General features: G+C 52.7%; 20 protein-coding genes (1 of these 20 cut by a window edge). 3 read left to right on the forward strand and 17 right to left on the reverse strand.

The window, feature by feature from the left end; genetic code table 11:
- Nucleotides 1-932: 932 nt before the first annotated feature.
- From MKY98_RS22565 to MKY98_RS22590, 6 genes are all read right to left on the reverse strand, one after another.
- A complete protein-coding gene (locus MKY98_RS22565) occupies nucleotides 933-1,439 on the reverse strand; it encodes a hypothetical protein (RefSeq protein WP_176715724.1) in 507 nt (168 codons plus the stop codon).
- 213 nt (nucleotides 1,440-1,652) lie between these two features.
- The gene (locus MKY98_RS22570; protein WP_208332596.1) at nucleotides 1,653-20,420 is read right to left on the reverse strand and encodes a non-ribosomal peptide synthetase; all 18,768 of its coding nucleotides are present in this window, start codon (nucleotides 20,418-20,420) and stop codon (nucleotides 1,653-1,655) included.
- A gap of 230 nt (nucleotides 20,421-20,650) precedes the next feature.
- On the reverse strand, nucleotides 20,651-22,384 hold the full coding sequence (locus tag MKY98_RS22575) for an ABC transporter ATP-binding protein (protein WP_069012670.1): 1,734 nt from the start codon (nucleotides 22,382-22,384) through the stop codon (nucleotides 20,651-20,653).
- On the reverse strand, nucleotides 22,381-24,207 hold the full coding sequence (locus MKY98_RS22580; RefSeq protein ID WP_069012669.1) for an ABC transporter ATP-binding protein: 1,827 nt from the start codon (nucleotides 24,205-24,207) through the stop codon (nucleotides 22,381-22,383). Before MKY98_RS22580 ends, MKY98_RS22575 begins: the two co-directional genes overlap by 4 nt.
- Nucleotides 24,197-27,505, reverse strand: coding sequence for a non-ribosomal peptide synthetase (locus MKY98_RS22585; RefSeq protein ID WP_208332594.1), 3,309 nt, complete (start codon nucleotides 27,503-27,505; stop codon nucleotides 24,197-24,199). The genes MKY98_RS22580 and MKY98_RS22585 overlap by 11 nt, the downstream gene beginning before the upstream one ends.
- A 154-nt stretch (nucleotides 27,506-27,659) precedes the next feature.
- Complete coding sequence (locus MKY98_RS22590) at nucleotides 27,660-42,611, reverse strand: amino acid adenylation domain-containing protein (protein ID WP_341011246.1); 14,952 nt, start codon at nucleotides 42,609-42,611, stop codon at nucleotides 27,660-27,662.
- 509 nt (nucleotides 42,612-43,120) lie between these two features.
- On the opposite strand from MKY98_RS22590, the gene MKY98_RS22595 reads away from it, so the two are divergent.
- Nucleotides 43,121-43,351 (forward strand): hypothetical protein, encoded by a 231-nt coding sequence (locus MKY98_RS22595; RefSeq protein ID WP_161626990.1) that lies wholly within the window; start codon nucleotides 43,121-43,123, stop codon nucleotides 43,349-43,351.
- A 333-nt stretch (nucleotides 43,352-43,684) separates the two neighbouring features.
- Here MKY98_RS22595 and MKY98_RS22600 read toward each other — a convergent pair whose 3' ends face one another.
- The gene (locus tag MKY98_RS22600; protein ID WP_230585215.1) at nucleotides 43,685-44,047 is read right to left on the reverse strand and encodes a TnsA endonuclease N-terminal domain-containing protein; all 363 of its coding nucleotides are present in this window, start codon (nucleotides 44,045-44,047) and stop codon (nucleotides 43,685-43,687) included.
- A gap of 631 nt (nucleotides 44,048-44,678) precedes the next feature.
- Between MKY98_RS22600 and MKY98_RS22605 the strand changes: the two genes are divergently transcribed.
- Nucleotides 44,679-44,957 (forward strand): helix-turn-helix domain-containing protein, encoded by a 279-nt coding sequence (locus MKY98_RS22605; RefSeq protein ID WP_069012438.1) that lies wholly within the window; start codon nucleotides 44,679-44,681, stop codon nucleotides 44,955-44,957.
- Here MKY98_RS22605 and MKY98_RS27105 read toward each other — a convergent pair.
- From MKY98_RS27105 to MKY98_RS22645, 9 genes are all read right to left on the reverse strand, one after another.
- Nucleotides 44,893-45,063, reverse strand: coding sequence for a helix-turn-helix transcriptional regulator (locus MKY98_RS27105; RefSeq protein ID WP_081317611.1), 171 nt, complete (start codon nucleotides 45,061-45,063; stop codon nucleotides 44,893-44,895). The genes MKY98_RS22605 and MKY98_RS27105 overlap by 65 nt on opposite strands.
- A gap of 1,137 nt (nucleotides 45,064-46,200) precedes the next feature.
- Nucleotides 46,201-47,037 carry a hypothetical protein gene (locus tag MKY98_RS22610; protein WP_069012439.1) on the reverse strand — a complete coding sequence of 279 codons (837 nt, stop codon included), beginning with the start codon at nucleotides 47,035-47,037 and terminating at the stop codon, nucleotides 46,201-46,203.
- Between the two features lie 100 nt (nucleotides 47,038-47,137).
- Nucleotides 47,138-50,188, reverse strand: coding sequence for a phage baseplate assembly protein V (locus tag MKY98_RS22615; protein ID WP_069012440.1), 3,051 nt, complete (start codon nucleotides 50,186-50,188; stop codon nucleotides 47,138-47,140).
- An 11-nt stretch (nucleotides 50,189-50,199) separates the two neighbouring features.
- Nucleotides 50,200-50,634 (reverse strand): DUF4280 domain-containing protein, encoded by a 435-nt coding sequence (locus tag MKY98_RS22620; RefSeq protein WP_069012441.1) that lies wholly within the window; start codon nucleotides 50,632-50,634, stop codon nucleotides 50,200-50,202.
- 29 nt (nucleotides 50,635-50,663) lie between these two features.
- Nucleotides 50,664-52,088 carry a phage baseplate assembly protein V gene (locus MKY98_RS22625; RefSeq protein ID WP_069012442.1) on the reverse strand — a complete coding sequence of 475 codons (1,425 nt, stop codon included), beginning with the start codon at nucleotides 52,086-52,088 and terminating at the stop codon, nucleotides 50,664-50,666.
- Nucleotides 52,085-52,744: a hypothetical protein gene (locus tag MKY98_RS22630; protein WP_069012443.1), complete on the reverse strand. Its 660-nt coding sequence runs from the start codon at nucleotides 52,742-52,744 to the stop codon at nucleotides 52,085-52,087. The genes MKY98_RS22625 and MKY98_RS22630 overlap by 4 nt, the downstream gene beginning before the upstream one ends.
- Nucleotides 52,745-52,766: 22 nt before the next feature.
- Nucleotides 52,767-53,291, reverse strand: coding sequence for a hypothetical protein (locus MKY98_RS22635; protein WP_256026119.1), 525 nt, complete (start codon nucleotides 53,289-53,291; stop codon nucleotides 52,767-52,769).
- A 54-nt stretch (nucleotides 53,292-53,345) separates the two neighbouring features.
- Entirely contained in the window at nucleotides 53,346-54,485 is a 1,140-nt protein-coding gene (locus MKY98_RS22640; protein ID WP_069012445.1) for a pentapeptide repeat-containing protein, read from the reverse strand.
- 922 nt (nucleotides 54,486-55,407) lie between these two features.
- Entirely contained in the window at nucleotides 55,408-55,650 is a 243-nt protein-coding gene (locus MKY98_RS22645) for a hypothetical protein (RefSeq protein ID WP_176715757.1), read from the reverse strand.
- 252 nt (nucleotides 55,651-55,902) lie between these two features.
- Here MKY98_RS22645 and MKY98_RS22650 point away from each other — a divergent pair.
- Nucleotides 55,903-57,263 (forward strand): IS1182 family transposase gene (locus MKY98_RS22650; protein WP_341011439.1). Its coding sequence is split into 2 segments (ribosomal slippage): nucleotides 55,903-56,470 and nucleotides 56,470-57,263, totalling 1,362 coding nucleotides; the frame shifts between segments, so codons are not numbered across the junction.
- A gap of 244 nt (nucleotides 57,264-57,507) precedes the next feature.
- Here MKY98_RS22650 and glmS read toward each other — a convergent pair.
- Nucleotides 57,508-57,671 carry the 3' portion of a glutamine--fructose-6-phosphate transaminase (isomerizing) gene (gene glmS, locus MKY98_RS22655; protein WP_029516807.1) on the reverse strand. It continues 1,669 nt past the right edge of the window, so 164 of the gene's 1,833 nt are visible here — the last part of the coding sequence; its start codon lies beyond the right edge, outside the window — the gene reads right to left on this strand; it ends in the stop codon at nucleotides 57,508-57,510.

Below are 57,671 nucleotides of genomic sequence, written 5' to 3' on the forward strand. Positions count from 1 at the left end.
CTTCATCCATAGCCCACCATCGTCCAGTTTTTCTACGCTCTTTAAAAAGAAATTTACTGGCTTAGTTTTTTGAAGATGAGCACTCGTTTCAAATAGCGTCAAAGAGTTAGAAGCACCATCTACTATCGGGACTAAAACTAAACTAAACTAAACTAATCTCATCAATTAAACCTTCAACAGTGAAATTCAAACTTTCTTTTCCTCCAAAAACATAAGAGTTACCTAGCTTTTTCAAATGAGCTAAATGAGCATCCGATGCTTGTTCGGAAAGTACTTCTATAATATGATGACCGAATCGATCATCATCATTAGAAATGATGTTTTTTGTCCATCTAATTTCCTAAAAGGATCTACTGCAACTGCATAGGTTTTAGCATTGGGATTCGCTACGTAATCTGTTCTAGGGATCGTCGGAGTGTTGTCTTGATCTAAATTTTTTTTTCCAAAAGTGAAATGTTTCTCCATGGTAATCCTGCCGCAAATCCATGCTTGGCATTCGTAACGATCATGAATTCCCTTGTATTTTTTAGTAAAATATGCCGTTCGATTCTCTTCTAAGAAATCTCCAACGATTTTGCCATTTAGTGATGTTAGCATGTGACAGACAAATAATATATGGTCTCTCCAAATTAATCCTTATCAATATGTTCTCCTGTCTTTAACTTTTCTAATATTTCTTTACCATAATATTTATTTAAACCAAAGCAGCCGTGTTTTTAATAATCTTGAGTTACCAACACTAAATCGTAGTTACCTACATTAATGTTTCTGAACAGGAAGTGTCAGGTGATAAAAAAGTCGTGAACCAAATTTGTTGATTTTACTGCGTTTGCCAGAGCACGTGATAAACACGAAAAATAAAAAGTCTGAAACCACCACAAATTACCATAAAAAGAAAGTTGGAAACTTGTACTATTACGATAATATAATTTTCATAACCATTTCCTCAATATACTGGATGTCGCATATAACGTGCTTAAATGATCCATTTTCTTTTTCAAAGAATTATCTCTAATAATCTGTCCATCTTTAGTCCATTGTCCATATATTTGAACTAACCTCCCTGTAGTTCGTGAGAGTTCAAGAAGTGCTGTCTTCAGATGCTCTTTTTGAACTAAAGTTAGGTTATTATCCATTTTTATTTTATTAAATTCTTCTATCAAATCTCTTACTAATTCATTATTTACTTCTTTCAATGAAGCCATTATATCTCTAGCTAGTTTATTAATTCTCTTTTTTTGTTCGAATGATAGCTTGATTTTACTTAATTCTTTAAATAGTGAACTTATGGAAGGTAGATTACTATTCCAGCCTCCTGATTGTAATACTGAAGAAAACGTTTCGGCATAATACCAAAAGTCTTCTCCAAGAGCTTCACGTTTCCTTTTTATCCTGTAGTCTTCGTGTGCCTTTTGTTGTTCTTCTGGTGTCATAGTCAAAAGATTAAACTCGTCTGCAACGATCGGCAATTACTTCTTTTCGTTTTTCGGATTTCTGTTGTGTTTTGTCGACTTTCCAGTAAATTGAAATCGTTACTCAGCGGCACTTGACGTCAGATTCCTGTGGTGGATTTTTCCCTTTCATTTGGAAAAAAACACCCGGCAGGATGCGTACCGAGAAAAATACGGCATACACCCAAGCCGGGTAAGGGATTAGAAAATAATATCAATGGCCTCTAGCACATCTTGCTCCTGTTCGGATTGCCCGTTCAGGGAAATATCCTTCAACAGCACCGAAGGCTGTTCGCAAATTTGGGTGATGATCACGAGCAGGTCCTGAGCGAAATTGTCGATCAGATTGCGCGTAAACAACTTGGTAGCATATTCAAACTGCCCGTTCATTCCCTCATCCAGCAACGAAATGACCAAGGTAAGATCAAATTGGGAAACCGTATGAGTTTCCGGATAAGATTCGATCTTGATATCCCCGAAGCTTTGAACGTTATCTTCCTTGGTTTCCAGAACAAACATGACATCGAATACAGGATTGCGGCTTTGATCTCGCGGCGCCTGCAGCTTTTTCACAAGCTCCTCGAACGGATAATCCTGGTGGTCGTAGGCCGCCAGCATCGTTTCTTTGACTTCATTCAAGTAAGCGAGGAACGTCTTCTCCCCGGACGGATAATGGCGAATCGCCAAAGTGTTGACAAACATCCCGATGAGCGGCTCCAGGTCGGCATGTGTGCGGCCCGAAACCGGCATGCCTACAATGAAGTCTTCTTGTCCCGAGTACTTGCTGAGCAGAATTGAATAGGCCGCCAATAACACCATATAAAGGGTGGTGCCGTTCTCATCGGCGATGCGCTGCAAGCTGTCGGTCATCTGCTTGTCGATGCTGAAAGGCAGCACATCTCCCTCAAAGCTGCGAGCGGCAGGTCTGACAAAGTCCGTAGGCAGTTCAAGCGTCGGCAGTTCGCCTTCCAGCACGTCCAGCCAGTAGGCTTCCTGACGTTTCAGCCGCTCTTTTACAGGTTCGGACTGCTGCCAAGCGGCGAATTCCTTGTATTGAATCCGAAGTGGTTCCAGAGTCTCGCCGTTATACAGGCGCAGCAGCTCTTCGACAAAGATGCCCATCGACATGCCATCCGTGACGATATGATGAATGTCCAGCATGAGCAGTTGCCGTTCCGCTTCCCATTCGACTAAGCCCACACGCAGCAGCGGCGGCCGCTCCAAATCAAAGACGCGTACAAAGCCGTCTACGATGCTCTTCGTTTCACTTTCCGTCGCTTTCGTATACTCGACGGCAAACTTCAAGTCCGGATAAATCCGTTGTACCGGTTCGCCGTCGACCATTTCGAAGCCGGTTCGCAAAATTTCGTGACGAGCTATCAATCCTTTGAGCGCCGCCTCGAATTGATTTCGTTCCAAGCGCCCGACGAGAACCGTCATGCCGGACATGTTGTAGCTAAGCTCGGCGCCTTCCATCTGCTGCTGGATGTACAGCCGTTTTTGCACGGAGGAAAGCGGATAGTAATCCCTCTCTTCCAGAACCGGAATGGAGAGGTGTTCCTGCCGCTCCAATTGGCTGATCGCTTCGGCCATCGCTTCGATGGTCGAGTGCCGGAACACATCGCGCAGCGGCAGGTCCACGCTCAGCTCCTTGTGCACCTTGCTGACCAGCGTCGTCGCCCGCAGGGAGTGCCCGCCGAGGTCGAAGAAGTTGTCCGTCACGCCAATCGTGACCGGCCCGAGCACGTCCTGCCAGATGGCGACCAGTTTCGCCTCCAGTTCGGTGCGCGGCGCCACGTATTCGCGGCCTGCGCTTGCTCCCCCTTCCGGCGCCGGCAGCGCCTTCCGGTCGATTTTCCCGTTCGGCGTCAGAGGCAGGCGCTCCAGCTCGACGAAGTACGACGGGATCATGTACCCCGGCAGCTCGCTGGCAATCGCCCGCTTCAGGTCCGCCGCCGTCAAGCCTTCTTCCGCTGTATAATAAGCGCACAAAGCTTTCTGACCTTCTTGATCTTCCCTGACGACGACGACCGCTTCCTTCACGCCACCTACACTCAGCAGCTGCGACTCGATCTCGCCCGTCTCGATCCGGTACCCCCGGATTTTCGCCTGGTTGTCGATCCGGCCGATGAAGTCCACGTTCCCGTCCTCCATCCACCGCGCCAAGTCGCCCGTGCGGTACAGCCGCTCGCCCGCGGCGAACGGGCTGTCTACAAACTTCTCTTCCGTCAGCTCCGGACGGTTCAAGTACCCGCGCGCCACTCCGACTCCGCCGATGACCAGCTCGCCCAGCACCCCGACCGGCACCGGGTTCAGATGCGCGTCCACGATGTAGAATTTCGCATTCAGCCACGCTTTGCCGATCGGCACATGGCCTGTCTGCGGCAGCTTCGTCAGCGGCTCGTCGTAGAAGCTGGAGTCGATCGCCGCTTCCGTCACGCCGTATGCGTTGATGATCCGGAACAACGAGCCGAAGCGTTCCTGCAAGGTCCGGTAATCCCCCACGCTGCAGCTGTCCGAGCTCGTGATCAACAGCTCCATCCAGCTCATATCCAGTTGCTGCTCGTGCACGTACTCCAGGAACGGCACGATCAGCGCCGGCGTCGATTCAAAGATGGTGACCCGTTCCCGCTCCATCCAGTGGTGCAGACGAGACGGATCGATCCGGTCGTCCTTCGGCACAATCACCATCGTGCCTCCGTTGTACAGCGTCCGCGCGATATCTCCCACGAACACGTCGAACGAGAAGCTTGCGAGCTGCAGCAGCCGCACCGGGAACTGATCCAACCGGTATTCCCGCCGGTAGCCCGCCGCCGTGTTCACCAGGCTGCGGTGCTCGATCATCACGCCCTTCGGCTTGCCCGTCGTTCCCGACGTATAAATCACGTACGCCAGATCCTCCGGACGGGCTTCATGGAAGCTGTCGGCATTCGTCCGCTCCTCGCTGTACGACGCTTCGTCGTCGAGGTACAGCACCGCCGCCAGCGCCAGCTCCTCTTCGCCGAGCCAAGCTTCAGCACGCTCTCGCAGCGGCGTTTGCGTCAGCAGCACCTTCGCTCCGCTGTCTTCAAGCATGAACCGCACGCGCTCCGCCGGATAATCCGGGTCGAGCGGCACATACGCCCCGCCCGCTTTCCAGACGGCCAGCACGGCCACCAGCAAGTCCACCGAACGCTCGGCGAGAATGCCGACGATCGCCTCCCGGCCGATGCCGCTTGCGCGCAGCATAGCCGCCAAGCGGTTCGCCCGCTCGTTCAGCTCCGCATACGTCAGCCGGTCGTTCTCGTACACGACGGCCGCCTCTTCCGGCGTGCGCTCTGCCTGTTCCTCAAACAGCCGGTGGAATGCGACTGCAGGAGCCGCTTCCGGCTGCGCCGGGTTAAACGCGCCGAGAATTTGCTCTTTTTCCGCCGCCGTCAAAATGCCCAGCTCGGCAATAGTCGCCGACGGGTTGCGGAGAATGGATTCAAGCAGCTGCAAGTAGTGAGCGGCCAATTTCTCCACCGTTTCGGTTTTATAAAGAGCAGTGGCGTATTCAAACAGATATTCCAAGCCTTCCTCGATCTCCGTGACGTCCAAGCTGAGATCGAATTTAGAAACAATTTCTTCGCTGGCATACGTCGACAAATGGAGTCCGGGAAGCTGGATTTCCAAATTCTCTGTATTCTGCAAAGCAAACATCGTATCGAACAGCGGATTGCGGCTTAAATCGCGAGCTACGTTCACCTTATCCACCAGTTCCTCAAACGGATAATTCTGATGTTCAAAAGCGCCCAGCGTCGTCTCCTTGATTTCCTTCAAGTAGTCAAGGAACGTTTTACCGGCAGCCGGATAACTGCGGATGGCCAGGGTATTGACGAACATCCCAATCAGCGGCTGAACGTCGCTGTGATTTCTGCCCGCAATCGGCGTACCGACCACCACGTCTTCTTGCCCTGTATACTTATGCAATAATATTGTATAACCAGCAAGCAGAACCATGTAAAGCGTTGCGCCGTTCTCGGCTGCAAGCCGTTTCAGACCCTCGCTTTTCTCGCTATCCATAAACAATTGCAGCGTGCGGCCCTCGTAGCTCTGCATAGCCGGGCGCGGATAGTCCGTCGGCAATTCCAAAACCGGCAGCTCTCCGCGGAACATGTCGAGCCAGTAGGCTTCCTGCTTGGCAAGCTGAGCTTTCTGCTCGTCCGATTGCTGCCATACCGCATAATCTTTGTACTGAATGCGGAGCGGCTCCAACTGCTCCCCGCTGTACAAGCGGACGAACTCTTCGATCAGTACGTCAATCGAAACGCCGTCGGATACGATATGATGCGTATCGAACATTAGAATGTGCCGGTCCGGCGCCAGTTCGGCAAGGCCTACCCGCAGAAGTGGCGGCTTCGCTAGATCAAACGGACGAACGAATTGGCGCACCGTTTCTTCCGCCTGCTCCCCGCTGATCTGCACATATTCCACCTGGAAGGCAGCTTCTTCGTAAATCCGCTGAACCGCTTCGCCTTTTACCATCTCAAAGCCGGTACGCAGCGTTTCATGACGAGCTACGAGCCCGCGGAACGCTTCTTCAAACCGCTGCCGGTCGAGCTTTCCTTCGAGCAGCATAGCTCCCGGTATGTTATAGCTCAGCTCGGCTCCTTCCAGCTGGTTCAAGATATAGAGACGTTTCTGAGCGGAAGAGAGCGAATAATACTCGCTAGGTTCCGCAGCCGGAATAGCTGTGAACGAGCCGATCTCCAGCCGCTCCATAGCCGCGGCCATTTCCTCAACCGTCGAGTAGCGGAATACGTCGCGAAGCGGGAATTCAACGCCTAGCTCCTTATGCATTTTGCTGACAAGCGTCGTCGCCCGCAGGGAGTGGCCGCCGATGTCGAAGAAGTTGTCCGTTACGCCTACCGCCTTCTCCCGAACAAGCACATCCTGCCAAATGGCGGCCAGCTTCGCCTCCAGTTCGGTGCGCGGCGCCACGTATTCGCGGCCTCCGCCTGCTCCCCCTTCCGGTGCCGGCAACGCCTTCCGGTCGATTTTCCCGTTCGGCGTCAGAGGCAGGCGCTCCAGCTCCACGAAGTACGACGGGATCATGTACCCCGGCAGCTCGCTGGCAATCGCCCGCTTCAGGTCCACCGCCGTCAAGCCTTCTTCCGCTGTATAATAAGCGCACAAAGCTTTCTGACCTTCTTGATCTTCCCTGACGACGACGACCGCTTCCTTCACGCCACCTACACTCAGCAGCTTCGCTTCGACTTCACCCGTCTCAATCCGGTACCCCCGGATTTTCGCCTGGTTATCGATCCGGCCGATGAAGTCCACGTTGCCGTCTTCCATCCACCGCGCCAAGTCTCCCGTGCGGTACAACCGCTCGCCCGCGGCGAACGGGCTGTCTACGAACTTCTCTTCCGTCAGCTCCGGACGGTTCAAGTACCCGCGCGCCACTCCGACTCCGCCGATGACCAGCTCGCCCAGCACCCCGACCGGCACCGGATTCAGGTGCGCATCCACGATGTAGAATTTCGCATTCAGCCACGCTTTGCCGATCGGCACATGGCCTGTCTGCGGCAGCTTCGCCAATTCCTCGTCGTAGAAGCTGGAGTCGATCGCCGCTTCCGTCACGCCGTAAGCATTGATGATCCGGAACAACGAGCCGAAGCGTTCCTGCAAGGTGCGATAATCCGCCACGCCGCAGCTGTCCGAGCTCGTGATCAACAGCTCCATCCAGCTCATATCCAGTTGCTGCTCGTGCACGTACTCCAGGAACGGCACGATCAGCGCCGGCGTCGATTCGAAGATGGTGACCCGTTCCCGCTCCATCCAGTGGTGCAGACGAGACGGATCGATCCGGTCGTCCTTCGGCACAATCACCATCGTGCCTCCGTTGTACAGCGTCCGCGCGATATCTCCCACGAACACGTCGAACGAGAAGCTTGCGAGCTGCAGCAGCCGCACCGGGAACTGATCCAACCGGTATTCCCGCCGGTAGCCCGCCGCCGTGTTCACCAGGCTGCGGTGCTCGATCATCACGCCCTTCGGCTTGCCCGTCGTTCCCGACGTGTAGATCACGTACGCCAGGTCCTCTGGACGGGCTTCATGGAAGCTGTCGGCATTCGTCCGCTCCTCGCTGTACGAGGTTTCGTCGTCGAGGTACAGCACCGCCGCCAGCGCCAGCTCCTCTTCGCCGAGCCAGGCTTCGGCGCGCTCTCGCAGCGCCGTTTGCGTCAGCAGCACCTTCGCTCCGCTGTCTTCGAGCATGAACCGCACGCGCTCCGCCGGATAATCCGGGTCGAGCGGCACATACGCCCCGCCCGCTTTCCAGACGGCCAGCACGGCCACCAGCAAATCCACCGAACGCTCGGCGAGAATGCCGACGATCGTCTCCCGGCCGATGCCGCTTGCGCACAGCGTGGCCGCCAAGCGATTCGCCCGCTCGTTCAGCTCCGCATACGTCAGCCGGTCGTTCTCGTACACGACAGCTGCCGCTTCCGGCGTGCGTTCCGCCTGTTCCTCGAACAGCCGGTGGAACGCGGCCGCAGGAGCCGCTTCCGGCTGCGCCGGGTTAAACGCGCCGAGAATTTGCTCTTTTTCCGCCGCCGTCAAAAGCTCCAACTGATTCACGCGGATGTTCGGGTTAGCCGCAACCTTCTCCAGTGCCCGGGCAAAATGACCGTGGATCAGCCTGATGTCTTCCTCTCTGAACGTCAGCGCATTGTACGTAAACCGCAGCAAAATATGCTCTTCCGGAATGACGGTAATGTCCAGGTCGTAGTTCGTTTGCTCCGGCGAATGGATATTAGCGATTTTCAGCGCTTCTTTGTCTCCGCCGACGACCTGCTCAATCTGTTCTTCCATCGGATAATTTTCAAAGACCATGATATGGTTGATCAAGTCGCGCTTTTGCTCGCTCAGCGACTGAATCTCGAACAGCGGGAACGTTTCGTAAGCTCCCGATGCCAGCGCTTGGTCCTGGTTTTTTCTCAAGATATCGGCTACCGTCTCCTCGGCTTTGCCTTGAATACGGACCGGGATCGTATTAATAAACAGGCCGATCATGCTTTCGATGCCCGGAATTTCCGCCGGACGCCCGGATACGACGGAGCCGAATACAACATCCTCGCTGTTGTTGTATACCTGCAGAACCAGTCCCCATACGGTCTGCATGAACGTATTGAGCGTCACCTGCTGCTGGCGCGCCACCCGCCCGATTTGCCCGGTCAGTTCCTTGCTGAGTTCCACATCGATTTCAGCTGCTTCAAAAGCGCCCTGCTTCAGCTGCGTTTTCTCCTGGGGCAGCTTGGTCTGCTGATCGTAACCCGCCAAATACTCGGACCAGTAACGCGAAGCTTTCGCGGCATCTTGAGCTTCCAGCCATTCGATATACCGGGAGTACGAGGTAACCGGAGGAAGCTCCAGCGTCCGCTTCTCGTGGAACGCGAAGTAGGTGTCGAACACTTCCTTGATCATGAAGGACATGCACCAGCCGTCCATCAAAATGTGATGGTGACTCCAGATCACATGGTAGGACTCGTCGCCCGTGCGCAAAACTGTCACGCGCATAAGAGAGCCTCGGGCAAAATCGAACTTGTTCGCTTTATCCGCGCTGACAAAATCGGCTATCGTCTTCTCCGGGTCTTCATCGCTTACCGAGCGAATATCTTTGAAGTACACTTCACACTTCCGCTCGCGGAATACCACTTGAAGCGGCTCGTCTCTCCAGCCAGTAATAAAGTTGGTCCGCAGCGCCTCATTCCGCTGCACCAGCGTATCCAATCCTTGGGTGAAGGCTTCGACATTCAGGCTTCCGTACAGATCGAAGGTCACCTGTTCGAAGTAAGCTTCCGAATCGGCATCCAGCAGGCTGTGGAACAACATCCCTTTTTGCAGCGGAGTCAAGGTGTATACATTCTCCAGTTCGCCGAGCGCCGCCGTATGTTCGGACAGCCGCTCCAGTTCTTCCACCGTCACATCTTGAAGCAGTACGTCGCTAGGCGTAAGCTCCGGCCGCTCTTTCGATACGCAATGGCTGATGACTTCACGCAAGCTCGATTGAAGCAGGGTGCCCAGGCGCTCTACCGTTTCCCGTTTATACTGGGTTTCCCCATAACGGATCGTGAGTTCCAGCACTCCTTCCGACACCATACCGTTAATATCGAGGACAAAATCCATCACTGCATTCGGGCTTGAATCGGAGCCCGGGCTGAACGGAGACGGCTGCGAGTCGCTGCTTTCGTAATCCTGGTCGAACTGACCCAAATAGTTAAAGCTGATCTCCGGCTCCAAAGCGAAGCGCTCGCCGTCACGCGACGCCGACAAATAACGCAGGATGCCGTAGCCGATTCCTTTGTTCGGAATGCGGCGCAAGCTTTCCTTAACCTGTTTCACCTGATGACCGAGCGCCTGGGCGTGACCCAGCTCCAGAACGACAGGGAATTGGCTTGTAAACCAGCCTACTGTGCGCGTAATGTCCACATCCGGCAAAATATCTTCCCGGCCGTGGCCTTCGAGATTCACCAGCACGCGTTCCCGGCCGCTCCAAGCTTGTACCGCGAGGCCAAGCGCAGCAAGCAGCAAATCGTTCATTTCCGTATGGTAAGCACGGTGTGCCTGCTTCAGCAGCTGTTCGGTTTCCTCTGCCGTCCAGCGAACGGTCACGGGCCCGCTGTCCTTCAGCTTGGATCTGCCTTGTTCAAAATCCTTCGGAAGCGGCTCATAGGTCAATTGCTCGATATGTTGCCAATACTCTCTCTCGCTTTCCATCGCCGGACCGTTCGCATAATCAGCGAGCTGTTTCGCCCACGTTTGGAATGAATCCGTTTTGAGCGGCAGACGGATCGGCTGCCCTTGCAGCGCCTGCTCATAGCCGGCAGCAAAATCCTCAAGCAGAACCCGCCAGGATACGCCGTCTACGACCAAGTGATGGATCGCGATGAGCAGGTGGTCGCCGTCGTCGCAGCGGAACAAGCCGAGCTTCACCAGCGGACCGTTTTCCAGATCGATGCTCGCTTGAATGTCATTCGCCTTAGCCTCTACCGCTTCTTTCACGTCGCCGACTCCTTTGAAATCGACAACTTCCAGATCGAACAGCGCTTCGTTCTCCCCGGCGCCGCGGTTCCAGGCGGTATAGCCGTTCTCGGTTTGGCGGTAAACCGTACGGAGAGCATCGTGATGCACAACAAGCTGACGCACCGCTTGGCGTAAAGCTTCTTCGTCAAAGCCTTGCTTGGAGAACTGCATGAACGCCTGGTTGCTGTGATGCACGTCAGCCGGATTTTGTTCAAAGAACCAGCGCTGAATCGGGGTCAAGATGACCTCTCCCGTCACTTCGGCCTGGTTTGCCGTTCTCTCCGCCGTTTGCAGGTGCAAACTAAGGGCGGTAATCGTCGGGTAATGGAACAAATCTTTCATGACCAGCTTGTACCCCGTTTGCAAAAGACGGGACGATACCTGCAAGGCCTTGATCGAATCGCCGCCGAGCGCAAAGAAATTGTCCATCGTGCCGACCTGATCCACGCCCAGCACTGACTGCCAGACCGACGCAAGTGCCTGCTCGGCAGGAGTACGAGGCGCGGTGTATGCAACCTCGGCACGAATGCTTCCTTCCGGCACAGGCAGCGCTTTACGGTCGATCTTCCCGTTCGGCGTAAGCGGCATTTGATCCAGGCGCATGATGCGCGAAGGCACCATATGGGAAGGCAGCGCGGCGTCCAGATGGGCTACAAGCCCTTCCAGATCGAAGCTGGAATCCGCTACGACATACCCGCACAAATATTTCTGCCCCCGCTCATCCGTCCGGTCGATGACAAGCGCTTGACGCACGCCGGCAAAATTTTTCATGGCCGCTTCAATTTCACCAAGCTCGATCCGATAGCCGCGAATTTTCACCTGGTTGTCGATCCGGCCGATGAAGTCCACGTTGCCGTCCGGCATCCAGCGCGCCAGGTCGCCCGTCCGGTACAGCCGCTCCCCAGCGGCGAACGGGCTGTCTACGAATTTCTCCGCCGTCAAATCCGAGCGGTTCAAGTAACCGCGGGCCACACCCGCTCCGCCGATAACCAGCTCGCCCAACACTCCGATCGGCACCGGCTTCAGATTCGCATCCACGATGTAGAACTTGGCGTTCAGCCACGCTTTCCCGATCGGCACGCTGCCCTTCTTCGGCAACTTCTCCAGCGGCTCGTCATAGAAGCTGGAGTCAATCGCTGCTTCTGTTACGCCGTAGCTGTTAATAATACGGAACTGCGAGCCGAAGCGCTCCTGCAAGGTACGGTAATCCGCTACGCTGCACGAATCTGAGCTTGTGATCAGCAGATGCATCGAGCTGAGGTCCAGGCCCTCGGCATGCACATGCTCCATGAACGGCACGATCAGCGCCGGAGTCGATTCGAACACCGTCACGGCGTAGTCGCGAATCCAGCCGTAGAGGCGGGTTGGATCAATCCGGTCGTCCTTCGGCACGATGACCATGGTGCCGCCGTTGTACAGCGTCCGCGCAATGTCGCCGACGAACACGTCGAATGAAAAGCTTGCGAGCTGCAGCAACCGCACCGGGAACTGATCCAACCGGTATTCCCGTCGGTAGCCCGCCGCCGTGTTCACCAGGCTGCGGTGCTCGATCATCACGCCCTTCGGCTTGCCCGTCGTACCGGAGGTGTAGATGACGTAAGCCAAATCGCGCGGCTTGTTCACATTCGCCGGATTCGATGCGAGATCCGCCGTTAGTACGTTCTTCTCGGCTTCTGCCGTGGCAGACGTTTCGGCAGCAGCCGTTTCCGCTTGCGCCAAAGCCTCCGCCTCTGCGCCTGCTTCGCCCAAAGCTTGTACGCCCACAGCCGCTCCGAGGCTGTACGTCTCGGCGTCGTCAAGCGCAAGCACCGTTTGCAGCACTAGAGCTCCTTCGCTGCGCCAAGCTTCCGCCTGCTCCAGCAGGCAGGTCTGCGTGAGCAGTACCGACGCCCCGCTGTCCGCGAGCATGTACTCGATCCGCTCCGCCGGATAGTCCGGGTCGAGTGGCACATAAGCGCCGCCCGCTTTCCATACGGCGAGCACCCCGATCAACAGCTCCGCCGAACGGCCGGCCAGAATGCCGACCACCTGCTCCGGCTTCACCCCGCACGCCCGCAGTGCATACGCTAGACGATTCGCTTTGGCGTTCAGCTCCGCATACGTCAGCTTGCTGTCTTCGTAGACAACCGCCAGCGCTCCCGGAGTGCGCTCCGCCTGCTCCTCGAACAGCTCGTGGAACGTTCTCTCTCTCCACGACTCATTCGCTTCCAAACCTGTACCCTCTGCGGCGGGTTGCTTCGCAAGAGCCGAAGACGACACGTCAAACCCGACCAGCAAATCATGCTTTTCGCTGTCCGTCAAGATATCCAAATCCGAAATCCGCGCACCCGGCTGAGCCAGGATCGACGCCAAAAGCTGCTCGTAATGACCCGCCAGCCGTTCCATCGTTTCCTGTCTAAACAACGAAGTAGCGTACTCAATCTTGCAAACCAGCTCGTTATCGGATTCCACGATATCAAGGCTAAGATCAAACTTTGCCGTCTTTTCCTCGATGTCGAACAGCGACCATTGCAAGCCTTCCAGGGTTAAATCCAAGCTTTCGTGCTTTTGCAAAGAAAACATGGTGTCAAACAGAGGATTCCGGCTTAAATCCCGGCTCACCTGAAGAGCTTCCACCAGCTCCTCGAACGGATAGTCCTGGTGCTCGTAGGCTCCAAGCGTCGTTTCCTTCACTTCCTGCAAGTAATCCAGGAACGTCCGCTCCGCCGCCGGACCCAAGCGAAGGGCCAGCGTATTGACGAACATACCGATAATCGGCTGCAGGTCGGCGTGAGAACGGGCGGCAATCGGAGTGCCGACCACTATATCTTCCTGTCCCGCGTATTTATGAAGCAATACGGAGTACGCAGCCAGCAGAAGCATGTACAGCGTTGCCCCCGAATCGCCGGCAAGCCGTTTGAGAGCTTCGCTTTTCTCCGCATCCAGCGTAAACGTGAGCGTTTGACCGTCAAACTGCTGAACGGCCGGGCGGGAGAAGTCGAGAGGCAGCTCAAGAACCGGAAGCTCGGAGCTGAATACCCCGCGCCAGTATTCCTCCTGCCGTTTGATGCGCTGGCGCTGCTCCTCGGATTGCTGCCAAACGGCGTAATCCTTGTATTGAATCCGCAGCTCCGGCAATTCTTCCCCATTGTAAAGCCGCACGAATTCGCGCAGCAGCACGTCCATGGAAAGGCCGTCGGAACCAATATGATGAATATCCAGTGCGAGCAGGAATTTCTCTTTCTCCAGTTCGATCAGCAGGGCGCGCAGCAAAGGCGGCTGGGTCAAGTCAAAAGGCTGAATGAAGCCTTCAAGAATGGCCGCAACCTGATCTTCGCTTGCTTGAAGCTTCTCGACCTTGAAAGCTACGAGCGGATGAATACGCTGAACCGGCTCCCCATTCACGATTTCAAAACCGGTGCGCAGCATATCGTGCCGGGCCACCAAAGTAGTCAGCGCCTTTTCCACTTTGACCTCGTTCAAAGCCCCTTCCAATTGCAAGGCGCTTGGGAGGTTGTAATTCAGCTCCGAGCTATCCAGCTGGTGCAGGACGTACAGCCTTTTTTGCGCGGAGGAAACCGGATAGTACGCTTTCTCTTCCGCTTTCGGAATCGAGCAGTGCCGCGTTTCTTCCAAGCTGGCAATAGCCCCGGCCATCGACTCTACCGTCGTATAGCGGAACACATCGCGCAGCGGAAGTTCGACGTTCATTTCCTTCTGAATCTTGCTGACAAGGTTCGTCGCCCGCAAGGAGTGGCCTCCAAGCTCGAAGAAATTGTCCAGGACTCCAATGCCGGAGTAGCCCAGTACTTCCTCCCAGATCTTCACAAGCTGGGACTCCGTCCGGTTACGCGGCGCTACGTATTCGACGCCCGTTTGTATGCCGCCTTGCGGCTCCGGCAGCGCTTTGCGGTCCACTTTGCCGTTGGTCGTCAGCGGCATACGCTCCAACTGCACGAAGTACGACGGGATCATGTATCCCGGCATTTCCTGGGCCAGCGAGGTTCTCATTTCGCTGACCGTCAGCATCCGGTCCGCCACAAAGTAGGCGACAAGCGCCTTCTCGCCCCCGCCGTCCTGACGGGCGAGCACCACCGCTTCTTCCACGCCCTCGACGTTCAGCAGCTGCGTCTCGATTTCGTCCAGCTCGATCCGGTACCCGCGGATTTTCACCTGGTGGTCGATCCGGCCCAGGTATTCGATGTTGCCGTCCGGCAGCCATGCCGCCAAGTCGCCCGAGCGGTACAGTTTCTCCCCCTCCGCAAACGGGGAATCGACGAACTTCTCCGCCGTCAGATCCGGGCGGTTCAGATATCCTCTCGCAAGGCCTTCCCCGGCCACGTACATTTCGCCCGCTACGCCAATCGGCACAGGGCGGCGGTTTTCATCCAGGACATACACCCTCAGCGTCGGGATCGGCTTGCCGATATTGCTCTTCGCCGCCTCCATTTCGACCCACGTGATTTCCTTATACGTCACGTGAACTGTCGTCTCGGTAATGCCGTACATATTGATCAGCTTCGTCTCCGGGTACTTCGTCTTGTAGCCCTTGAGCAGCAGCGGACTCAGCGCTTCGCCCCCGAAGATGACGTTGCGAATCCGCAAATCGTGCGGATGGTCCGCCAAGACCTCACGCAGCAGCTGGTAGAAGTACGTTGGCGTCTGGTTCAAAATCGTGACCTGTTCGCGGCCCAGCAGCGCCAGGAAATCGGCCGGATTTTTCGCCGTGATCGGCGGTACGATGACCAGCTTGCCTCCGTACAGCAGCGCTCCGTACATTTCCCAGACGGAGAAATCGAAGCAGAACGAGTGGAACAGCGTCCACGTGTCGGACGGCCCGAAGTCGAACAGGTTCTTGTCGTTGAACAGGAGCCGCACGACGTTCTTATGCTCGATCAGCGTTCCTTTCGGTCTGCCGGTCGTTCCCGACGTGTAGATGACATATGCCAGGTTGCTCGGCCCGGAAATCGGCTCCAGGTTCGAAGCGTCCAGCGCACCTTCGGAGTCCGCCCCTCTGTCGCCCCAAACGAAATCGTCCAATTCGAGGCGCGTTCCTGCGAAATCGGTCTTCTCGTGCAGATGCTTTTGAATCAGCAATAACGGCGCGCCCGAATCCTCGATCATGAAGCGGATACGCTCCTCCGGGTAGTCGGGATCGACAGGCACGTATGCTCCGCCCGCTTTGAGAATCGCCAGAATGCCAACGACCATATCGAGCGAGCGTTCGGCCAGAATCGCTACCAGCTGGTCCGCCTCTACTCCCGTCTCCCGCAGCTTCCGCGCAAGGCGGTTGGATCGCTCGTTCAGCTCGCGGTAGGTCAGCTGGTGCTCGTTCATGACGGCGGCCACGTTGTCCGGGTAATGCTCCACCTGCTCTTCGAACAGGCCGTGAATCGTCTGCTGCCGCGGGTAGTCCGCCTCCGAATCGTTGAAACCGCGCACCAGCTCGTGGATTTCCTCCTCCGTGAGCATTTCCAGCGAGGCAATATCCCCGTCCGGCGCTGCTGCGATGGTTTCAAGCAGCTTGTCATAATGTCTGGCGAACCGCTCCGCGGTCTCCTGTTTATACAAAGCCGTAGCGTACTCCAACCGACATTCGAGCTGACCGTCCAGCTCCGAAATGTCCAGGAGTAGCTCGAACTTGGATGTTTGGTTTTCCAGTGGATAAAATGATTGCTCCAGCCCCTCGATGACAATTTGCTCGTTCTCCGTATTTTGCAGGGAGAAGAACGTGTCAAAGAGCGGATTCCGGCCGGTCGCGCGCGGAATGTGAAGACTTTCCACCAAGTCTTCGAACAAATAATTTTGGTGTTCGAAAGCCCCGAGCGTGATGTCCTTGATTTCTTCCAGGTACGAAAGGTACGGCTTGGAACGCTCCGGACGGCTGCGAATGGCCAGCGTGTTGATAAACATCCCTACGATCGGCTGCACTTCTTCCTGCGTTCTTCCGGCAATCGGCGTTCCTACGATCAGATCTTCCTGACCCGAATATTTATGCATAAGGATGGTGTAAGCCGACAGCAGCACCATGTACAGGGTCGTCCCTGTCCGTGCCGCCAGCTCTTTCAGCTTCTCCGTCCGATCTTTCTCGATATAAAACTTCACGGTTCGGCCGTCAAAGCTTTGCACCGCAGGCCGCGGGAAGTCCGTCGGTAGCTCCAAGACCGGCAGCTCGCCCGACAGCTGTTCCAGCCAATACTCCTTCTGCGGCTGGAGCATCTGCCCGTAAGCTTCGGAATGCTGCCAAACGGAATAATCTTTGTATTGAATGCGCAGCGGGGTCAGCTCCTCGCCCCGATACAGGCGGCTGAACTCATCGAAGAGCAGCGCTGTCGAAATGCCGTCCGAGACGATATGGTGCATATCGAACAGCAGAATGTGGCGATCCTCGGCGACTTCGATCAGGCCGATGCGGAGAAGTGGCGGCTTGGTCAGATCAAACGGGTGATAGTAAGCTTCCACCACTTGCTCCACTTCCCGCTCGCTCGCCTGGAAATAATCCACAGCAAACTCCACCTCGTCATAGATGCGCTGGACAAGCTCGCCTTGAACCTGCTCGATTCCGGTACGCAGCGTCTCATGGCGCTGAATCAGCGCCCGGAACGCGTGCTCGACGCGCGTGCGGTCCAGCTTGCCTTCGAGAAGAAGCGCCGCCGACATATTGTAGCTGCGCTCGGCCCCGTCAAGCTGGCGCAGGACGTACAGACGCTTTTGTTCGGATGAAACCGGATAGTACTCGGCCTCAGCCGCCTTTGTAATCTCATACGTCTCCTGCTGCCTTAAACCGCCGATTCTTTGGGCCAACTGTTCGATCGTGGTGTAGCGGAAAACTTCCCGCAGCGGAACCTCGACTTGCAGCTCTTTCCGAATCTTGGAAACCAGCGTGGAGGCCCGCAAGGAATGACCACCCAAGTCAAAGAAATCGTCTTGGACTCCAACTCGCGCAATACCCAGCACCTGCTGCCAAATGAGAGCAAGTCTTGTTTCCAGCGTTGTGCGAGGAGCCACATACTCACGGCCTGCTTCTACCTCTCCGGTCGGTTCAGGCAGCGCCTTACGGTCAATTTTGCCGTTCGGCGTGAGCGGAAGCTTATCAAGAGACACCAGCCGGGCCGGGACCATATGGGCCGGCAGCTCTTGCTTCAATTGGGACAGCAGATCGCTCAGCTGCACGGAAGCATCCGCCGCCACGTAGCCGCACAAATACTTTTGCCCCTGCTCATCCGTACGGTCGGTCACCACAGCCTGCTTGACGCCCGGGAAACGCAGCAGGGCCGTTTCAATTTCGCCGAGTTCGATCCGGAACCCGCGAATTTTCACCTGATAGTCGATTCGGCCGATGAAGTCGACGTTGCCGTCTTCCAGCCAGCGGGCCAAATCGCCTGTCCGGTACAGACGTTCGCCTGGCACAAACGGGCTGTCCGCAAACTTCTCGGCGGTTAGGTCCGGACGGTTCCAGTACCCGCGCGCCACCCCGGCGCCGCCGATGACAAGCTCGCCCGGAACCCCTACAGGAACCGGCTTTAACGCGGCATCGACAATGTAAAACCGGGCGTTCAGCCATGCTTTGCCGATCGGCACATGACCCGACGGCGGCAGCTTATCCAGCGGCTCACCGTAAAAGCTGCTGTCAATGGCCGCTTCGGTAACTCCATAGCTGTTGATGATGCGAAATTGTCCGCCGAATCTTTCCTGCAGCAATCGGTAATCGGTGACACTGCAAGCATCCGAGCTGGTAATCAGCAACTGCATGGAGCTAACGTCCAGCCCTTCTTCATAAATATGCTGCATGAACGGCAGGATGAGCGCAGGCGTCGATTCGAATACCGTAATGCTTTGGTCCCGAATCCAGCCGTATAAGAGGTTCGGATCAATCCGGTCATCCTTCGGCACAATCACCATCGTGCCTCCGTTATATAGCGTCCGCGCGATGTCTCCGACAAACACGTCAAACGAGAAGCTGGCCAGCTGCAGCAGCCGCACCGGAAACTGATCCAACCGGTACTCGCGACGGTACGCATCCGCCGTATTCACGAGACTGCCGTGCTCGATCATGACGCCTTTCGGGCGTCCCGTCGTACCCGAGGTGTAAATCACATAAGCCAAGTCTTGCGGGGCGCTGTCGGCAGATTCAAATTCCACGGCTAAGGCATCCCCGTTATAAATCTGTTCATCGTCCATGGCATAGACAGCTTGAAGCTTCAGCCGGTCATCGGCCAACCAACCTCCGGCCCGCTCCAACAGATGACGCTGCGTAAGCAGCACCGATGCATCGCTATCGCTGAGCATGTACTCAATCCGCTCCGCCGGATAATCGGGGTCCAGCGGTACATAGGCTCCGCCGGCTTTCCAAACGGCGAGCACCCCGACCAGCAGTTCCACCGAACGCTCCGCCCAGATCCCCGTAATCGTCTCCCTTCCCACGCCCTGTTCGCGAAGGAGAGAAGCCAGCCGCTCGGCGCGTTCGTTCAATTCGCCGTAGGTCAGCTGTTTGTCCATGTAGACGACTGCCGGATGATCTGGAATTTCTCGAGCAAACTTTTCAACATACCGATGAAACGCTTCTCCCTCGCTCAGCCCTGCCACCGGCGGGTTAAAAACGTTGAGAATGCGGTGTCTCTCCTCATCGCTCAGCAGAGAAATCTCGCGTACCGGCAGTTCGGGAGTCTGAAGAAACTGGTCCAGAACGGTTACATACTGTTCCATAATCCGATCAATCTCGGCCGTCTCGAACAAGCCGGTACGATAGGAAGCATGGAGAATGACATGTCCTTCATTCAGCATATGGTCGAAGCGCAGCAGCAAATCGTCCATCTCGTGCCTAGCGAAGTGAGCCTCCAGGCGTACCTTGATTTCTTCGTACTCCACGATTTTCAAAGGCAGATATTCCAGAGACGTGCGGAACAGCCCCGAAAGATCGTTGCGGCCGTGTTGTTCGCGTAAATCCTGGATCAATTGGTTATAAGGGTATTTCTGATACCGCAGATCCGCCGTATTTTCCTTGGAAACCGTTTGGATCAAGGAAAGCACGTTCCTGTCTGGATTCAGACGAATCCGCGTAGCCACGGTGCTGACGAACATGCCAATCGTTTCTTTTTCCTTCTTGCTGGTGCGATTGGCAAAAACCGTGCCGACCGGAACATCGGTGCTGTCGGTCAGCTTGTACAATAAGGCGTACATGGCGGACAGAAATAATGTATATAAGCTGACCTGATATTGTTCGCTGAAGGCCAGAATGCGTTCATACCGGGAACCGTCCAAAGTGATGGACAGTTTATTGGATTCGCTGCCGATCGAGAATGGCGGATACGATTTAATGCCGGTCGTTTCAGGCAAAGTGTTGTACTTCGTCAGCCAGTATTCCTTGCCTTTCTGATAACGCTGCGATTGCTCATATTCACGCTCCGCGGAAATATAATCTAGATAGGAAGGGGGCTGGTAACTGCTGGAGATGCCTTTGCGCAGTTCCAGGTATTTTTCCATCACCGCATGCAGCAAAGCATTGACGGACAAGCCGTCGGCGATAATATGGTTTACCGTCAAATTGAGCCATACTTGGCCGTTCGCAAAATGAATAATCGTAAATTCGTAGAGGTGTTCGTCGAACACGCTGGCCGGTTTTTCGCTTACTTCCTTCACCCAAGCATAGAATTGTTCGATTGTGCCTATTTCGAGGCGGCTTATCCTAGCTTGGACATTCTCCGGCTCTTCGAACCACTGCGTTGGATTTTGCAAATCCCCGCTAATGCGGATTCGGAAAACGTCATAGGTTTTGACGATCTCTGCCGCCGCTTGCTTCAGAAGCTGTGTGTTGATCTCGCCCGTAATCTGGTAGGTCGCGGAAAGCATCGTGATGGACGTTCCCGGATTCATAATTTCCATGAACCATATTCGGCGCTGGGCTTGCGTTAATCCATATTGCTCGTTGGTATTCTCTGTCACATCGACACACTCCCGGTTTAGAGATTCTTTATAGATAGGCTTTGTACCTAGATGTCACTTAGTCACTCTTAGAAGAACCGCGCAGGCCATTCCCGGAACGGCTCCATCGGACTCTTCCTCATTTTTCGTGTCTACGTTTTCTGGTAACTACCGGTTATAAAGTCATACCTTGGATTACTAAAAGACTCTGTCGCATTCGCGAGCAAGAAGCCGCCCGCCGTAAAGCGGATCTAGCCGTACAGCCGGGCGTAAAAACCTCCGAGCGCCAGCAGGTCCTGATGGCGGCCCCGCTCGACGACCGTCCCTTGGTTCATGACGGTAATCAAATCCGCATGTTCCACGGTGCTGAGACGGTGGGCGATCAGAATGGTGGTGCGCCCTTTCATCAATACGTTCAGGGCCTGCTGTACCCAATGCTGGGATTCGTTATCCAGCGCGGAAGTCGCTTCGTCCAGCAGCAGAATCGGGGCGTTTTTGAGAATCGCCCGGGCGATCGCAATTCGCTGCCTTTGTCCGCCCGACAACGACGCTCCTCTCTCTCCCACCGGCGTTTTATACTGTTCAGGAAGTTCCTGAACGAAATGGTGAGCGTACGCCGCTTTGGCCGCTTCGATCACTTCTTCATCCGTTGCATCCGGGTTGCCGTAGCGGATGTTTTCCTCAATCGTGCCGGTAAACAAGAACGGCTCCTGCGGAACGTATGCAATCTGCCTGCGGATTTCGTCCAGCGTGTAATGGCCGAACGGTTTGCCTTGGAGCAGGATTTCTCCGCTGTCCACAGGATAAAAGCCGAGCAGCAGCTTGATCAGCGTACTTTTGCCGCTGCCGCTGGCCCCCACGATAGCGGCGACCTGGCCGGGAAACACCTGCATGGAGATGTCGACAAGCACCTTTTTGTCCGCCTGATAGGAAAATTCCACATCGCGAAACTCCACCGCAGCCTCCGACACGAGCTCGCTGTGAGGAGATCCCAAACGCTCCGGTTCCTCTTCCTCTCTTAGTACCTCTTGAATCCGATGAGCGCCCGCGAGCGAATTTTGGGTCATCGACAGAACCATCCCCAAGTTCAACAAGGCGTGCGTCAGATTCACTTGCAGAACCGCCAGGGCGGCGACGCTTCCCATTCCCATCAGTCCGTAGGCATAAAGAAGACTGCCGATGACGATGATGCCGCAGAACGTGACGTAGCTGATAAAATGATTCACCGCAGCCTGCATGCCGTTCTTCTGCGCGGTTTGCCGAAGCGTCTGCGTCATTTGTTCGTTCAACGCCTCGTACTGGCCGTAAATCGTGCGGATGCGGAACAGCTTCACAATTTGAATGCCGCCCATAAAATCTTTGAATTTTTCGGTCATTTTACCGAGCGTTTGCAAGCCTTGTTCGGACAAGGCGCGAATATCCCGCGCAAATTTCAGACTGACCACGGAGGACAGCAGCAGAATGACGAAGGATACGCCGGCAAACCGCCAATCGATCAACACCATGGAGACAATGGAGCCGATGCAAAAGACAACTTGAAGCAGCAAAACGAAGTAAACCTGCGAGAATGTAAACTCAACGGTCGTTACGTCGTTGTTCACCCGCGACAGCAAGTCCCCATGGTGCGTCTGCTCCAGGAATCTCGGCCGCACCCGGCACAGCTTGTCATAAAGACGTTCGCGGATATTCAGCACAGTCAGCTCGACACTGCGCTGGTTTAAGTAAATGAACCAGGGAGAAATCACATTTTCCAGGAACAAGGCCGCGCCCAAAATAATAAAGGCTTCCACCATCAGGGACGTATCTCGGGACACGGCGAAATCAACCAAGTTATGTACGACCAAGCTGAAGGCGATCAGGAACAATGTCTGGGTGAGCGCCGTCACGGCCAAGCCAATGGCGTACTGGGTTTTGCGCTTGCGGTTCATAAACATCAGCAAGTAGCCGAGTTCTTTCACTTGCGAGAGCCATCCGCCCTTTTTCATGTGTACGCCACCTCCCTGCGTTCGGCAGACTCAGTAAATTCCTGATAGTACGACTGGGCGTACAGTCCCTTCATCTTCAACAATTGTTCATGAGTGCCCTTTTCAACAATACTCCCCTGTTCCATGACCCAAATTTCGTCGGCGTTTTGTACTGTAGAAAGCCGGTGGGCAATAACCATCGTCGTTCTCTGCTTCATCAATACGCCCAGCGCTTCCTGAACCGCGCTTTCCGACTCCGGATCAAGAGCCGACGTTGGCTCGTCCAGCAGCAGAACGGGAGCATCCTTCAGAAAAGCCCGGGCCATTGCAATGCGCTGGCGCTGTCCGCCGGACAAAAAGCCTCCTCGCTCTCCAACATATGTCTGGTAGCCGTCGGGAAGCTGCATAATGAAGGAATGCGCCTGAGCGGCTTTGGCGGCTTCGATAATCTCGTCCATCGACGCTACTTCCCGCCCGTAGCCGATATTTTCAGCGATCGTGCCGCTAAACAAATATGAATCCTGGGTTACCACGGAAAAATGCGACCGAAGCTGCTCCGGATCAGCGCCGTGGATCAGGCTGCCAAACACGCGGATCTCGCCCTGGTCCTCCGGAAGCGGATAAAAGCCGTATACAAGCTTAAACACCGTGCTCTTCCCTCCGCCGCTCGCTCCGACAAGCGCGATCGTCTTCCCTTCCGGCACCGAGAAGCTAACATTCCGCAGAATCGGGGAGCTCTCCTCATACCCGAAGGTTACGTTCTGAAACTCGATGGGGGCGGCGCTCGCTTTCGGAAGCGAACGGCCATTTTCCGTTTCGGTCGGCTGCTCGACGATTTCGGAGACCCTTCTCAGGGCACCGGTCATTTCGAACGTCCGCGTGATGAGCTCGGGAATATGCTCCAGCGGTTCCAGACACAGATTCAGCAAGTACAGGAAGGCGATCAGCTCTCCCGCGCCTAGCTGCCCTTTGTAGATCAAATAGCTTCCGTAACTGACGGCGAAAATGATCGGGCTGATCATCAGCGTGGAAAGCAGCGGGTTGACCCAGGCTTCCCGCTTTTTCACGGCCAGCTTTTTTTGGGCCGTCAATTGCAGCAGCACTTGGTAGGAGCGAGATAACATGCCGGATAGCAGGTAGCTTTTTACAATAGGCATACCCCCAAGCGTATCCTGGAGGTTGACGTTCATTCGGCCCATGTTCGCCTGGGCTTCCTCCGTCAACCGCTCCAACTGCTTGCCGATCCATTGGGAAACCAGCAGCGCTACGGGAAATAACAGCAGGCTGTACAGCATCAGCTCCCATTGGAGGTAGATCAAATAACCGAAACAGCCGATGAACAACAGCGGATGATAAAACCACTGGGCGAGGTCCCGAATCATAAACTGCTGGATGAGCTGCAGGTCGTTGTTGATCCGCGACAATACGTCGCCGGAGTGCTGCTTTTCCAAATAGGAGACCGGGAGTTTACCGATATGACGCATGACATGGTTGCGGATATCCTGCACCGCAGAGGCGCTGCTTCGCTCCACGCCGAAGCTCATGAAAAACTTCGCCGGCACACCGATCAAGATGACCACAAAGACCGCGTACACGATTTGCAGAACGATTGGCCCCGCCCCCTTCTCGGCCTGGGTGGTCAGCTGCTCGATCAAACTTCCCGTCCATATCTCAATAACGGCGGCGGCAATCGCAGACAAGACACCGACGATCATCCAGCCTTTGTGACGGCTTACATAGGACATCAACCAGCGGAACGCTTTCCAGGCGGCATAAGCGGTTTGGGACTTGGAAGGCGCCGCTGTGCCTTGTTCTAGAGCAGACGGCTGGCGGTCAGCTTCCATGCAGTACCCCGGCCTCCGCTTCGATCTGCCGCTTGACTTGCTCTAAGATGTCCCGGATGACGACGGCCGTTTCTTCCACGCGCGCGAGTTCCAGCAATTCCTCGTGCGCACCCTCCAGCCGGTAATCGGCGTAAGCTTGCGTCGTTGCCCCCCGCCAGGAAGGCAATTGGTGCTTCAGGCGGAACGCTTCGCTGTCCTTCGCAATCAGTTCGTAAATCCGGGCCGGGATCGTGCCGGAATTAATAAGCTGCGCTTCGTACGCCAAGGTCGCTTTGACCTTCCGATGAACCCGCTCCCGCACGAGCGGGTTGCTCATTAATTCCTTCTCTTCTTCGTCGAAATCGGCAAGCATTTCTTCAAGCTCTTTCTCCGACGTTTCGGAAGACGTCAGCGTGTCCTTAATCCACGAGTCCACCATGAGCACGTCCGTTACGGAATAGCCTCTTTTCTCCATCGTTTTGGCTACCTCGAACGTCAGGTTGCCTCCAAAGCAGTAGCCGAGCAGCACGTAAGGTCCTTCCGGCTGGATGCGGACGATCTCGTCCACATAACGGTTCAGCATGGCCTCGTAATCGACGGCATCGTCGATAAAATCAATGCCGTAGAGCACGAACCCGCCGTCGAGCCTGCTTGCAAGCTCTCGATAACCGATGCCAAAGCCGCTGCCCGGAGGGAAGCAGAACACGTTCAGATCTCCTGCTTTATTCAGCTTAATGAAGGAGTCTCCTCCTTTATCCAGGCCCTGATCCCCCTCTCCGAAAGCCATGGCTTCAACTGTTACATTATGGAATTGGCGGTTCAGCGGTATCTCAATGCCCGTTTCATCGTAAACGGCTTGAACGAGCCTCATCAGACTTAACGAATTGCCACCCAACTCAAAAAAGTTATCCTTTACGCCGACCTGCGGAACGCCAAGCGTATCCTGCCAGACGCGGGCGATCTTCATTTCGAGCAGCGTTCTCGGCGCGACATATTCCGTTCCTCCGTCCGCGGCTTCCTCCGGCGCGGGCAGCGCTTTGCGGTCGATTTTCCCGTTCGGGGTCAGCGGCATCCGCGAAAGCTGCACGAGGTACGAAGGAATCATATAACCCGGAAGCTGCTTGGCGAGCTCCTCTTTGAGTTCATTCGCCGCCAGCCTCGTTTCTGCGACGTAATAAGCGACAAGTTGCTTATGGCCGTTCGCGTCGTCGCAGTCGAGCACCTTGGCTTCTTGCACGGCGGCGATCTTCAGCAGCTGCGTCTCGATTTCGTCCAGCTCGATCCGGTACCCGCGGATTTTCACCTGGTGGTCGATCCGGCCCAGGTATTCGATGTTGCCGTCCGGCAGCCAAGCCGCCAAGTCACCCGAGCGGTACAGTTTCTCCCCCTCCGCAAACGGGGAATCGACGAACTTCTCCGCCGTCAGATCCGGACGGTTCAGGTATCCTCTCGCAAGGCCTTCCCCGGCCACGTACATTTCGCCCGCTACGCCAATCGGCACAGGGCGGCGGTTTTCATCAAGGATGTACACCCTCAGCGTCGGGATCGGCTTGCCGATATTGCTCTTCGCCGCCTCCATTTCGACCCACGTGATTTCCTTATACGTCACGTGAACCGTCGTCTCGGTAATGCCGTACATATTGATCAGCTTCGTCTCCGGGTACTTCGCCTTGAAGCCCTTGAGCAGCAGCGGACTCAGCGCTTCGCCCCCAAAGATGACGTTGCGAATCCGCAGATCGTACGGATGGTCCGCCAAGACCTTACGCAGCAGCTGATAGAAGTACGTTGGTGTCTGGTTCAAAATCGTGACCTGTTCGCGGCTCAGCAGCGCCAGGAAATCGGCCGGATTTTTCGCCGTGAGCGGCGGTACGATGACCAGCTTGCCTCCGTTCAGCAGCGCTCCGTACATTTCCCAGACAGAGAAATCGAAGCAGAACGAGTGGAACAGCGTCCACGTGTCGGACGGCCCGAAGTCGAACAGGTTCTTGTCGTTGAACAGGAGACGCACGACGTTCTTATGTTCGATCAGCGTTCCTTTCGGTCTGCCGGTCGTTCCCGACGTGTAGATGACATATGCCAGGTTGCCCGGCCCGGAAATTGGCTCCAGGTTCGAAGCGTCCAGCGCATCGGCGGAGTCCGCCCCTCTGTCGCCCCAAACGAAATCGTCCAATTCGAGGCGCGTTCCTGCGAAGTCGGTCTTCTCATGCAGATGCTTCTGAATCAGCAATAACGGCGCGCCCGAATCCTCGATCATGAAGCGGATGCGATCCTCCGGGTAGTCGGGATCGACAGGCACGTAGGCTCCGCCCGCTTTGAGAATCGCCAGAATGCCGACAACCATATCGAGCGAGCGTTCGGCCAGAATCGCTACCAGCTGATCCGCTTCTACTCCCGTCTTTCGCAGCTTCCGCGCAAGGCGGTTGGATCGCTCGTTCAGCTCGCGGTAGGTCAGCTGCCGCTCGTTCATGACGGCGGCCACGTTGTCCGGGTAAAGCTCCGCCTGTTCTTCGAACAAGCCGTAAATCGTTTTCCCCCGCTCGAACCCGGTTTCGGTGTCATTAAATCGCTTCAGCAGCGTCTCCCTCTCGTCTGGGGACAGCACATCGGCTTGTCCGAGCTCCAGATCCGGCTGAAATAAAAGCACGGACAGCAGCCGAACAAGATGGTCGGCCGCCTGGTCCACAAATGCCCGCTCGTACCGCTGCCCGTCAAAGCTTATTTCCAGCTCAATGGAGTGGTTTTGAAGGTCGAAGCGAAAAACTGTATCGGCCGCCACCCGGTTACCCAGCGGTTCCGGATGAATCGGGGCGAAGGATGCGACGGTGTTGACGACCGGGAGGCCGTCCCCCGTATAGTCCAGATGGAGCGGCTCCACCATTTTCCGAAAAGGCAGGTGCTGATGCTCCAGCGCCTCGCCGATGGAAGCTTTGATGCCCCCGAGCAGCGTTTTCAGCGTAGTCTGGCGGCTTACGGACGTCTTGATCACCAAGATGTCATGCGGCGGCGGAGTCCCGTCGGGGTCTGCGCTATAAGAAGGCATGCCGACCAGCACTTGGTCCCGCCCGGTATATTTGAACAGCAGGCTTTTTACTCCTGCCAAAACAATCATGTACAAAGCCAAATCCGAACCGTTGGCGAGGCAAATGATTCTCTCCGAGAGTTCGCTCGGCAGAGTACGGTGAAGCAAACCCGGCTCGGCCACAGCTTCCCCGTCGGCGTATAATTTGGAGGATTGACTGTAGGGAAGGAAGCTCAGGCTGTCATCGGCGTCAAACTTGCCGCTCCAGTACCGTTCTTCCTTTTCAAACAAAGATTTCATTTGTACCTCCCCTAAAAATGAAGTGACCGCATGCCCCGGCGCAGGTCCGAAAAAGCATGCTTTCGGCCTGCGCGTTTACGGGCTTGGACGTTGTTCGCCGTCTTCCTTGGGATGCGCGCCGCTTTCGCTTGACGGCGGAGGCGCGCTTGTAGGATTAGAACGCGAATTCGATCGTATCGACGGCACTCTTTGCGCCTGCCGCCGGTTTATGACATTCAATCCGGCTTAACTCGAGTTGTGGATTTTCCGCAATTTGAGACAGTACCCGCAGGTAATCCTCGGTCAAGGTGCGGATCATCGCTTCTTTGAACAGCTTGGTGGCGTAGAAGAAGCCCCCGCTCAGCGCCCCGTTGTTTTCATACATAAACAGCGTCAGATCGAACTTCGCTTCTTCCAAATGGTCAAGCTCGTAAGTCTTCAGGCTGACCCCTTCCAGCTCGGCGTCTCGTTCTTCGATATTTTGCAAGTCGAAAACGGCATCGAACAGCGGGAAGCGGCCCGGCTCCCGCTTCACATTCAAACGCTCCACCAGATCCTCGAATGGATAATCCTGGTTCTCGAAAGCACCCAAAGCCGTTTCCTTCACTTCTTCCAGGTAGGACAAGAACGTTTTGTCGCCCGACGGACGATTGCGGATCGCCAGCGTATTGACAAACATCCCGATGACCGGTTCCAAATCGGCGTTCGTTCTTCCCGCCACCGGGGTACCCACGACCAAGTCCTCCTGCCCGCTGTACTTGGACAGCAGCACGGTATAAGCCGCAAGCAGCACCATGAACAGCGTGCTTTCACGCTCGGCCGCCAATTCGCGCAGCCGCGCAGAGAGAGAAGCTTCGACGTCGAACTCCAGATGCGCGCCTTCGTAGCTGCGAGCCGCAGACCGTTCGTAGTCCATCGGCAGGTCCGCCGTCGGCAACTCGCCTTCGAAGGTTTGCAGCCAGTACGCTTCCTGCCGCCCAATCCGCTCTCGGTGGGCCTTCGACTGCTGCCAAACGGCATAATCCTTGTATTGAATGCGCAGTGGCGGCAGTTCTTCCCCGGCGTAGAAACTCGAGAACTCATCGATCACAATCGCCATCGATACGCCGTCGGACACCATATGGTGCATGTCGAAAAGGAGAATATGCAGGTTCGGCTCCAGCTCGATGACCCCGGCGCGCAGCAGCGGCGGCTTGCCGAGATCAAACGGACGAACGAAGCTGCGGACGATCTGCTCGATTTGAGCCGCATCCTCTTTATCCGCTTGATGATGCTCGATAGCAAAATCGACCTGCGGGTAAATCCGCTGAACCGCTTCGGCCTTCACGATTTCAAAACCGGTGCGCAGCGATTCATGCCGTGTTATCAATTTCCGCAAGGCGGCTTCCAACCGGTCTAAGTCAAACTCGCCTTCCACCTGCACCAGCTCCGGCATGTTGTAAAGCTGATCCGCTCCATCCAGCGTGTGCTGAATGAACAGCCGTTTCTGCGCGGAGGACAGAGGGTAGTACTCTCTCTCCTCCGCTTGAGGAATGGCCTCATGCTCCCGCCGTTCCATCCGGGCGATCGCCTCGGCCATCGCCGCAATCGTCGAGTGACGGAATACGTCGCGCAGCGGCAGGTTGACGTTTAATTCCTTAAATACCTTGCCCGCCAGCGTCGTCGCCCGCAGGGAGTGGCCGCCGATGTCGAAGAAGTTGTCGTGAACGCCAATCTCCTTCGCAAGCCCCAGCACCTCCTGCCAAATCGCCGCCAGCTTCGTTTCCAGCTCATTGCGCGGTGCGATGTACTCCGTTCCGCTTCCCGCTTCCCCTTCCGGCGCCGGTAGCGCCTTCCGGTCAATCTTTCCGTTCGGCGTCAGAGGCAGGCGCTCCATCTCCACGAAGTACGACGGGATCATGTACCCCGGCAGCTCCTGCGCCAGCGCGCCGCGCAGATCGTTCACTGCCAGCTCCGCTCCGGTATCCGGTGTGTAATACGCGCATAGCGCCTTCTGCCCGTTCGCGTCACTTCGAACCAGCACCACCGCTTCGCGCACGCCTTCCACCCGCAGCAGCTGCGACTCGATCTCGCCCGTCTCGATCCGGTACCCCCGAATTTTCGCCTGGTTGTCGATCCGGCCGATGAAGTCCACGTTGCCGTCTTCCATCCACCGCGCCAAGTCTCCCGTGCGGTACAACCGCTCGCCCGCGGCGAACGGGCTGTCTACGAACTTCTCTTCTGTCAGCCCCGGACGGTTCAAGTACCCGCGAGCTACCCCGACTCCGCCGATAACCAGCTCGCCCAGCACCCCGACCGGCACCGGATTCAGGTGCGCATCCACGATGTAGAATTTCGCATTCAGCCACGCTCTGCCGATCGGCACATGGCCTGTCTGCGGCAGCTTCGTCAGCGGCTCGTCGTAGAAACTTGAGTCGATCGCCGCTTCCGTCACGCCGTATGCGTTGATGATCCGGAACAACGAGCCGAAGCGTTCCTGCAAGGTCCGGTAATCCGCCACGCTGCAGCTGTCCGAGCTCGTGATCAACAGCTCCATCCAGCTCATATCCAGCCGCTGCTCGTGCACGTACTCCAGGAACGGCACGATCAGCGCCGGCGTCGATTCGAAGATCGTCACTTGCTGCTGGCTGATCCAGTAGTGCAGACGAGACGGATCGATCCGGTCGTCCTTCGGCACAATCACCATCGTGCCTCCGTTGTACAGCGCCCGCGCGATATCTCCCACGAACACGTCGAACGAGAAGCTTGCGAGCTGCAGCAGCCGCACCGGGAACTGATCCAACCGGTATTCCCGCCGGTAGCCCGCCGCCGTGTTCACCAGGCTGCGGTGCTCGATCATCACGCCCTTCGGCTTGCCCGTCGTTCCCGACGTATAGATCACGTACGCCAGATCCTCCGGACGGGCTTCATGGAAGCTGTCGGTGCCAACATTCTGATGGCTCTCATCGCCGTCGTCCACAGTATCCGTCAGCTTGCCGGAGACTATGCCCGAGCCAATCGGCGCATTCGCCCGCTCCTCGCTGTACGACGCTTCGTCGTCCAGGTACAGCACCGCCGCCAGCGCCAGCTCCTCTTCGTCAAGCCAGGCTTCAGCACGCTCTCGCAGCGCCGTTTGCGTCAGCAGCACCTTCGCTCCGCTGTCTTCGAGCATGAACCGCACGCGCTCCGCCGGATAATCCGGGTCGAGCGGCACATACGCCCCGCCCGCTTTCCAGACGGCCAGCACGGCCACCAGCAAGTCCACCGAACGCTCGGCGAGAATGCCGACGATCGTCTCCCGGCCGATGCCGCTTGCGCGCAGCGTAGCCGCCAAGCGGTTCGCCCGCTCGTTCAGCTCCGCATACGTCAGCCGGTCGTTCTCGTACACGACGGCCGCCTCTTCCGGCGTGCGCTCCGCCTGTTCCTCAAACAGCCGGTGGAACGCGGCCGCAGGAGCCGCTTCCGGCTGCGCCGGGTTGAACGCGCCGATAATTTGTTCTTTTTCCTCTGCCGTCAGCAAGTCCAGCTCGGCAATCTTCGCATCTGGACGGCTTACGATCGTTTCGAGCAGCTGCTCGTAATGTTTCGCCAGCCGTTCGATCGTCTCCCTTTTGTAGAGAGCCGTCGCATATTCGAAGCTGTAATCCAAGCCGCCGTTCTCCTCGCCCACATCCAAGCTGATATCAAACTTCGCGGTATCTAATACGCTCGGATAAGGAATCAGGCGAAGCCCTTCCAGCTCAAATTCCTCGTTTTCCGTATTCTGCATCGTAAACAGCGTGTCGAAGAGCGGATTGCGGCTTAAATCACGGGTGACTTGCACCTTGTCCACCAATTCTTCGAACGGATAGTTTTGATGCTCGAAGGCATGGAGGGTCGTTTCTTTGACTTCGTTCAGGTATGACAGGAATGTCTTTTCCGAAGCCGGATAACTGCGGATAGCTAGCGTGTTTAAGAAAATCCCGATCAACGGCTGCACATCTCCATGATTCCTTCCGGCAATCGGCGTACCGACGATCACGTCTTCCTGACCTGAATATTTATGCAGAAGGACGTTATACGCCGCAAGCAGCACCATAAACAGCGTCGTGCCCGTTTCCGAGGCCAGCTGCTTCAGGCCGTCGGTTTTCGAAGCGTCGAAGGAAAACTCCAGCGTTTGGCCTTCGTAGCTCTGCACGGCCGGACGCGGATAGTCGGCCGGCATTTCCAGCACCGGCAGCTCGCCTTGGAACATGTCCAGCCAGTACGCCTCCTGACGCTGAAGCCGTTCTTTCTGCTCCTGCGAATGCTGCCAAACGGTGTAGTCTTTGTACTGAATGCGCAGAGGCTCCAATTGCTCGCCGCCGTACAAGCGGACGAATTCTTCAACAAAGATTTCCATCGAGACGCCATCGGAAATAATATGATGCATGTCGTACATTAGAATATGACGTTCCGGAGCCAGCTCGACAAGGCCTACCCTCAGCAGCGGAGGCTTCGCCAAGTCAAACGGACGGACGAAACGGCGAACCATCTCTTCGGCCTCTTGCTCATCCACTCGATAGAACTCCACGGCAAAATTCACGTCCTGGTAAATCCGCTGCGATGCTTCGCCATCCACCATTTCGAACCCGGTGCGCAGCGTTTCATGCCGCGCCACGAGCTTACGGAACGCTTCTTCGAACCTTGCCCGGTCCAAAGCCCCCTCCAGCAGCATCGCTTCCGGCATGTTGTAGCTAAGCTCCGCGCCTTCCAGTTGATTCAGGATAAAGAGACGTTTTTGAGCAAAAGATTGCGGGTACACCTCTCGGTCATCCGCCACCGGAATGGCAACGAATGTCTGCTCATCCAGCCGGGAAATGGCGGCGGCCATGCTCTCAATGGTGGAATGGCGGAACACGTCGCGCAGCGGCAGATCCACGCTCAATTCTTTATGAATCTTGCTGACCAGCGTCGTCGCCCGCAGGGAGTGACCACCGATGTCGAAGAAGTTGTCGTGAACGCCAATCTCCTTCGCAAGCCCCAGCACCTCCTGCCAAATCGCCGCCAGCTTTGTTTCCAGCTCATTGCGCGGTGCGACGTACTCCGTTCCGCTTCCCGCTTCCCCTTCCGGCGCCGGCAGCGCCTTCCGGTCAATTTTTCCGTTCGGCGTCAGAGGCAGGCGCTCCATCTCCACGAAGTACGACGGGATCATGTAGCCCGGCAGCTCCTGCGCCAGCGCGCCGCGCAGATCGTTCACTGCCAGCTCCGCTCCGGTATCCGGTGTGTAATACGCGCATAGCGCCTTCTGCCCGTTCGCGTCACTTCGAACCAGCACCACCGCTTCGCGCACGCCTTCCACCCGCAGCAGCTGCGACTCGATCTCGCCCGTCTCGATCCGGTACCCCCGAATTTTCGCCTGGTTGTCGATCCGGCCGATGAAGTCCACGTTGCCGTCCTCCATCCACCGCGCCAAGTCTCCCGTGCGGTACAACCGCTCGCCCGCGGCGAACGGGCTGTCTACGAACTTCTCTTCTGTCAGCCCCGGACGGTTCAAGTACCCGCGCGCCACTCCGACTCCGCCGATAACCAGCTCGCCCAGCACCCCGACCGGCACCGGATTCAGGTGCGCATCCATGATGTAGAATTTCGCATTCAGCCACGCTCTGCCGATCGGCACATGGCCTGTCTGCGGCAGCTTCGTCAGCGGCTCGTCGTAGAAACTTGAGTCGATCGCCGCTTCCGTCACGCCGTATGCGTTGATGATCCGGAACAACGAGCCGAAGCGTTCCTGCAAGGTCCGGTAATCCGCCACGCTGCAGCTGTCCGAGCTCGTGATCAACAGCTCCATCCAGCTCATATCCAGCTGCTGCTCGTGCACGTACTCCAGGAACGGCACGATCAGCGCCGGCGTCGATTCGAAGATGGTGACCCGTTCCCGCTCCATCCAGTGGTGCAGACGAGACGGATCGATCCGGTCGTCCTTCGGCACAATCACCATCGTGCCTCCGTTGTACAGCGTCCGCGCGATATCTCCCACGAACACGTCGAACGAGAAGCTTGCGAGCTGCAGCAGCCGCACCGGGAACTGATCCAACCGGTATTCCCGCCGGTAGCCCGCCGCCGTGTTCACCAGGCTGCGGTGCTCGATCATCACGCCCTTCGGCTTGCCCGTCGTTCCCGACGTATAGATCACGTACGCCAGATCCTCCGGACGGGCTTCATGGAAGCTGTCGGCATTCGTCCGCTCCTCGCTGTACGACGCTTCGTCGTCCAGGTACAGCACCGCCGCCAGCGCCAGCTCCTCTTCGCCGAGCCAAGCTTCAGCACGCTCTCGCAGCGGCGTTTGCGTCAGCAGCACCTTCGCTCCGCTGTCTTCAAGCATGAACCGCACGCGCTCCGCCGGATAATCCGGGTCGAGTGGCACATACGCCCCGCCCGCTTTCCAGACGGCCAGCACGGCCACCAGCAAGTCCACCGAACGCTCGGCCAGAATGCCGACGATCGTCTCCCGGCCGATGCCGTTTGCGCGCAGCGTAGCCGCCAAGCGATTCGCCCGCTCGTTCAGCTCCGCATACGTCAGCCGGTCGTTCTCGTACACGACGGCCGCCGCTTCCGGTGTGCGCTCCGCCTGTTCCTCGAACAGCCGATGGAACGCCGCCACAGGAGCCGCTTCCGGCTGCGCCGGGTTGAACGCGCCGAGAATTTGCTCTTTTTCCTCTGCCGTCAACAAGTTCAGCTCGGCAATCTTCGCATCCGGACGGCTTACGATCGCCGCAAGCAAATGTCCGAAATGAGTCGACAGCCGCCGGATCGTGCTTTCTTTATAAAGAGCCGTTGCGAATTCAAAGCTGCACTCCAGGCCGCCGTTTTCTTCCGTAACATCCACACTCAGGTCGAACTTGGCCGTGCCGTATTCGCTAGGGTACGGGGACAATTTCAGCCCTTCCAGCCCAAACTCTTTGTCCTCCAAGTTTTGCAGGGAGAACATCGTGTCAAACAGCGGGTTGCGGCTCAAATCCCGGCTGACCTGCACTTTATCGACGAGCTCTTCGAACGGATAATTCTGATGCTCGTAAGCGCCTAAGGTCGTTTCTTTCACTTCTTCCAGATACGACAGGAAGGTCTTCTCCGAAGCCGGATAATTGCGGAGCGCCAGCGTATTAACGAACATTCCGATCAAAGGTTGCGTGTCTCCGTGCGTTCTGCCCGCAATCGACGTTCCGACGATCAAATCGTCCTGACCTGTGTATTTATGCAAAAGCACGGTATATGCCGCAAGCAGCACCATATACAGCGTCGTTCCTCTTTGAGCCGCCAGTTGCTTTAAGCCTTCGTTCGTTGCCTCGTCCACGAAGGACGTCAGCGTTTGTCCCTCAAAGCTCTGCACGGCAGGACGCGGATAGTCCGTCGGCATTTCCAGAACCGGCAGCTCGCCCCGGTAACGGTCCAGCCAGTAAGCTTCCTCGCGTTTCAACTGCACTTTTTGCTCGTCCGACTGCTGCCATACCGCATAGTCCTTGTATTGAATGCGCAAAGGCTCTAATGACTCGCCACCGTACAGACGAACGAGTTCCTCGACTAACACGTCCATCGAAACCCCGTCGGAGACGATATGGTGCATGTCGAACATCAGCAAATAACGTTCGGCTGCCAGCTCTACAAGCTCCGCCCGCAGCAACGGAGGCTTCGCCAAGTCGAAAGGCCGGATGAAGGCCTGCACGACTTCAGGCGCTTCTTCCTCGCTCGCATGACGGTACTCGACAGCAAAGTCGACGCTCTCGTAAATGCGCTGTATTGCTTCGCCTTGTACGATCTCAAAGCCGGTTCGCAGCGTTTCGTGCCGTGCGATCAGTCCCCGGAAAGCCTTCTCCAGCAGGCTCCGGTCAATCGATCCTTCCAGCAGCAGCACGCCCGGCATGTTGTAGCTCTGATCGGCCCCTTCCAGCTGATTCAGGATAAACAGCCGCTTCTGAGCCGAGGAAAGCGGATAATATGCTCTTGCGCCTGCCCGCGGAATCGACGAGAACAATTGCTTTCCGATCCGGGAGATGGCAAGAGTCATCTCTTCGATTGTCGAGTAGCGGAATACGTCGCGCAACGGAAGTTCGACGTTCATTTCCTTCTGAATCTTGCTGACAAGGTTCGTCACCCGCAAGGAGTGGCCTCCAAGCTCGAAGAAATTGTCCAGGACTCCAATGCCGGAGTAGCCCAGTACTTCCTCCCAGATCTTCACAAGCTGGGACTCCGTCCGGTTACGCGGCGCTACGTATTCGACGCCCGTTTGTATGCCGCCTTGCGGCTCCGGTAGCGCTTTGCGGTCCACTTTGCCGTTGGTCGTCAGCGGCATGCGCTCCAGCTGCACGAAGTACGACGGGATCATGTACCCCGGCATTACCTGGGCCAGCGAGGTTCTCATTTCGCTGACCGTCAGCGTTCGGTCCGCCACAAAGTAGGCGACAAGCGCCTTCTCGCCCTCGCCGTCCTGACGGGCGAGCACCACCGCTTCTTCCACGCCCTCGACGTTCAGCAGCTGCGTCTCGATTTCGTCCAGCTCGATCCGGTACCCGCGGATCTTCACCTGATGATCGATCCGGCCCAGGTATTCGATGTTGCCGTCCGGTAGCCAAGCCGCCAAGTCACCCGAGCGGTACAGTTTCTCCCCCTCCGCAAACGGGGAATCGACGAACTTCTCCGCCGTCAGATCCGGACGGTTCAGGTATCCTCTCGCAAGGCCTTCCCCGGCCACGTACATTTCGCCCGCTACGCCGATCGGCACAGGGCGGCGGTTTTCATCCAGGACGTACACCTTCAGCGTCGGGATCGGCTTGCCGATATTACTCTTCGCCGCCTCCATTTCGACCCACGTTATTTCCTTATATGTAACGTGAACAGTCGTCTCGGTAATGCCGTACATATTGATCAGCTTCGTCTCCGGGTACTTCGTCTTGAAGCCCTTGAGCTGCAGCGGACTCAGCGCTTCGCCCCCGAAGATGACGTTGCGAATCCGCAGATCGTACGGATGGTCCGCCAAGACCTCACGCAGTAGCTGGTAGAAGTACGTTGGCGTCTGGTTCAAAATCGTGACCTGTTCGCGGCCCAGCAGCGCCAGGAAATCGGCTGGACTTTTCGCCGTCAGCGGCGGTACGATGACCAGCTTGCCTCCGTACAGCAGCGCTCCGTACATTTCCCAGACGGAGAAATCGAAGCAGAACGAGTGGAACAGCGTCCACGTGTCGGACGGCCCGAAGTCGAACAGGTTCTTGTCGTTGAACAGGAGCCGCACGACGTTCTTATGCTCGATCAGCGTTCCTTTCGGTCTGCCGGTCGTTCCTGACGTGTAGATGACATATGCCAGGTTGCCCGGCCCGGAAATTGGCTCCAGGTTCGAAGCGTCCAACGCACCTTCGGAGTCCGCCCCTCTGTCGCCCCAAACGAAATCGTCCAATTCGAGGCGCGTTCCTGCGAAGTCGGTTTTCTCGTGCAGATGCTTTTGAATCAGCAATAACGGCGCGCCCGAATCCTCGATCATGAAGCGGATGCGCTCCTCCGGGTAGTCCGGATCGACAGGCACGTAGGCTCCGCCCGCTTTGAGAATCGCCAGAATGCCGACGACCATATCGAGCGAGCGTTCGGCCAGAATCGCTACCAGTTGGTCCGCTTCTACTCCCGTCTCCCGCAGCTTCCGCGCAAGGCGGTTGGATCGCTCGTTCAGCTCGCGGTAAGCCAGCTGTCGCTCGTTCATGACGGCGGCCACGTTGTCCGGGTAAAGCTCCGCCTGTTCTTCGAACAATTGAACGAGCGTCTTCTCGCGCGGAAATTCCGTGGTGGTGTCGTTAAAACGTCCGAGAAGGTCGGCCTTTTCCGCCTCCGTCACAAGTTCCAGCTCGCCCACTGTAATTTCCGGGTTATCCGTCACCTGCTCCAGCAGATGGACGAGATGCCCCTTGAGCCGCTCGATGCTGTCTTTATCGAACACTTCGGCGTTAAAGTCGAACCGAATTTCGATCTCGACTCCCGGCACCACGGTCACGTTGAAGTTATAGTTCGTCTGCTCCTCCATCTGAACGTCAGCGATCGTCAGGTCGCCGTGCTGCTGGTCGCCCGCCTGCTCCATCTGCTCGTCCACCGGATAGTTCTCGAAAGCGATGATATGGTTGATCAGGTTCTGCTTTTGCACGCTGCGGGCTTGAATTTCATACAACGGATAGTAATCATAACGCCCGGACTCCAGCGCCCACTCTTGGAGCTTCGCCATCAGGTTGGCGAACACGGTGTCCGCTTCGCTCGTGACGCGGACCGGCACCGTATTGATGAATAGCCCGATCATGGACTCGATACCCGGGATTTCCGCCGGTCTTCCGGCCACGACGCTGCCGAATACGGCATCGTTTGTTCCGTTATATTTTTGCAGCATAACGCCCCAAGCGGCTTGCAGCAGCGTATTGACCGTAACCAGGCGCTGTTTCGCCACCCGGTCCATCCGCTCGCTCAAGTCCTTGCCCAGCTCGGCGGTGACGTGATCAGCCGTAAATCTGCCGTTCGGCGCCGGTTCCTTTTGTCCCGGGAGTACGGTTTGCCCTTCATAACCTGCCAGGAATGCCGTCCAATAGCCGGATGCCGCCTGATCGTCCTGTTTCTCCAACCATTCGATGTAAGCGCCATAATCCGATCCCTTATCTCCCGCTGGCTGCTTGCCGGATGCCAAGGCCGAGTACGTCTCAAACAGCTCCTGCGTCAGCTGCGGCAGGCACCAGCCGTCCATCAAAATATGCTGGAAACTCCACAGCACATGATAGCTTTGCTCTTCGGTGCGCAGGATCGTAACCCGAACGAGCGCGTCATGTTCCATGTCGAAGCCGCGAAGTTTGTCATCCTCGGCCTTTTTATCCAAATACGCTTGTTTCTCGTCCGCCTGCAAATGAAGCAGCTCTTCATATTCAAAGCCGACCGGCTTGTCGCGGTATATGATTTGCAGCGGCTCGCCCGCCGGTCCTTGCACAAAATTCGCCCGCAGCACCAAATGACGTTTCGCAAGTTCCGTCCAGCTCCTCTCGAAAAGCTGGACGTCGAGTACTCCCCTCATCGTAAATCGCGTCTGCTCGAAGTAAGCGGCCGTTTGCCGGTCAAGCGCGCTGTGGAACCACATGCCCTTCTGCATCGGCGTAAGCGAGTAAATATTTTCGATTTCCCCGAGATGGCCCGAGCGCTGGGCGATTTGCTTTAGTTCGGCGATGGTCAAGCCTTTAAATTGCACGTCGCTAGGCGTCAATTCGGTATTTTCTTTGCCTGCGCAGTGGATAATGAGCTCTCGTAGACTTTGCTCAAGCCGCTGAGCGAAGGCTTCCATCGTTACCTTGTGATACTGCTTCCGGCTGTAGCTAAGATCAAGCGATAAAGTGCCGTCCAGCACCATGCCGTTGATATCCAGCACAAAGCTGCGGGCCTGCCGGTCGCTGGCCGGGCTGCCGCTGGAATAAGAAGATATACCGATCTCGTCCTGGTTGACATCATCGTCGAACTGGCCGAGGTAATTAAAATTAATTTCCGGCTCTGCGCCCCAAACAAAGCCATCCTCCGATTTGGAGAGATAGCGGCATATGCCGTACCCAAGTCCTTTGTTCGGAATGCGGCGCAAACTTTCCTTGACCTGTTTAATCTGATAGGCCAAATCCCGGTCGGTTTCCGGCTCTAGGACGACCGGAAACTTGGTCGTAAACCAGCCGACTGTGCGCGTGATGTCGATATCCGTTCCGATCGATTCGCGTCCGTGTCCTTCGAGATTGATCCGCACCCGTTCGTGTCCCGTCCACTTGCGAACGGCTATGCCGAGCGCCGTTACCAAAATATCGTTCATTTCGGTGTTGTAGGCCCGGTGAACCCGCTTCAGCAGCAGCTCCGTTTCTTCGGGAGTCAAACGCACGAACAGCGATTCGCTGTCCTGCTGCGTCGTAACGTCCGCCTCCAGATCCTTCGGCACGGCCGGAACCGCAATTTGTTCCACGGCCTGCCAATAGGCCCGTTCCTTCGCCATCTCCGCGCTTTGCGCGTAAGCGGCCAGCTGCTCGGACCAAGTGCGGTACGCATCCGTTTTGGCCGGGAAACGAATTTCCTCGCTTTTGCCGGCCTGCTCGTAACCCAGAGCGAAATCCTCCATCAAAATGCGCCAAGACACGCCGTCCACCACGGCATGATGAACCGCAAGCAGCAAATGATCGTCGTCCGCGCACCGGAACAGTCCCGCCTTCACGAGGGGCCCGTTCTCCAGATCGATGCCCGCTTGAATGTCCGTTGCCTTCGCTTCCACAGCCTGCGCGGTATTCTCCGCATCCTTGAAGTCGAACACGTCCAGCGTGAACAGCCCGCCTTCCTGAATCGCGCGGGTCCGCGCGCTAAACCCTTGTTCCGTCTTGCGGAACACCATCCGCAAGGCGTCATGATGCTCGGCCAGCTTTTGCAGCACCTGACGCACCGTCTCTTCGTCGAAGCGTTCCTTCCGGTACAGCATCACCGACTGGTTGAAATGATGCGGGTCCGCAAAGGAGCTCTCGAAAAACCAATGCTGAATCGGCGTCAGCGCCATTTCACCCGTTATTTCGCCTTGATCGATGGTACGTCCGATCGGTTTCACATGCAGGCTGAGCTGTGAGATAGTCGGATATTTGAACAAATCCCGGATTTCCAGCTTGTACCCGGCTTGATGAAGCCGCGAAGATACTTGAATGGACTTGATCGAGTCTCCGCCCAGCTCGAAGAAATGATCCGTTACCCCAACGCGATCGGCGTTCAATACCGCCTGCCACACATCGGCAAGCGTCCGCTCCGCTTCATTGCGGGGAGCTACGTACGCGCCGCCGGTCAGTGCGTTTCCTTCCGGGGCGGGCAAAGCCTTGCGGTCGATTTTGTCGTTCGGCGTGAGCGGCATCCGCGGAAGCTGAACAAAATGCGCCGGAATCATGTAATTCGGCAATTTTTGCGCCAGCTCGCTTCTCAGCTCGCCGAGCGTAAGCGGGCGGCCCGCGACCAGGTAAGCGCACAGTTCTTGCCCGCTTTTGCCTTCCCGTGCGATTACGATCGTCTCCTGCACGGAGTCGATCTTCAGAAGCTGCTCTTCAATCTCGCCGATCTCGATCCGGAATCCACGGATTTTCACCTGATGGTCAATCCGGCCCAAGTACTCAATATTTCCGTCCGGCAGCCAGCGGGCCAAGTCGCCCGTCCGGTACAGTCTCTCTCCGGGCTCAAACGGGTGTTCGATGAATTTCTCCGCCGTCAGATCCGGCCGGTTCCAATATCCCCGGGCGAGGCCGACGCCTGCGATGCATAATTCTCCCTCCACTCCGATAGGCGCTAGCTGATTCTGTGCGCCCAGTATATACAAGCGATGGTTCCAGATCGGACGTCCGATCGGTATCGCTCTGCGTTCGGTGTCATACGTAGACGCCGCCCACACGGATGTGGCGATCGAGGCTTCCGTCGGACCGTACGCGTTATAGTACTGTACCTTGTCTTTCCACTGCTGCACGAATTCGGCTGAAACGGCGGAGCCCGCCGTGATGAGCCTGCTCAGACTCGGCAGGCGGTCTGAATTCAAATAAGCCGCATAAGTTGGCGGCAAAGTGGCGATCGTAATTGCATGCTCGTTCATGAAACGTTCGAACAGCTGATCATCCAAAACCGTCTCGGTTGACGGTATATATAAGGTCGCCCCGAAATACAGGGCGTTGAACATCTCCCAGCACGACGCATCGAACGATAGGCTGGCGAATTGCAGCACTCGATCCTGTTCGGTCGTGTGAAGCGTATGGGCAAACGTCAGTTTCAAGCTGACCAGCCCGCGATGCTCCAGCATGACCCCTTTGGGTTTGCCCGTCGTACCTGATGTATAGATGACATAAGCCAGATCGTTCGGACCGCTGGCCGGCTCCAGGTTCGAGCCATCGTCGCTGTAGGCCTGCTCGTCATCCAGCGCCACCACGGTCCCTTCGAACGGCACCTGCAGCAGCAGCTCCCTTTGAGTCAGCAGCAACTGCGCGTTCGAGTTCTCCAGAATGTAGCGGATGCGTTCTTCCGGGTATTCCGGGTCGATCGGCACGTAGGCACCGCCAGCTTTCAGAACCGCCAGAATGCCAACGACCGTCTCCAGCGATCTCCTGGCCATCAAGCCTACCAGCTGATTGGGCAGCACCCCGACCGATCGCAGCGTCCGCGCCAGCCGGTTCGCCCGTTCATTCAGCTCCGCGTACGAAAGCCGCCGCCCCTCAAAGACAACCGCCGTCGCTTCGGGCACCCGCTTCGCCTGCTCCTCCACGAGCTGATGAATCGTCCGATCACGGGGATAGTCCTTCTCGGTATCGTTAAAGCTTTGCAGCAATTGAAATTTCTCGTCCTCCGACAGCATGTCCGCCCGCACGATGTCCAGCTCCAACTCGTGAAGCCCCACGGCCAGCAGGCGATTCAGATGGCCGACGACCCGAGTCATGAACTCGGAGTCATATAAGTGCTCGTTATATGACAGCGCTAGCTGTATCGTCCCGCCGGTTAAGCTGAATTCAAAGGAACAATCCGTGACCACGTTTTGCCCGATTTCGTCCAGATGCAGCTCCTTAAGAGATACTAGCGTATGGATGACGGGTATCCCGTCTGCATATTGCAGGTCCAGCTTCTCCGCCATTTTCAAGAACGGAATATGTTGGTGCTGAATCGCTTCAGGCAAGGAAGTCCTCAGCTCGCTCAGAAGCGTTTTAAAAGTCGCACCCACCGAAAGCGAGTTTTTCAAAATGACCGTATGATTAACGGATCGGCGCGTCTCCGTCGGTTTCCGTACAACCGGCATGCCGACCAGAATGTCAGAAGCGCCTGTATATTTATGCAAGAGCGACTGAACACCGGCGAGCAAAATCATAAAAGTGGCCAGCGGAGCGCCCTTGCTCATTTGAAGGACGCGCTGCGCCACTTCCTCTGAAAGCGAACCGCCGACGGTTGTCATAATGGGCGCCAGGGAGCTTGGAGCCTTGCTGTAAGGCAGACGCGTCAAGGTATAATCGTCGCTACCGAATTTTTCGTTCCAAAACAACGTTTCTTTTTCAAAAGCCATCTGGATCGTTCCCCTTTCTTCATCGGCAAAAGCAATCCGGCGGAGCATATGCCGCAGCAACGCTCCAGCCTCGCTCCCCGCCTTTTCAAACATGTGACAACAATGTCAATGGCTCTCGCCAAGTCACCGCTTCGCTTGCCCGGTTGATCGCATGCGGCAATCCTCTGCCTAGCAGCTGTCCCGCTCGGCTCCCATGCGTGAAAGACAACAAAGAGCATCGTTCTATGCAAGAGATGCGGCTGCTACCGGCTCCTCTGCTTCAATATGCTTGCTGCGGACGAGCCGCCCGAAGACGGGCTTTGGTTTAACATTGGGTTCGGAATTGGATTTGGGGGTGGACAAGGGATGTTCCTCCCATCGATGTAAGACTTGCTGTAGGGTTCCGGCCGGCCAGCACAAAGTCGGCCGTACCTCCGGATTCGGCACCGGAGCTGCCTTTGTCGAAGCTTATGTTTAAGGATATTGATACACTCTATGTACGATTTGTGTATTCCCCCGCCTGGTGTGGATAAGTAAAGATCCGGCTGCGGGGTAGTGAGCCTTTCCTGACGATTAGATGTGACGATGGTGCTGCATGAGGCTCAAAGAATGCTCCGTATGGCATGAACGGGACAGCCCTTGGATTGGCGGTGAATTCCAGCTTTTCAAAAATGCTCACGCGCTTCATCTTCCATCGGAATTGGGATAAGGTTGGCTTCATCCTTTCTGGACCTTCTGACGTCATGGAGCAACATATTCTCGACTGTCATTTTCCACAATTGTCGGTCTCCGCATGCCAGCTTGCTGGGTTGCCAGTGGACTGGTCTCTCGCGGCACAGCTTGGACAGGTATAAAAACCATCCAATTCTATTTTCTATCATAATTGGAAGGTTGACCTAGGTAGAATTATATCAAAATTTCCAATAATGTATAGTAAAACTTTAGTTAAATTGGGTCTTCCCAACATAAAGTGTTAATATTTTGCCTAAAAAGAGCGAATGGAGAAGAAACACTGGGAATGGCTTGCCATCAATCGGGGAATTCGACGCGTGTCGACACTGAGGCGGGGTGCCGGCCAATTTGGGAGATCTTCCCTGTATACATTCTCTGCTGGTGCTCCGAATCCTTGCGCTTGCGTCTATTTTCTAAAATAATCATGGATTGTAGAGTAGGCTGTATTAGATGAGTCATATCCAGTACCCACTTGGTAAACCAAATAATTCATCTTGTTCTCTTGTAACTTTCGCAAATGGTTTTTCACTTTGTTGAATAGCATAATAGAGATTATCTTCGAGACTATTTATATGGTGATTTGACAACTTATCGTTGTTTTTAGCATTATGAAGCCATTCGACATTCCTGAATAAATTGTAGTTTATCTGCCTTTCCGTAATAAGTGCCCACTCTATCTTTTGGTCTTTAAAGAACTCTTTTTCAATCTGTAATTTCTCTACAACTCGTTTTGTCAACTTGTTAGAAGGTTTGATAGAATGTGCAATAAATTTTATACTTTTTTCTTGTTTTACTGTAAGTAACATATCTGTAGTCATAATGATGGGAAGCTTATTCTTGGGGTCAGTTGGATGTTTAACTTTTATGCAATATAGAGGGTTTTATCTAGGGGTAATAAAGGAAATTGTTCGCGAATATCAATCACTTGCTCTGACCACTTCCATTTGGCAATGATGTGCCAATTCAAAGTGTTCAGACAGATAATGGTGAAGTCGACCACTTTTCCAACCAAGAATTCGAGTAACTATCCCTATTGAAGGTACATCATGTACCGTCAACCAAGGTTTATATTCCGAAAAGTGGCCTTGACCTCTTCCTTCTTTGATTTTCCGTTGAATAGATGCTATAGAGTTACTTGATCGAATTTTGCTCATTATTCACCTTCTTTTTAGAACTACTAAATCAGAGTAAAGTTCAGTTATCTTTTTCTACTCCTAAGATATATTTTAGTTTTACTTCAAAATACAAATGTAGAATATAACAACTCACAGCTTTATACAATAGCAAAGTAATATTTTTTAGCTATATTTTACTTCGTAGCCTATTCATAGGCTACTCGTAGGGTACAGTAGGGTATGAATAAGCTATAATATGGGCTATAAGTAAGTATAATTAGTAAGCAGATGGGTCGGGTAAAAGCTATTTGATTTTCTCAATAGAGATGAATTCATGAATACTTTGGAACAGCGATGTAAAAATTCGAGACTACTCCATGAATGGATACAAAAGGAAATTTCTAATAAAATCGGGGTAACTAAACAGGTTGTTTCTAATTGGGAGCGAAACGTAGCACGGCCTAAAATTAATCATTTAATATCTTTAGCAAAGGTTTTTGACGTTACAACTGATTATTTACTTTGTATTGCTAATCGAATGACGTTCCCTACTGTGTGGGCTCAATTGATACAGGTGTATCTCCAAAGATTAACCATTCTATATGGGAATTGAAGCTTTCCTTAATTGCTATAATTAAATCAAGAGAGGGTCTATATTTATCTTGCTCCAGCTCACTCAACGTTCCTTGAGAAATTCCAATTATACTTGCAAACTTTATTTAATTTAAGTTGTTTGTTTTTCTAATAGTTCGAATTCGTTGGCCTATTGTAGACATAATTGCCCTCCTAAGCTAAAAAGATCCCGATATATCATCGGGATCTTTCTTGATGTTTGTAAAATGACCAGTTCCAGACTTTTTTTACTGGTTCCACACTTTTTTATCACCAGACAATTAATGTCGGGTGATAAAAAAGTACGGAACCAATTTTGTTGGTTTTATTGGGTTTGCCGCGGCACGTGATAAACACGAGAAATAAAAAGTCTGGAACCACCACAAATTACCATGAAAAGAAAGTTGGAAACCGACTCCCAAATGCGGTCTTCCGCTTAGTTTATTCCATAATCCGCTGGTTCGCTTACATCATTATAAAGTTTAAACCCACAAACTGTCTTACCCAATTTAAGTAATGCTCTCCCTTATTAAGTTGTGAGGAGAAGAATATTTTATATCGTGATAAAGAAAAGGAGTGTCGTTTCTGCATCAAAACAAGTTTTTTTGATTATTTTGATATCGTGTAATTGGCATTATTAAATCTTCTTCATAAATTTGTTGTAGAAGATTGCCGACTGGTTTTTGATATGCTTGACGAAATTAGCAAGCTCGTCCATATTTTCAGAATCATATTCAAGCACATCCTCCCGCCGTATAAGGACTATGTCGTATCTAAAGGAGATGCTTCATTGATTCACCCTGCCTACCGCTGCGGCGGTAGGTTCTTGCTGCTCTTCACTTCCATCATAAGATATATGCTTCCTGTTCATCGTAGCCGAAGCGGGTGAGGGAATTAGTGTAGCAATAAACAAGCAACTACGAAACCTCTCAAGAGATATCATACAGAACGACAAACGCCCGATGTGTTAGCCCAAACTTTTGAATGCAGTCTTTTACAGGATGATATAAACGATTTCTCCTTTCGAGATATTTCCCCTTATATGGTAGACACTCTATAGGTAGGAATCACACACAGAAGCATAGGGCGATTATTTAATTTTGAATATGTCCATCGGAATAATATATCAATTCAATCTTAGCAGGAGTAAGAATAATCGAATTTGCTTGGCTTCGTTATCTAACGCCTGCTTAATCCAAGGAACATATCATCAAGTGGTTAGGTAGAACTCTTTACGTAATTTTCTACACTGGCAAAGTAAAAATTACCTCAAGTGGATCTTTACCTTCGAAAAAATCTTCATACAATTTTCTAACTTCCATCGAATCTAATTCTTTTTCCTGCTTATTGATTAACCTATCCAACTCTTCTAAAATACTTACTTCCTTTGATGACAGCACCTTTGACTTAATAAGCGTGTCTTTCATATTGGGAAGTAACCCTCTTGGCCAGCAATCCTCATACACACCTCTGTATGAATCGTATAAGAATGTGATCTGACTTATTCCCGCATATTTCCGAACGTGTGGATGCACTAATAATAAAAATTGAGCGATAATTCCAGAACGCTGGATTAAATAATAAGCTTCTTGTACTTCCTTCATCAAGTAAGATTTGGCTTCTACAGAATTAGCAAGAAAATTGATGTACATTTTTGAGAGTACGTTTATTAAGTGTTCTTTCTCTAAATTCTCTTCCAACTTCTTAATTATTTCTTTTTCACTAATTCCCGCTTGTATAAACCCTATTAAACAAGCTGACATTCCTTTCACATTAACAGCTTTTTCAGCTACACATAACATATATTTATCAAAGATTTCCTTAAGGTAGTTTTCACTAAATGTGTAAATGTCTAAACATTCAATGATTGTTTCTATTACTGAAGCTTGATCATACTTATCTTCTATACGCGGGAGAAGGTCTATCAAATGTTCAACAAATTCTTCTCCGTAATATTCTAGCAAGCTAGGATTATATTTTACTTTTTCTAGTAGAGCAAAAAACGTTTGATATTCTTTTGTATCATTATTTTGTGTTAGATATTTGAATAGCTCATTAATATATTTAACTTTCTCGTCCACTAGACTTTCTCCCTTTCTATTGTTAGTGTTACTTAATTTAACTTTTTACACGACTTTATATCAGATTAATGGCAATAAAAGCAATTCTACCATAGAAAGCCTAGTGCCATTGTACTACATGCCACTCAATCCCTTTAGGAGTTTGCTTATAAATAATTCGCATTACACCATTGTTTCCATGTTCATCTCGTATATATACAGAATTCCACCCTGCGTAATTCTGCCCATTACGCCTATTATCAAGAACATGATCGTTTAATGCCTCTAAACGCGCTTTAGCGCTTTTGTCACCCCGAGCTTGCGCTGAAATATCATCAAGAATTTGATTAGCTAAATTTCTCTCATGTTTAGTTAAATGACGACTTTCTGTTTTTCCTGATATACCGCCTCTTACTGGAATTTTTTGATTTAAGGAATCTCTTGGATTTAGTATATTTGCATGTTCAATTCCTAATAATTTCTCAGGTGGTATAGATTCTGGCCCCTCAGAGAGATGATCATCCTTCTTATGCGATCCTCCTGGTGAAGCACCGTCATCTTTGGAATGTTTCTTTCCTTCCTTTCCTTTCTTTCCTTTCCTTCCAACTACAAACGCAAATGCTGCTTCTACTAACAGATGGGCATTTTCTTGTTTGGAGCTATTTTTTGCTTTTTCATAAACAGCCTCTGGTTGCGTTATGACTTTAACAATTTTATCTGCTACGTCTTGTTTTCCTTTAAAGTTATCGACTACCATTTGGCTAATATCTAGATTAGGAAAGTTACGTATTCGCTCCCATGTTGCCTCTAGATATTCATGAGAGGAGTTTTTGATTTCACTCAACACAATCCGCTCAGTCTTATCCAGATCTTTCATAAAAGGACTTTCCCTAAACGGCCCATACTCTTTTCTATAATCGTCAATTGAATTCAGAAAATCAATCAAATATTTTTTCTGTTCCGTCGTGTATCCTTTCATATCGTCCCGATACTTGGAACTCATCAAAGCTCTGTCACTATATCGAAAATGGTTGTCTGTCTGCCGCTGATGCTCCATTAATGCAATTATATCTGTGGAGAGATCCTGATTATTATAATAAGCATCCAGCGCATCCTCAAACTGTTGATCCACATTTCTTTGATACCAGCGTTCCCGTATATCAGAAGGAATATCACTATAGGCTTGGACGGAAGCCTGATTGACTCCTTTTACATAGTTGATGAAATCCGATATGGATTGTACTCCTCCATATCCTCTGGCACTCGTCCACACCTTGCCCAGGAAATCCATCATCGCATGTTGTTCACGCGCCCTCTGTTCCTCCGCATGCGCCTGTAAGGTTTGGGCAGCAACCTTGGCGGTCTTCCCCAACACCACTCCCCAACCATGGGAAGGTACACTGGCGATCATGGACAAGCCTGCTGCCGCATATTTAACTATGGATGACGGTCCGGAGGAAGCGACCTCGGAACGAATCGAAGCTATTTTTTGACTTGCTGCTTTTGGAATGGCTCCCAAGACAGGAATAGACCCAGCCACATCACATACTTTCTGGGCTAGTCCCAATACACCATCCAGTAGACTGGCCTTCGGTGAGCTGGGAGTGTTTACGGCTGACTTAACGGCTCCCTCATCTTTCGATGTAGCGCCTGAATTGGAGCTTCCTCCTGTACTGCTGCTTGCTGTACTTTTCGCCGCCTGCGCCTCTGCATAGGCTTTTACAGACATTAATGGCGGTTCCCAGACCGGAGCCAGTTCGGCTACAAAAACCGGTTTTTTAACCGTCCCTTCCAGTTGAACTTTAGCGGATCGGATATCCGTTTCACCGTCCAGCATCAAACTGCTGCTGCCTGCTTTGAAATAGATGGCCTCGGCAGCTTGAATATTTAGTTCCCCATCTGCATGCAATGAAAGTGTATTGCCCGCCGACAATGACAATTCATGCTCACTGACGACCTGAACACCCGATGCATTCAATTGAATGTAAACCTGCTCCGACTTGGCCGTCATCTTCAACTCACTGGCACTTAGCTTGATATCCTTGTCATGAGGTGTCCCCCAATACTTGGTGGCTGGGTCAGCGAGCTTTGGCGAGTTTCTCCCTTGTCGTATGGAGCTTGCCGCATATCCATCCGCCTCCTGCTCTGTAGGGAACCGGACGGATACCCTATCTCCTCGTTCCGGCATGACGTACAAACCGCTATTCCCTTCGGCTGTATAACTGCTAGCATATGGAAACCACCATGCCGTTTCCCGATCCTGCTTTTCATCCACTGTAAGATGAACACGTATTCGGCCTGACTGGACCTCTAATACATGCCCTTCCAGTGAGGCTCCGGTGAGGTTCGAGTACAAAATCTCTGTTTGCTGAATCCCCTGTTCGTGAACCAGTTCATACTCGTGTAGCAGTACTCCTTTTTGCAATTCAGAAGTGACTTCCGCTACCATCCATTGCTCGCCATTCCAATCCGTCAGATCCCCGGGCCGGGCAAGCTTTTCACTCTGCAGCAAGTAGCTAAATTTTGTTTTGCTGTTGGGATCAAAACTGCGCCGAGTACGGTAAACGGGATGCTTCATTTCAACGTATTGTCCCTCCGGCATACCCAACCAGAATTTGGGCCCGTTTAGTGAAATTTCCGGGACCAGCATAGCTCCAAATCGGGAAGCGACCCGTTTGAGAAAGGCCCAATCCGTCTCCTGATACTGTAAAGTAAATGCATGCAGGGTAGCACCATTTGTTACGTTATCAATAACATCGGCCTGGCTGTACTTCTGTATGATTTGCTTGATCAAATTTCCGTAGGGCATTAAAGTATCCTGATAAGAACGAGTTACAGGTGTGATATCCAACTGAATTGTATGAGATACGGCTTCAAGCTCCACATAATAGATGCCACGCACCATCCGTGTTTCTGCATGGACCAGTAAACCATGGAACAAAATGCGTTCAGGCTGATCATTTTCTGTTTTGGTACGGATAATGACCGGTTCGTTATCCTGATCCTGTTCTATGTAATGATCTCTCTGTTCCTCATCTATCCATCCACTGATCTTTAACCGGACGTGGTCATTTAGTTTTCGTTCGATACGCAGTTCGTTTATCGTTTGAAGAGGATATGGACCTGTACATTCCAGTTCCTTATACGTTAACATCGTTTGTATGTGATCCAACTTGTACCTCCTTACTCCAGCGTCTGGCCATCGTCTGTAATCCGAATCATTCCCCCGTATAGGCACGCATTCGAGCATTGGTCCAGCAAGGCCGGTTCTCCTTCCACAAGCACATCGCTTTTGCCCCCGATCCAGGGTCCGGTGATCACCGGAACACAGTTCGCTTTTTTGACCCCATAAATATCGACCATGTCACTGCTTTTGACCGCTGGATTGGCTGGGCAGGAGCAACGGCCAAAATTGCTGATATTGGTGCCGGGCAAGTAATCTCCAACATTCATTTGGGCTTTCTCCTTCACATATACGCCGTGACTGAACGGTCGTTTGAGCCGTGTCGGCTGCGTACCAAAGCTGCAGCTCAAGATGGCCCCGGCAACTACGTAGCCCTGCTTGCTTCCCCGTCCAGCCTGAATAGTTCCCTCTTCCGAATGAGATTTTTTTGCCATTCTTCTCTTCCCCTTCCCCATGTCCTTTCTTAGTTTGTTTTCACTTCGCTACCCAGAACATTGGTTATTCCACCCAACGATACGGTACTGCCTTTGCTCGTCATTTGAATTTCATCCCCGGCCGTGATTTTCACTTTACTGCCGGAATGAAGGGAGATATTCCCTCCTGCTGAAAATTGAATCTGTTTATCGCTTACAATGTGAATTCCATTTTTCTCATTTAACTGGATATACATCGTCCCCTCTTTACTGGTGATGATAATTTCATCAGGGGTTAATTTGATTTCCTTGCCGTGCGCGGTACGAAACAATTTGATGTCAGGATGTGCAAGAGCGTGTTGCCCCGCACTCCGATTCTTTTCGCGCAAAGATGTACTTGCCATGCCCTCTTCTTCTCGATGGGTAGGGAAATAGAGCAGAACGGTATCCCCGAGCTCAGGCATTACGTACCATCCGCTATGTCCTTCTGCAGTATAAGGAGAAACATAGGTAAACCAGTGGGCCTTTGTAGGGTCCTGCGCAGCATCGATATGTAAATGTAGTTTGATACGATCTCGCTCTACCTGAATGACTTTACCAGGTAAAGACAGACCGATAAGCTGCTCGTTTAACACCTCTTGGTGTCTCAATCCCTTGTGGGAAGTCAGGGTATACACGTGCTGCATCATTCCTTTTTGCATATGAGTGTCTACCTTGTACACATACAGATTTTTACCCTTAAAGGTAACGGTGCTGCCGAGCTCTAATACCTGCTCCGCCTCAACCCGGTAATCAATAAAATCATGCTCGTTTACATGTGCTGTATCATTGCCGTTAAAATAACGATAATCTCCAACTCGCTTGCTGACGGTATAATGATAATTGGTTAAGTCCAGTCCAGACTGGGTTTCCTCGACTCCAAAATAGCACTTTGGCACATCAAATACCGACGCAGGTGTGAGTGAAGTATGGTAACGCGAAGCGATCCGCTTGAGGAACTCCCAATCGGTTTCACGATATTGGACTGCTATACGGCCTAAAGCCGCTCCCCCTGTAGCGGAATCAATGATATCAAAACCGGGATAATCTGCTCCTACAGCCCGCAGCAATTCCTCAACCTTCATATTTTTGTCCTGAAACGACCTGTTCTTTTTATGAATATCCAGTTTATACGTGTGTGATATCGCCTCAACCTCCAGGTAATACACATCTCTGACCACTTTGACTTCCATATGGAGCACCGTTCCGTTAAATAGCGGTGTTGGAGTGCCTGCTTCATCTAGTTGCGACACACAAACCGGGGAATCGGCTTCGATCAACTGGACATAGCTGTCCTGTAATTCTTCAGGTAAAATAGCGGTAAAAGAGAGCCGGGTGTGCTCATTCAGCCGCTTGGTCATATGGAGTTCCTGAATGCTAACCAATTCAAATGGTGTAATTTGCAACCGATCATATGTAATGTGGGTTAATGTCATAAGAGTTGATTTTCCTTTCGCTCAGACTCTATTTTCAACGTTAGCAGCATACTGCGGGCTATTGGCTGCCAGGTTGCCATCTCTTCATCCGTACAGTTAAAAGTACACATTAGCGCACGTCCTTCCAGCACCGTAAAGAAGGATAAATTATATACACGTGCGTTCCATACTGGTGTCATAAATTCGCAGTATCCAATCCGACACTCTTCGTTCTCCAGCACTTCATGGCCAAACCATTCAGTCAACTTCTGGGTTTGCTTTACCACCTGAGCCATCTCATCCGTAAAGTACTCCAACTCTTCGGTTTGTAATGGACTCTCGGTATGCTTGAAGGTTAAGTTAATCGTGCCTGTGTTATTGGTAAAAATAAAATCCGGACGATGATGAGAAGGATATTTTAATCGTTGCTCGTGCATGGGCATATCCCGAAAGCTATTTGGCATCGTAATACAAATGCGTTCATCCAACAAATGTCGCTGAGCAAAGACCAGTCTTTCTCCGCCAATTTGCATAAGTGTTTGTAGCGGCTGTCCAAACGGCTCCTTCCCGTGAGCGTGATTCAACCCTTCATGCTCAATTAAAGATTGATCATTTTCGATATTTTCTACAGCTACTGTGTGTAGCATCGAGACTATTTTCTGATCCAGATGTTCCATACATTATCCACTCCCATCTTTATTACTGCATGACGACTTCCTGAAAGGTGATGCCACTTGTCCCCCTCCGCAGCAGACTTTCCGCCAAGGTCAGATTGACCAACGTGCAGGTTTCACGCAACCCTTGAACTTGCAATAGGGATTTCCCCTCGGTACGTTTTCGATCTACGACTAGCTTCATCAATGTTCCTCCAGGATGAAATTGACTTTGCTCACCCAAACAATCCACTAACGGGGGTTGAGTCATCCAATACAACTTTTGCTGCGAACGTTCCATATCCCGAAGCAAAGCCATGCGGCTAAACAAGCCCGGCACAAAGACCTGTAACAATTTATGCACAGCATCAGATACCATCATCCTGGAACCCATTAGAATATCAGGGTAAATTGTATAATCGTGACCATTAACCTTAAACTGTGCAGCATAAGATAGAGGCCAATTCGTCCAGCCATTTAGGTCCATCATCTCTGCATTTGCCTCTTCATCCCACACGGGTACAGCAGCATTCAACATCCGATCATCCTGCTGACAAAGGAAATACTCCACTATGCCACGCTCCCTCCATTCCCTTTCCGTTTGTCCCACATTGTGTTATCCAAATTAAGTTAGACTCTGAACGGCTGGATGCATACCTAAACTAAACCGGCTTCCATCCAGCACCGCTCCTTTGAAGCAGGCTCCCTCAAACGCTGCACCCATAAAGTCAGCCCCCTGCAATATGGCCCCGGTGAAATCTGCATCCTTCAAGTAGGCTCCCTGAAATTGAGCTCCTGTAAGATCCGCTCCTGCAAAACTTACGGGTTGAAAACCGGGTCTTTCCCATCGTTTAGACTGGTAAATTCCAGGTACAGCTATTGCATCCCGGAAAGATGCTCCCTTTAAGTTGGCTTGTTCAAAACGGGCTTCCTGAATCAAACAACCGCTAAAATCCGCTTCTTGTAAACAGGCTTTATTCCAACGGGAACCGATCAGATTTCCTCCTGTAAAAACACTATTGTTAAAAGAACTTTCACTCAAATCGGCATATTGCAGACGTATTCCCTCATAATCTCCTCGAGATCCGTCAATTCCCCGAAAAACTTCATGTATGTAGTCATATGGCTTCTTTTCCTCAAGCCAATCTTTCGTCACCGTCGAATCTTTGACACGCACATCCCGTTTATAAACGACTTCACTTTGGTCCCAATATTCTCCGACTCTCAGCTCGAACACATCTTCCAACTGTATTTCATGAGCAAACTGTATTTCATCCAACCATTCTTCTGTGATACTAAAACGCGCCAAAGCAATGATATATTGGTGAATATGTATTGCCGCGCGCAATTTCATCCTTTGAATATCATCCAAGCCGATTCTTCCACCATATTTCTTAGCATGCTTACTTAATTCCGTCTCCCACTCGTCCAAATAGCGAAAGGCCCATTCTGCATCATAAGTATTTCGGCAAGGATGGCGATCCATAAACCACGTCTTGTCCATGGCCTCCACCAAATAGGTCGCCCTTCCGTTTGCTAATTCGGTACGAAGCATGGAGTAAGATATATATCCCAACGCCTGCTTGGTACCTTCTCGCTGCATCTGCTTGACTTTCCCGAGTAGTTGCTCCAGTGAATTACGAAATGTCTTCACCAAAGCATGCTTACGATTTTGAAAAGAGGCTTCCAACGTAAATAACATTTGATGCTTTAACGGTTCGTGGACCTCATTTGCAAAATGTTGAAGAATTTCCTCACGATTCACGTTCCATCTCCTTTCTGGTTGCTGCATTTATATACTACCGTACATATTAAAATAGCTGGTTATCTTAAACCGAAATCTAATATAAATGATATGTGAAATCATAATTTTCAAGGGTATATTTAACAATAAAACATCCTTATGTATGTATCGGACAGATTAGTGATTTTGTTTACAGAAAGAACCATAATAAGTGTTATTTTCAATGTAAACAATAAAGACTTGCTATACAACTAATCTATCAAATCGTATATCTTAGGAGAGTGAGTAAATATAATTAATTCCCCCCATCTTTCCTCGTTTCATATGATGTTTACAAATCATAGTGAACCTTTAAGACTTAATAATCTCATTTCTATACTCTACTCAATAAAAAGCAAAAACCTGCTCAGAGAGCAGGATGAGCAGGTAGAGCAACGGGAGTCAAACCTCTTCCAAGAGGCAAAGAAACAGATTCTGCGGGTGTAGTGACAGGCTTCCCTTTCCCTGTCACTGAATAACTTCGAGTCTCCAGCTAGCCGCACTAGGAATCCCCCTTTGGAGACAGACGTTTGAGAATGACGTCTCTTTTGTTCATTTTATTGAATTAGCTCCGACACTTGATAAACACGAGAAAAAAAGTCTGGAACCACCAAAAATCGCCATACAAAGAAAGTTGGAAACTACTCCATTAGTGGATTTCACCAGTTAACTCAATAAGGTATAGATCAACGTTTGAATAGTACTTCTATCTGTATCCTATAATGGTTACTTCAAAATAATTCCATTTGTAACGCCTGATCTTGCGCGTCGTGCTTTTTGTCAATTGACCGTTATTACAATAGGGATTTGTACTCCAAAGTAAGAGAGCTCGTTTGTGACTTGTATGTACCAAAATTAAAATGAGTATTTCTAAGACATATCATTAAGGAGCTCTCGTGAAAGATTAGTACCGAACAATCTTCAGTTTTATAAAATCAATAATTTTATCTCTATCTTCCTTAGTAAGTTCTCGAAACAAAGAAATAAGTTCTAATTCCTGAGCTTCAATGGCTAAATTAAAAATAGCGTTTTTTGATACAGGCGTATCTCCAAAGATTAACCACTCTATATGGGAATTGAAGTTTTCTTTAATTGCTATAATTATATCAAGAGAGGGTCTGTATTTATCTTGCTCCAGCTCACTCAACGTTCTTTGAGAAATGCCAATTATATTTGCAAACTTTATTTGATTTAAGTTGTTGTTTTTCTAATAGTTCGAATTCGTTGGCCTATTGTAGACATAATTGCCCTCCTAAGCTAAAAAGATCCCGATATATCATCGGGATCTTCAGGCTGTCGAGAAAGTCTCGACAGCCTATTTTATGTTAATTTTGTTTAAGACGACACCGCGTTAATGTTGTATAATATAGGTAACTATTGTAGAACGGATGGTGTTGATATGCTACGCTCCAACCGCGAAAAACAACAATCCTACGAATTTGTTTCCATCGAAGATCTGGTTCCTCAAGATCACTTGCTCCGCAAAGTAGATAAGTATATCGATTTTTCGTTTATCGATGATAAAGTTCGATCACTGTATTGTGCAGACAACGGGCGTCCTGCCATTGATCCTACCGTATTGTTTAAAATGATCTTTCTCGGTTATTTCTATGGCATTCGCTCAGAACGGCAACTCGAGCGAGAAATTCAGACGAACCTAGCTTATCGTTGGTTTCTGAGGTTGGGCTTAACGGATAAAGTTCCGGACCATACGACGATTAGCTGGAATCGTCGTACTCGCTTTAAAGACACCACGATCTTTCAAGATATCTTCGATGAAATTGTGCTGCAGGCGATCTCTCACCGAATGGTGGGTGGGCGTGTTCTCGTCACCGATTCCACACACGTCAAAGCCAATGCTAACAGGCACCAGTACACCAAAGAACAAGTGTTGCAGAATACTAAAGACTATATGGACGAGCTGAACGAAGCGGTGAAGGATGACCGGAGAAACCACGGAAAAAAGCCTTAAAATCCCGAGAGGAAGTGAACGAAGAAAAAGAAATTAAAGTGAGCAAAACAGACCCGGACAGCGGCTATATGATCCGTGATGGCAAGCCCGAAGGCTTCTTCTATCTGGACCACCGCACGGTGGATATGAAGTACAATCTGATTACGGACGTGCATGTGACACCGGGGAATGTACATGATTCTGTCCCCTATTTGTCCCGTTTGGATCGCCAAAGAGAACGTTTTGGTTTTCAAGTAGAAGCTGTTGCACTAGATTCAGGTTATTTAACAACGCCGATTTGCCGAGGTTTGCAGAACCGAAAGATTTTTGCCGTGATTGCTCACCGAAGATTCCATCCCAGACAAGGACTGTTTCCGAAATGGAAGTTTGAATACGATGCCAAACGCAATGCGTATAGATGCCCAGCCCAACAGGAACTGCCCTACCGAACGACGGACCGTAAGGGATACCGGCAGTATGCCTCTGACCCAGCTCAGTGCCAGCATTGCCCACTGCTAAGTCAGTGTACCCAGTCTCGAAACCACCGCAAAGTGGTGACTCGGCATGTCTGGGAAGACAGCAAAGAGTGGGTACGGAGCAACCGGCTGAGCCCATCTGGTAAAAAGCTGTACCGCAAACGAAAAGAGACGATTGAGCGAAGCTTCGCGGATGCCAAAGAGCTCCATGGGTTTCGCTATTGCCGTTTGCGCGGTCTTCCAAACGTCAGGGAACAAGCCCTTATGACGGCAGCCGTGCAGAACATGAAGAAGATGGCGATCCACCTAGATCGCCTGGAGAAACAGGGGTAACCCCCCTGCTTCTCCAGAGACCAGAGCATTATGATGTAAAAAAGAAACCCACGTCTCAAAATGACGGGGTTTCTCGACAATCTGAAGATCCCGATATATCATCGGGATCTTTCTTGATGTTTGTAAAATGACTAGTTCCAGACTTTTTTTACTGGTTCCACAGTTTTTTTATTGGTTCCATACATCTTTTACTGGTTCCACACTCTTTTATCACCAGACAATTAATTTAGAATTTTACTAAAGCTTATTCTACGGTAACGCTTTTCGCCAGGTTACGTGGTTTATCAACATCATGACCCAGCGCAAGAGAAGCGTAGTAAGCCAACAGTTGGAGAGATACAACCGAAATTGCAGCAGACAGAATTGGAAGTGTCTTCGGAATGGCAAATACCTGATCCACGGACTTCA

Source organism: Paenibacillus sp. FSL M8-0228, assembly GCF_038007385.1.
Classification (GTDB): domain Bacteria; phylum Bacillota; class Bacilli; order Paenibacillales; family Paenibacillaceae; genus Paenibacillus; species Paenibacillus polymyxa_D.

Excerpts from the sequence above, each read along its gene's own strand:
- MKY98_RS22575 (WP_069012670.1), bottom strand. The coding sequence starts at position 22,384 with ATGAAAAAGGGCGGATGGCTCTCGCAAGTGAAAGAACTCGGCTACTTG.
- MKY98_RS22580 (WP_069012669.1), bottom strand. The coding sequence starts at position 24,207 with ATGGAAGCTGACCGCCAGCCGTCTGCTCTAGAACAAGGCACAGCGGCG.
- MKY98_RS22585 (WP_208332594.1), bottom strand. The coding sequence starts at position 27,505 with ATGAAATCTTTGTTTGAAAAGGAAGAACGGTACTGGAGCGGCAAGTTT.
- MKY98_RS22590 (WP_341011246.1), bottom strand. The coding sequence starts at position 42,611 with ATGTTTGAAAAGGCGGGGAGCGAGGCTGGAGCGTTGCTGCGGCATATG.
- MKY98_RS22595 (WP_161626990.1), top strand. The coding sequence starts at position 43,121 with ATGAACGGGACAGCCCTTGGATTGGCGGTGAATTCCAGCTTTTCAAAA.
- MKY98_RS22600 (WP_230585215.1), bottom strand. The coding sequence starts at position 44,047 with ATGACTACAGATATGTTACTTACAGTAAAACAAGAAAAAAGTATAAAA.
- MKY98_RS22605 (WP_069012438.1), top strand. The coding sequence starts at position 44,679 with ATGAATACTTTGGAACAGCGATGTAAAAATTCGAGACTACTCCATGAA.
- MKY98_RS22620 (WP_069012441.1), bottom strand. The coding sequence starts at position 50,634 with ATGGCAAAAAAATCTCATTCGGAAGAGGGAACTATTCAGGCTGGACGG.
- MKY98_RS22625 (WP_069012442.1), bottom strand. The coding sequence starts at position 52,088 with ATGACATTAACCCACATTACATATGATCGGTTGCAAATTACACCATTT.
- MKY98_RS22630 (WP_069012443.1), bottom strand. The coding sequence starts at position 52,744 with ATGGAACATCTGGATCAGAAAATAGTCTCGATGCTACACACAGTAGCT.